This is a genomic window from Litchfieldia stipae (genome assembly GCF_014837155.1).
Taxonomy (GTDB): domain Bacteria; phylum Bacillota; class Bacilli; order Bacillales; family Bacillaceae_L; genus Litchfieldia.
Map to the genome: position 1 here is coordinate 1 of NZ_JACYHA010000017.1, position 57,671 is coordinate 57,671.

The following is a 57,671-nucleotide window of genomic DNA, read 5'->3' on the forward strand; positions in this document are numbered from 1 at the left end:
TAGAACCATGTGGTTCTATTTATTATCCGGTATTAGCTCCGGTTTCCCGAAGTTATCCCAGTCTTATAGGCAGGTTGCCCACGTGTTACTCACCCGTCCGCCGCTAATCTTTGGGAGCAAGCTCCCAAAGATCCGCTCGACTTGCATGTATTAGGCACGCCGCCAGCGTTCATCCTGAGCCAGGATCAAACTCTCCAAAAAGAGTATTGATTGCTCAATCATTTGTTACTTGATAAAACGTTGACGCTTGTTTATTGTGTTCAGTTTTCAAAGAACTTTATTAAGTTATCACACTTAAATTATTATGTCAACATAATGTTTTTTTATAGAAACAATTACTGACAAGAAATTAATTATATCACATGAAGTCGTTTAAGTCAACTTCTGTGAAATTGTGATGAAATAATATGTCGCTCTGTTTTAGCGACTTTCTTATAATACCATTCCCGTTTAACATTGACAACAGGAAATGATTGGAAATTTAATTTAATTTAATTTAATTTAATAGAATCATATTTATAATGAAGCCACACTGAATTACTATTCTAAATATAATAAAAGAAGGAATACCTACACAGAAAAAAGCTGCCGGAGAAGCAGCCTAATTATAATAAATCCTCAATTATTCCTTTGGATCAGGTCCTTCTTCAGCTTCAAAGTCACCCAATACGTTATGTAGCCAGGAAACACTTAAATCAAACCATTTTGCAAAATCATTGTTTACTAGAGCTTGCCGTCCTGAGGAAGTCAATGGCTTTGCTAGTGAGAGTCCATGGACACCTTTTTGAAAAATATGTGATTCAAATGGGATATTTTTTTGATTTAAAGCTTGCATAAAGCTTAGCGTATTTTCTATTGGAACGACAGTATCTTCGAAAGTAGAGAATAGAAAGGTCGGTGGTGTTAAGTCATCTACCTCTAAATCAATTGAAGGAACCGGAAATGCAAGCACGCTTCCTAGTGTATCAAGAATACATGGATAACCCAGTATTAATGCATTAGGTCGGTGATTTCCCATTGTTGCCAAAGCTCCAGCCAGGTGTCCACCCGCTGAAAACCCGATGACTGCTATTTTCTCTGAATCAATACTCCAAGCGACCGCATTCTCTCTTATTTGTTTTATTGCCTCTTCGGCATCAGCTAAAGCAGTTGTGAAATTAGATTCTTGGCCTACAGTATACCTAAGAACAAAAGCATTAAATCCTTCAGCTAAATAGCTCAAGGCAATTGGTTCTGCTTCTCGATCAGAGGTGACATAATAGCCTCCTCCTGGAAAAATTAATACAGCAGGCCTAGTTTTAATATTATTAAAGGCTTCCGAATGATCTAATAAGTAAGCAGTCATTTCTGTTTTACTGTTTACTACTATTTTTTTTATGTCCATACAAACCCCTCCATTTGTTTCTCATTCAACTAGAAATCTTTATAATATATTATATATGAAAACGTCTACATCAACCATCAACAAAAAAACTGCCAATAAAGACAGTCAGGTTAGACTTCCTTTCTTGGCAGTTCTCTTACTTAAGCATACTTCTTATTTTCGTCTTCCTTCTTAAAGAAGTTCTTCATTGAATGGAACACATCGGCTTTTTGCTTGAGGATATAATAACGGAATTTCTCGTCTGAAATGTTTTTATACGCAGACATTAGGGTTGAATGACGGTTGTATTGATTCACTTCACCATAACCAAACATATTAGACACCTTCATTAATTCTGACACCAATTTGACACAACGAGCATTATCAGATGTTAGGTTATCTCCATCAGAGAAATGGAAAGGATAAATATTAAATCGTGATGGGTTGTATTTATCATCTATAAGTTCCAATGCCTTTCGATAAACTGATGAACAGATTGTTCCTCCGCTTTCTCCTTTTGAGAAGAAGTCTTCCTCGGAAACGACTTTCGCCTCAGTATGATGTGCAATAAATTCAATTTCTACCGTTTCGTATTTTGTCCTTAAGAATCGTGTCATCCAGAAAAAGAAGCTTCTAGCCATGTACTTTTCCCAGACTCCCATCGATCCACTCGTGTCCATCATCGCTAATACGACTGCCTTTGAATCTGGTTTCACGGTTTCATTCCATGTTTTGAACTTTAGATCTTCTTGAAAGATTGGATGGAAACTAGGTTTTCCTGACATTGCATTTCGTTTGTAAGCTGCCATCATTGTACGTTTTTTATCAATATTCCCCATTAGCCCAGTCTTACGAATATCATTAAACTCGATATCCTCCACTACATTTTGATCGCGTTCTTTTTGCTTAAGATTCGGTAATTCAAGCTCTTTGAACAGCGCTTCTTCTAATTCCATTAGTGAAACTTCAGCTTCATAGTAATCTTCACCCGCTTGATCGCCGGCTCCTTGCCCTTTTCCTGGACCACTTTGCCCTGGACTTGGAGAACCATCTCTTGCGATGACATCTCCTACTTGACTCTCTCCATCGCCTTGGCCTACATGTTTGTTTTTGTCATAGTTATATCTTATTTTGTACTCATCTAAAGACCTTATTGGAATTTTGACAACCTCTCTACCATTGGACATGACAATGTTTTCTTCTGTGATTAAGTCAGGTAAATTGTTCTTTATCGCTTCTTGAACTTTGTCCTGATGTCTCTTTTGGTCATCATGGCCTTTTCGGTGGAGGGACCAATCTTCTTGGGAAATGACAAAGTTCTTTTCATTACCTTTTGACAACGTAAATCCCCTCCTTAACTTATTTTCATTTTTTTTGCACACTTTTTCACAGTTTTACATACAGTATGTTGACGGGTTTTTAATGGGACCATCCTGTATCAAATAAAAGTGGATTACTTTATCCTATGCAAGAATAAGAAATTATTGACAAATAATTTTGAAAATTACATTTTTGTAAATTAAAAATAGACAAGTTCATCTGTTAGATAAAAAGAATCAGATCCCCTTATGGAATCTGATTCTTTTATAAGTACAATTAATTATCTGTTAAGTAAGCTTCCTACATAACGTAGTAGCTCATTGGCCGATGTAGAGTTATATCCATGTTCATCGATAAGTCTAGCCACAACCTCATTGACCTTTTTAAGCTGTTGCTCATCAGGTGTTTTTGATGATGTCGTAATTTTTACTACATCCTTTAGGTCAGCAAATAGCTTCTTCTGAATTGCTTCTCTTAATCTTTCGTGTGAGTTGTAATCAAATCGTTTCCCTTTACGAGCATATGCAGAGATTCGAATGAGAATTTCTTCACGGAAAGCTTTCTTTGCATTTTCAGAGATACCGATTTGTTCTTCGATGGATCTCATTAATTTTTCATCTGGATTCATTTCCTCACCAGTTAATGGATCACGTAATTTGTTTTTATTGCAATAAGCTTCTACATTATCTAGATAGTTATCCATTAATGTCTTAGCTGATTCTTCGTATGAATATACAAATGCTTTTTGAACTTCCTTCTTCGCAATTTCATCATATTCTTTTCTTGCAAGTGAAATGAAGTTTAAGTATCTCTCACGATCCTCATTAGAGATTGAAGAATGATGGTCTAATCCATCCTTTAGTGAACGGAGCACATCTAATGCATTTAATGAAGGAACCTCTTTACGAATAATGGTTGAAGAAATTCGGTTGATGACATAACGAGGATCAATTCCGCTCATTCCTTCATCCGGATATTCCTTCTTAAGCTCCTCAACATCTACAGAATTAAAGCCTTCCACACTTTCTCCATCATAGAGACGCATTTTCTTAATGAGGTCAATATCACCTTTTTTAGGTGCTTTTAAGCGAGTAAGGATAGTGAACATCGCTGCCACCTTTAATGTATGTGGTGCAATATGAACATTATTTACATCACTGTCTCTAATCATTTTTTCATAGATTCGCTCTTCTTCTGAGACTCTTAAATTATATGGAACTGGCATCACGATAATACGAGAATGCAAGGCTTCATTTTTCTTATTAGATATAAATGAGCGATACTCTGTTTCATTTGTATGGGCAACAATTAACTCGTCAGCAGAAATCAAGGCGAATCTTCCCGCTTTGAAATTTCCTTCTTGAGTCAGTGATAATAGATGCCACAAGAACTTCTCATCACACTTAAGCATTTCCTGGAATTCCATCATACCTCGGTTGGCTTTGTTAAGTTCTCCATCAAAACGATACGCACGTGGATCTGATTCTGAACCATATTCTGCAATCGTTGAGAAGTCGATGCTACCTGTTAAATCAGCAATATCTTGGGATTTTGGATCAGATGGACTAAATGTTCCGATTCCGACACGCTTATCCTCAGACAGGAAGATTCGTTCCACCACCACATCTTCAATACGCCCACCATATTCCTTTTGCAGTCTCATCATATTCAGTGGTGAAAGATTCCCTTCAATTCGAACCCCATATTCATCATAAAAGTCACCACGCAGATGATGAGGGATTAAATGCAGGGGATCTTCATGCATTGGGCAGCCCTTAATCGCATAGACAGCACCACGATCTGTAAGGGTATAAGCTTCCATTCCTCTCTTCAACATCGTGACCAATGTCGATTTACCTCCACTAACTGGCCCCATCAATAGCAAGATTCGCTTTCTTACATCAAGTCGTTTTGCAGCTGGATGGAAATACTCTTCAACCAATCTTTCTAACGCTTCCTCTAAGCCAAAAAGCTGGTGGTCAAAAAATTTATATTTTCTTTTTCCGTTGACATCTTCAATACCGGCGTCTTTTATCATATTATATACTCTTGAATGAGCTGATTGTGCAACCCATGGTTGCTCCTTAACAATTTCCAAATACTCAGCAAAGGTGCCTTCCCACTGCAGACGCTGTTCTTCTTCACGAAACTTCTCTATTTTTTTTAAGATATCCATATAGGCCTCCTCGATAATTGGTGATGATGACTCTGCGTGTTAATACAATTTATGCGAGTATGTCCTCCAACATGCGTTTAAATTGCAAAGAAAATCTTCATCCCTTTATTCGAGTGAGGTAAAAAGAAAGCCAGATGCCTATTCCTCCAACTCCAATTGTTGGAAAAAACATCTGACTTTTTTATTTCTGTTTAACAAGGTTGATAATTTCTTCGTTGTCCTTGTTCTGCAAATTCGTTCACTAAAGCTGGTACCTGATTTGCTGGTACAGGTTTACTAAAGTAATAACCTTGTCCCATCATACATCCAAGTTCTTTTAATAATTCCAACTGTCTTCCTGTTTCTATCCCTTCAGCAATGACGTTGAAATGAAGATTTCTACCGAGATCAATGATGGTTTTCACGATAAGACGGTCATCCTCATCAAATGTTTGAATAAAGGATTTGTCAATTTTGAGACTCGTAATCGGTAAATGCTTCAGACGATTTAAGGACGAATAGCCCGTACCAAAGTCATCAATTGAAATATTGACGTTATAAGAAGATAATTCTTTTAGAATTTGCAATGAATGATCAAAATTATGAATGGTCGTTTCAGTAACCTCTAATTCAATATACTTAGGGCTAAGCTGAATACAATCTAATATATTTAGATAATCACTCATAAACAAAGGATCATTAAATTGGATGGGTGAAATATTGACGGCAACATGTGAAATTTCAAGTCCCTCATCTAACCATTTTTTCATTTGCCGACTAGTTTCCTTCAAGACCCATTTTCCCACAGATTTAATTAAACCGGTCTCCTCTAATACGGGAATAAATTCCTCTGGTGATACATGACCGAATTTGGGACTTCGCCATCGCAGAAGAGCTTCGACACCAATCATCGTACCTGTTAAGGTATTAACAATCGGCTGATACTCAAGCGAGAGCTCTTTTTGCTCGAGGGCATGATACAATTCTATTTCTAAAAAATAACTTCTTGTGGCAACACTGTTAAGTTGAGCGGTATGAAATCGGTAATGATTTCCGCCCTTTTCTTTAACCGTATACATCGCAATATCTGCTTCTTTAATGAGATATTCAACTAGCCGATCAATTTCCCCTCGTGATTTCCCCTTTATTAAAGGATTTATGCTAATTCCAATACTTGGACTAATTGAAATTGACCGCTTTCCGATAAGGAATGGAATCGAGAACGCTTTCAAAATTGCAGATGCAAAACCTTCAGCTTCATGGTGATCTTTTACCTTCAAAAGAATGACAAATTCATCTCCCCCAATTCGAGAAACGAATGCATTGTTTTGTAAGCAATGCTTAAGTCTTTCAGCGACCTTCACCAAAGTAGAGTCTCCGAAGTTATGGCCGAAGGTATCATTTATTTTTTTAAAACGATCTAAATCAAGAAATAAGACAGCAAGATACGGTTCAGTTGATGGGCAGAGGAAACACTCTTTTAGTTGCTTTCTCAATAAATTTCGGTTAGGAAGGTTGGTTAACTGATCATAGAACGCAAGCTGTTTGATTTTCTCTTCATACTTTTTGCGTGCTGTTATATCATTCCGGATTGAAATATATTGATACGGCTGTCCTTCTTCATTTAAAAATGGAACAATCGTTGTATCGACCCAGTAAAACGAACCGTCCTTTGCTCGATTCCGAATCTCACCCTTCCATACTTCTCCATTTCCAAGCTTTTTCCATAGATTCTTAAAAAACACTTTTGAATGATATGATGAATTCACCAATCGATGGTCTTGTCCAATTAATTCATCATAGCTATATTTAGATATTTGACAAAATTTCTCGTTAACATAATTTATCATTCCCTTACTATCAGTGATCGCAACAATGGAAGATTCATTTAACGCATAATCTATATCCTTCAGCTTTTTCAAAGCCATCTTTAATTGTTCTTCAATAATTGCACCTCTCATGTATACGCTCTCTTTCTATTCAATTTGTGCTTTTTCATGATTACATCTTACTACTTTTTCTACATCCAAAACGGTGGAACTTGTGTAAATGTTATGACGATAGTCAGATTGTACGAAAAGTATTTTTGGTCATTGGAATAGTTTAAGAAACAATGAACATCTTAAAATTATAAAGGCCTGAAGAAAAAAGAAAACTTTGTCCTCTAATTCCATTCACAAGAAGAATCGGTTAAGATATAATTATCCTATTGAAAGGGATTTCGTGACGAAGGAGGAGTTAAGATGAGATTACTACTTGTATTAGGCGTAAGCTTAGCTTTTTTATCAGCGATCTTTGCATCAGGGTACGATGATAAGCCAGGTGCGAAAAGCAAATAAAAAAACGACCTTTTGTAGGTCGTTTTTTTTATGAGAGTTCAGGGTAATTTTGTTGACGTAATGCTTCATAAATGAGAATCGCTGCCGTATTTGACACATTCAGTGATCTCACATTTTCAGTCATTGGTAGTCTTAAACAACGGTCCATATTTTTTTCAATCAATTCTTTTGGTAACCCGTTTGTCTCTCTTCCAAATACAAAGAAATGATCTTTTTCCACATTACTATAATCAAAAGAGCTATGTGTCTTCTGGCCGAATTTTGTAATATAGTAAAATTCACCTTGTGAATTCTTCTCAAATAACTCTTCTAATGAATCATAGTATTGTACATTTACATATTGCCAATAGTCCAAACCTGCTCGCTTCAGCATCTTATCATCAGTCGAGAAGCCTAGTGGCCTAATTAAATGTAAAGTTGTATTTGTTGCTGCACATGAACGTGCAATATTTCCTGTATTTGCTGGAATTTCTGGTTGATATAAAACGACATTTAGTCCCACAATTTTCACCTCTGTGCTATTATAACACTCTCTACTTTCAAATTTGTAGTAGCAGGATTGAACTTTTTTAGTGTGCTGGCTTTTGGATGCCTGGCACCAGGAACGAATGAAGCGCTATAACCGCCCCCAATTAGCCATTCATTATCGAAAAGAATTTGTATTTAATATTCGGTGTATAGGCGGTGGAGTCTTCGTATGCCCAATATCTCATGCGACTATTTTGGGTGTGAGCATTGACCAATGGCATGTCATCTTTGTCTTTTGCGACGACGATGGTCGTGTGGTCGAAGCGACCGTCACCTTCGAAATCATAGCAAATGACATCCCCAACCAGTAAGTCCTGTGGACTGTCTACTTCTTTTGCTTGTACTCCGCCCGCACCACCCAAATGCCACCTCAAGGAATGTGCTACAGACCAGCTATAACTCCATTTGTTGTTTCTCATCCACCAACCTTTGCTTTGGTCAGGGTAGCCATTCATTGGTACTCCCCCGGCATGAAGGCATTGTGACACATAATTCGTACAATCAACTTCAAATGTCTTAAAAGCAGGATTGTAATTATTCCACCAACGTTCTGCATATTTCACTGCTGCTAATCGATTATACTCATATCGAACACGTATATCAGATTGATTTCCTCCATCTACTGCAACCGAAAATTTTTCTTCCTCTATAGGTTGGTGAACTTCATCATCAGTGATTAATTGATTATCCTGATAGACTGCAACTCTATCCTCACAATGTTCTTCAATATAGAGTGTATCCTTTTGTTTAACTAAATATTGATAATGGACATGATACTGTAATCGAGTCTCATCGTTTACCATTTCTTTTTCTTTTATTTGACACTCTGCCTGACATTTAATAATTTCTGCGGAACGAGAACGATAGGTCTCTTGTTTCTTTTTTATTTTATCGAGTTCCTTTGTATTAATGATGGCAGAATTTCTTTGGCTTGCCTCATTTCCTACATAAAGTTGGACTTTGCTGTATATCAATCTCTCTAGTTGCTCCTTCACACTTCCACCAACCTTCATAAAAATTCTTACACTAATATGTATGTCAAAGGCGTTGGAGTAGAATAAAAAGAACCGATTACACGTCTAGAGTGCATCGGTTCTTTGTTATCTTTCTAATTTAGCAAGCATTGAGATTCCTTTATTAATTTCCTGTTGAACCTCTTCGTCCTTTTCTTTTGCGGACGCTTTTTCGAGAATGGCCATGCCCTCTGCTTGACCGATTTTCCCTATAGCCCAAGCTGCCGTTCCTCTTATCACCGGGCGCGGGTCTTCCATAATCAGTTTCTCTAAATCTGGAATCGCCGATTCATCCTTAAAGTGTGCAAGACCAATAATCGCGTTACGCTGTATTGGTTTTTTCCCTCTCCATGATCCAGAGATGGAGCCGTATTTTTCTTTAAATTCTTTATTACTTATGTGGAGCAAGCTTTTTAGTTTCGGTTTTGCGATTTCAGGATCTGGCTCCATTTCTTCATGCAAATGAAAATCCTTCCCCTTGTTCTCCGGACAAACCGTTTGACACGTATCACATCCATATAATCGATTCCCGATTTTAACCCGATATTCATCCGCCAAAAATCCCTTTGTTTGGGTTAAAAAGGCGATGCATTTGTTTGAATCCAATTGGCCTCCCTGCACAAGTGCATTCGTCGGACAAACCTCAACACACTTATTGCAACTGCCACATCGATCTTCCATCGGCGTATCCGGTTCAAATGGGATATTGGTAATCATTTCACCTAAATATACGTACGATCCGAACTCTGGTGTAATGATTGAACAGTTCTTCCCACTCCAGCCAATGCCCGCTCGTTCTGCGACAGCCCGATCAGATAATTCTCCTGTATCGACCATTGATTTCATATGGGCAGAAGGTACTTTTTCAAGAATAAAGGCTTCTAATTTTTGCAGGCGATCTCTTAAGATATGATGATAGTCTTGACCCCAAGAGGCACGACAGAAGATTCCACGACGATCCTCCTTCGTCGATTTTGGAGGATTTTTCATCTTAGACGGATAAGCTAGTGCAATCGCAATGATCGATTTCGCCTGTGGAAGTAACACCTCAGGCTCCGTTCTTTTAGTAATATCGGATTCCTCAAAGCCTGACTGATAACCTAATTGCTGCTGAGTAATTAAGCGAGCCTTTAAGCCATCAAATACAGATGCGGTAGTGAAGCCGATTTTATCAATACCAATGGTTTGACTATATGCGATGATTTCTTCTTTTAATTGTTTATAGTTCATGCTCTTTTAGTCCTCCTTTCCTTCAAAATATCTATGGACAAGCTCTGACATTTCGTTGTAATCCATCTGTTATGGTAAACTATTTTTAGTAGAAATTGGAGGGAGAAATTTTGGAAATTACCATCTCACAATCACTAAAAAACGTAGTACCTGATTTTAAAATCGGTGTCATTGAGTATTCTAACATTGTTGTTGCTGACTCACCACAGATGGTGAAGGGTCGACTTCAATTATTTCAGGAAAACATCTTTTTTGACCTTGATGAAAAAGATGTTTCTGCTTATGAAGGTTTAAGAGAGTGGAAAGCTGTCTTCAATAAGGTTGGTACTGATCCAAACCGATATCGTCCATCCGTTGAAGCTCTCTATCGTCGAATTAAAAAGCAAAATTACATCACTACGATTCATTCTGCGGCTGATGTGAACAACTTCTTTTCTTTGCAATACGAGGTTCCAATTGGAATTTACGATACTGATAAGCTTCACGGAGAGTTCATTGAGATCGGAATAGGTTCAACAACCGATGAGTACGAAGGTATTAATGGAAGAATCATGTCAATGGAGAAGAAGATCATTAGCAGTGATGCCGAAGGTGCTTTTGGTAGTCCTATCGTTGATTCAGCTCGTACTAGTGTGACAACGTCAACGAAGAATGCTTTGCAGCTCATTTATCTTAAGCCATCCATGAGCAACAGTGAAGGACTTGAGCTTATTCAGTCCTTGAAAAACATGTTTGTTCAAATTCATGGAGGAAGTGCAAACGCACGTGTGATTGACTAATTATTTGAGGCAATTTGCTTATAAGCAGGTTGCCTTATTTAGTGAACTTTATAAACAAGCAGGCTGAATCTCAATTTCAAATAATTTATATTTAAAAACATGCTTATTTATTTAAACACATTAAAAAACGCAATAACCCGTTTGACTAGAAACGAACTACTACGTTGTGAATAATATGTATGGAGCGGGTGATGAGAATCGAACTCACGACATCAGCTTGGAAGGCTGAGGTTTTACCATTAAACTACACCCGCATGTTGGATTTGTTGTTTATGATTATAACAACTAAATTATGAACATGCAATCCTTTTTCAATAAAAAAATGCTTGAAATTTGTCGAATGAATCTTGAAAATAAAAACAGGTTATAGAACCTGTTGAGAACATAAATAATATTATCACGGTAATTAATTAGAATCAAGTGTTTTTTTAAAAAAATTATTTCCTTCTATTTTATAGGTACATTAAAGTATTTTAATAAGAAAAGAATGATAATCACTGAGAGTCCATATGTAAGTATTGGCCTTGTGTAATGAAGTCTAAGCATCCCATACATCACTGGATAAAAGAGGAGATCCATCCACACCTTGTAACCATGATGAAATTCTAATCTATCCGTCCGATAAATGAAATATGTCACTAGGAAGGAGCCGATAACCCAAACAATTATATACTTCAACTTCCTTCCTAGCGATAATGTAAAAGGATAATTCCCCAAATATAACAACGTGATCGCCGGTAGGATAATAAAGGTATAGATTAAATCAACTAGAATATGTGACTCTTTTAGGAGGTCTGGTCGATACTCCCACAATAAATAATCATAACATAAGAGGTTATAAAGCAAATTGCAGGTAATGATATAAAAAATCGTCAGCCCATATTTATGAAGATTTCTCCAATCACCCTTAAAATAACCAAGGATTAGCACAACTAACGCAATAAATATATGCATAAACTCAACCCTCACTTCCCACTCAGCATTTGTTATAGTTTATCCACAAACATCTCAATACAATCGTTAGAATAAAACGGTAATTTTTTACATTCCAAAAAAAGTAGACAAGCATATGCTCACCTACTTTTTCCTTCTATTAAAATTTAATGCTTTCACCTGTTAAGCTACTTTGATAAATGGCATCAATTATTTTTGATACTTGTAAGGCTTCATGAGGTGCTACAATAGGCTCTTCTTTTCCTAAGCAACTATGAACAAAATTACGAGCTTGCGTGATTCCCGGATCGTCCTCACCCTCGATATAGTCTGCTGTGGTATTTAATAGCATCCCATATTTCGATTGGTTGAATTGGAACGGAAATAAATCGATGCCACCAGTCTCACCTGAAATACTCACACTTTCCTCATCAGATTGAATATTTGCTGCCCATGATGTTTCGAATAAAAGGGAAGCACCATTAGAGAATTTAATATAAGCAGTGACATGATCATCGACATCAAATGTTTCGTGGTCAAAGCTGCCCCACATATTGACTTGATTTGGCATTTTACTTAGCCGATTATAGGTTGAACCTACAACTTCTACAGGCTCAGGATTTCCAAGCAGCCATAATGACAAATCTAAGAAGTGACAGCCAAAATCGATTAAGCTTCCTCCGCCTTGAAGCTCTTTATTTGTAAAAACACCCCATCCAGGAACTTTCCGTCTTCTTAGCGCTTTCGCTCTTGCTACAATTGGTTCACCAATCTCTTGCTCCAAAATTACACGCTTTGCCGCTTGTGAATCCTTCATAAATCGATAATGATAACCAATCGATAATACCTTCTCCGCCTTCTTTGCTGCAGCGATCATTTGATCACATTCAGCTGTATTCATTGCCATTGGCTTTTCACATAAGACATGAACCCCTGCCTCAAGTGCTGCAATTGTAATCTCCGCATGAAACTTATTTGGTGTGCAAATCGTGACAGCATCGACATGTTCAAACATATCCTTGTAGTCATTGAATACCAATGGTATGTTGAATTTTTCAGATACACTTTTTGCTGTTTCATGATTCACATCACTAACGGCTTCGATTGTGACATCCTCTGATAATTGTTGAAAGGCAGGAATATGACGACCTTGTGCAATTCCTCCTGCGCCGATAATTCCCATACGTAATTTACTCATAAGTACCCCCATCTTGATTGCGTCTTTTGTTAGTTTGACAATACTGAATTTCTGTATTCATTCGGCGACATCCCCATTGATTTTTTGAAGACCTTGCTGAAATACTTTTCATTTTGATAACCAATTTGATAGGCAATTTCATAGATCTTCAAATTGGGATGATGAAGTAGTTTCTTCGCCTGTTCAATTCGAATTCTCGTTAGATAATCCGTAATCGTTTCTCTAAATTCTTGCTTAAATCTTCTAGAGATATATTCCCTACTTAAGAAAAATTGATCAGCAATTTCCTGCAAGGTGATCTCCTGCATATAATGATCTTTTAGAAATTGCTCAATTTCTTGCATGCTACTCTTTTCTTTTGGATCATCATTGGGAAGAGATCCAATACCAAAATCCTCACTTAAACCGTTGCTTTCCTCCAACCATTCATTAACTGCTCTTTCCAATGTCTGATCAAGAATTTCTGGATCAATCGGCTTAAGAATGTAGTCAAAGCTCCGATAATAGATCGCATTTCGCATATATTCAAAGTCATCATAACCACTAATCACAATCGTTTTACAATGAATATTTGAGGAATGCAGCCACTTTAATAGGCAGATTCCATCCTTTTTTGGCATTCTCATATCTGTGAAAATAATTTCTGGTGTATGCTCGGCAATTAGCTTCATTGCCTCCTCACCATCTTGAGCCTCAAATATGTGATTTATTCCAAACTTATCCCAATCAGCTAATAGAGTAAGTCCTTCTCGTACATGTCTCTCATCATCAATGATCATCGCCTTCAATTAATCCACCCCTTGCGATGATTGGCAGCTTCATTGTTACTAATAGCCCACCCTCATCATGATTTTCAAGTAGTAATGCAGCGTCTCCATTGTAATAAAGCTTTAGACGGACATAGACATTTTTTAGCCCGATATTGGTTTCTTCTCCATGCCCCCTACGATTTCCTTCTTCAAAATGCTGATATAATTCAATGAGTCTTTCCTCCGTGATTCCAGCCCCATTGTCGCTAATCTGAATTTGAAGATAAGAGTCAACCTCAGTACATTTCAAGTGAATTTTTCCAACACCATCCCGAATATCAAATCCATGCTTAAAATAATTTTCAATGATTGGCTGAATCACCATTTTGGGAATCGGAACAAGTCCCATTTTCTCATCAACTTCAATCGAATACTCTAGATTTTCACCAAACCGTTCCTTTTGTAGTAAGAGATAGGCTTTCGTATAATTGACTTCTTTGATTAATGGTACCATTTGTTCATCTGTATTCATCCCATACCTCATAATTTTCGATAAATGGGTAATCAGAGTATAAATCTGTGGTACTTTATTTTTCAAAGCTAATGTCCCAATGGATTGTAATGCATTGTATAGAAAATGAGGATTTATTTGAGACTGTAGTACCTTTAATTGATTTGTTTTATTTTCTAATTCTAGCTTGTATTCCCGATTAATGAGGTCATTGATTTTCTCAATCATTCCTTTGAATCGATCTCCCAGAATCCCAATTTCATCCTTGCCACCAAGCGAGGTAAATTGCACCTGCATATTCCCTTCTTCTACCTGTTGAATATTTTGAAGGAGAATTCGAATCGGTGATGTAATCTTAAAAGTGACAAATAACGTTGCTAAGATCACGAGTAACAACCCTAATATCCCAAAAAGGATGTTAATCTTCGTTACTTCAAAAGCGCTTTCATACAAGGTCGAAGAAGGAATTCTCTTCACTAAGATCCAGCCACCTGCTGATTCCTCTAGCTTGTTATACAGCATAACCCCTTCAAAATGATCTTCGTCTAGCTCTTTCATGCCACTTTCTTCTTTACTATGAAGCAGCTGCGAAATCCAACCCTGTTTCCCTTCATTTCCTATCACCTCAGGATTTGAGCTGTAGACTAACTCTCCTTGTGGTGAAAGGATATAGAATTCCTCTCGATCCTCATGGTAGAGATTTTCACTTATTTGCAAGATTTCATCAGGAGATACCTCTAATGAAATATAGGCAAGAATATCGTTCGAAGGAATATTAGTAAATGCCCGGTGGACCGAAAAAACATTTTTAGGGCTGGATTTAACAATCGAGTCATCTCCAACTTGATAATGCATAGGTTCGATGTACATATGATAAGGGCTGTCATAGGTTTTTTGATAATAATCCAAATAACTTTCTTTAATCTCTGACGAAAATACAATCGTTGAGCGCTTTGAGATCGAGATGAACTTGTTGTATTCGAGAAATGAAATATAGACCCGATCTATATTTTCTTCGGCATATAAAATCGTTTGCAACACATTCTTCATCTTTGTCACGGTTAAATAGTTATTTTCCATCGTGGAAGATCTCATAAACGTCATAAATTCTGGATTATTATATAAGGAAAGTGTTAGACCATTAAGCTCCTTTATGTAGCTTTGTAGATTGACCTTCCCTTGGTATAGTAGATTACTATTTTCTTGAACCACCTGGTTCTTAATCGATTCCTTTGTATGAAAATAAGTAATCAGAATTGAGGAACCAAACGGAATAATCGTAGCAATTAATAATAAAATAATCAATTTATTTCTTATGCTTTTTCCAAACACCTGGTTTCCTCCCATTAAGCAGGACTCAATTTTAGTATAGAGGATTGAAGCTACTTTTGATATAGAAATAACTATAGAAAGCACATCCTTTTGAAAAGACGTGCTTTCTATAGTTTGATTGATTATAAGAGTTATTTCAGATTATCCCATGTTGATTGTAATCGTTCTAAGACAGTTTCGTAATCGATTTTTCCAGTAGCATATTCTTGAATTGTTGCAGCAAATTCTTGGTTTGCTCCATCCGGCCAGCTGAACCATGTCCATGGGATCGTCTTATCATCCTTGGAATATTCTAAAATCGATTGACCTAAATCACCTAAACCAGTTGGCTCAATATTATCGAACGCTGGAATAAAAGCAAATTCTTCCGTAATATATCGCTTACCTGTTTCAGAGCTAACCATCCAATTTAAGAATAGTTTTGCTTCTTCTAGATGTTCAGAGTTCTTATTCAACACCCAGTTATTAGGTACACCCACTGGTAAGCGGTCTGATGCAGCTTCATCATCATTGATTGGAATTGGTAAGAATGCCATGTTGATTTCTGGATTAACTTCAGTAATCATGTTCTCAGTCCAGTTCCCTTGTTGAAGCATGGCTGTTTGGCCAGAAGCGAATAATGTCACTTGAGTGTTGTAGTCTGTTGTTAATGGATTTTCATTTCCAAATTCAATCTCAGTATCTATTACTTCTTTGAATGCTGTAAATTGCTCATTTCCTACAATCGTTGTAGAGCCATCATATAGTCCTTCAATAAATGCTGTTGGATCATCTTGTTGAGCAAATGGAATATTTAATAAATGCTGACCAATGACCCACCATTCACCATAACCTGCTGCAAATGGCGTAATACCATTGTCTTTAAGTTTTTGTGCAGCTGCTTTTAGTTCCGTAACTGTTGTTGGCGGCTCTGTAATTCCAGCTTGCTCGAATAAATCTTTATTATAAACAAATCCGTAGCCTTCTAAGTTAACAGGCATGCCATATAATTTCCCATCTGTATCAGTCGTTGGAACTTTTCCGATTGGCAATACATGCTCTACCCAAGGTTCATTTGAAAGGTCAGCTAAATGTTCTTTCCAAAGCTCTAACTCTTTGAAACCACCATTGTTAAAAATATCAGGCTTTTCTCCAGAAGCAAATTTTGCTTTTAATGCAGCACCATAGTCAGCACCACCACCAACCGTTTCAAGCTTTACCTTGATATTTGGATGCTCTGCTTCGAATTCGTTGATCATTTCTTGTAGTTGATCAGCAATTTCTACTTTGAATTGGAAGAAGTTGAGTGTAACTACCTCATCTCCACCCTTTGATTCACCTGTGCCTTCGTTTGAATTTCCGTCAGTTGTTGAATCATTAGAACATCCTGCGATGATACCTACCATTAACAAAAGTGAGATACAAATTAGTAAAAAACGGCTTTTTTTCATTTCATTGACCTCCTTATATGTGTTGTTTTTTTCTATAGACTGTTTTCAACTAGAGTATTGCTAATAAGCCGCAGCCAGAATACACTCCGCGTCCAGTGGGGTGAACAGTGAGCCTCCTCGTCGCTTAAGCTCCTGTGGGGTCTCACTTAGTTCACAAATCCCACAGGAGTCTCCGTGTATTCTGTCTGCTAGTTACTTGATGATATCCATACAACAAACTTTGAGAAAACAGTCTTTATATATAATCTTTTGTTCATGTTACAAAAGGTTATAACCTTCTTGATTTGTTACTTAATAGACCCAGCTGCTATTCCTTTGATGATGTGCTTTTGTAGGAATAGGAAGAATATGATTACAGGTGTGATTCCAAGTACGAGAGCGGCTAGCCCCATGTCCCACTGCTTTGTATATTGGGCGAAGAATGAGCTCGTTGCAAGTGGAATCGTTCTTAAATCGGCATCCTGTAAGACGAGCATTGGTAATAGGAAATCATTCCAGATCCAAAGTGTATTTAATATCACCACTGTCACTGTGATTGGTTTTAACAATGGAAAAACAATTCTCCAAAACACCCCAAATTGACTACATCCATCTACTCTAGCAGATTCTTCAATTTCTACTGGAACAGTCTTCACAAAACCGTGATAAAGGAACAGTGATAATGGGACACCGAATCCAAAATACATGATTACTAGACCAGGAATACTATTGATTAGCCCTAATGCTCCACCAAGCTTCATTAATGGAATCATCACTGTTTGGAATGGGATGACCATTGCTGATACAAAGAAGACAAATAAGATTTTACTAAGCTTCCCTGGGGTTCTCACCATTTTCCAAGCAGCCATCGAGCTGATGACAATGAGCCCAATGTTACTGAAGACAGTAATCACTAATGAGTTCCAGAAGGCTTTTGGGAAATTAATAATATCCCACACCTTCACATAGTTCGTAAACAAGATTTCTTTTGGCCATGCTGCAGCATCTAATAAAATTTCAGCAAAGCTTTTCACTGAATTCACGGCCACAAAGTAAAAGGGGATGAGGAAAATCAGTCCAATGATAATCCCAATAATTTCAAGTGTAAAGGTTCTACCTGTATATTTTCGGTTCACTATGCCTCAACCTCCCTTTTCTTCGTAGATAATACTTGAACGGTCGTGAAAATCGCGACAACTAGGAAGAATAATATCGATTTTGCAGTTCCCAATCCATAACGATTATGGAGGAACGCTTCTTGATAAATATTGATAGCAACTGATTGTGTTGAGTTGAACGGTCCCCCACCAGTTAACGATAGATTCAAATCAAAGATTTTGAATGCCATTGATATCGTAAGGAAGAAGCAAATTGTAAATGCTGGTAGAATCAATGGGATCAGGATATTTTTTAGAATCGACCAGCTATTGGCTCCGTCTATTTTCGCTGCCTCCAATAGAGAAGTATCAACCCCTTGTAATGCAGCGATATAAATGACCATCATATACCCGCTGATTTGCCATGCAAAGACAATCACAATTCCCCAAAATGCTGTTGTTTCATCGCCAAGCCAAGCGAGCTTAAAGAATGGAATATTTGTGATCGCACCAACTGATGCAAATCCTTTTACAAAAATAAATTGCCAGATAAACCCTAATAATAATCCCCCAATCACATTCGGGATAAAATAAACAGTTCGTAGGATGTTCTTCGTTTTGAGTGCAGCATTTAACAAAAGTGCTAGACTAAATCCAATCAGATTACTGATGATCACAGCAGCAAACATGAATTTCGTGGTAAAAATAAATGAGTTCACGAATTTATCGTCATTTGTAAAAATCTTAATATAGTTCTCTAACCCTACCCATTCAATGTTTGAACTAATCCCGTTCCATGATGTAAAAGAATAATAGATTCCCATAAAGAACGGAAGGATTTGAATGACGAGGAAAAACAATAGCGCTGGACCAACAAAAGCAGCGTAGCTTAGAACTTTTTTTAATGTAGCCTTTCTCTTTAATGCAACTTGTGCTTTTGTCGTAGCACTTGCTTGAGGATCAATTTTCATATTCATTTGCTCACCCCTTTTATCTTGTAAACGCTTTCTTTATTTATTCATTATAGATGATGTAAGCGTTTGTTTAGGGTATCTTAATTGACTAAAAGAGTATACTATGTTGACCTTCTAATCACAAAATCGTCCACTCCACATAAAAAAAGCCTCCATCGCGCAATGATGAAGGCTGTCTCATTCTAAATATTCTCTTGTTTCAATCCATCAATAATGTTCTCGTTCTTAATCTTGCCGATCGAATACAGCATAGCTGAACTTACGATAATAAAAATAGCGACAATAACAAATAGGATATTCAGCCAAGGTAAAGTAAAATTATACGAAAATGTTTCACTTACTGACCTATAGATTAAGAACATAACTGCGATACTAATTGGTAGACCGTATAATAGCGCCTTAACACCATAGAAGATACTTTCATAGTTTATCATCTTATTAAAGCCTTTCGGTGTCATTCCAACTGACTTCAGCATCGCAAATTCACGCTTCCGCAGGGAAATACTTGTTGAGATCGTGTTAAAGATATTTGCAATCGAAATCAAGGAAATCAAAGTGATAAATCCATAAGTAAATACCGACATAATCGTGATGATTTGTTGTTCCTGTTGTCTATGCTGATGTACATTGAATACATTCATATTTGATGGTACTAGTTCTTCAAGTGCTTTTTGTGTCACTGTAGTATCGTCACTATTCATATAGAGAGAGGCACTCGCATATTTATCGTCCTTATCTCCCATGAAATGATTCATCGTTTCAAGCGGGACAATAACATCTAGTCCTCCAATACTTGCTGAAAATACCCCAATCGGCACCTCTGCTGTTAATGCACCAATTTGAATTTCCGCAATCGGACTTGTTTCGCTCGTTTCATAATCTAATAAGTTAAGATTTAGCTTATCACCTTCAGTAGCTTTGATTGACTCCGATACCATGAACTTAGATGCTTCATAATCATAATAAGATATTTCATCAATCACAATCGCAGTTGGTTGTTCCGGATCCTTGAACTGCTCCAAGTCTGCTCCAATCTTGGTTGCAAAGGCACTAAAACTCGCTTCATCTAACCCATACACATTTACATAATATTCATATTTTCCATCAGTAGCAGAGAAAGACTCTTTGTTATCATACATTTCTTTCGGTAGGTCCTCTTCATCAATCAATGTATGGAGCGACGTTTTCTTCTGGATGCTATACTCAGTGATATTATCCAATTGAGTTAACTGCTCAAATTTTGCGATATCCTCAGTATCCCCCGTTACAGAGAAATCAAAATTAATGCCATCTTGTGAAAGCTCAACCGATTTCCCTAAGCTTGCGGTAAAATAGGAAACCGACAAGAATAGAATGATACTAATAACAAGTGAGAAGACCGTCGCTTGATATCTTCTTTTATTTCTCTTCATATTCTTCAAACCAATTTCAGCTTCTATTCCAAATATTCTTCGGACAAGCTTCGATGTTTTCACCGTTTTCCTTGATAATTTCACATCCTGGGTTTGGCGAATCGCATCAATGGCTGAAATCTTCGATGCTTTTCGAGCTGGCAAATACGTTGATATAAATATCGTAACAATTGAGATAAGTGAAGCCACCACAACCAAAACAGGTGTGACAACAACTTGGAGCTTTTCTGAGACTCCTAACGCATCTCCAATAAATGTATTAAGGAACATAAATGTTACAGTGATACCACCAATTCCAGCTAGTATCCCAAGTGGAATACTAATGACTCCAATCACAGCCCCTTCGAAAAAGACTGAGTTTCGTTTTTGCTTTTTGGTTGCTCCCACACTTGAAAGCATCCCTAAATGTCTAGCACGCTCAGACACACTAATCGCAAAGGCATTATAGATCAACGAGACTGAACCTATAATAATGATAGTCATAATAATGGCAAGCAAGGAGTATAAAGTAACACGTAAATTATCATGATTTGTTACCCCATAAAAACGAAGTAAATCTGAATTATAACTAACTTGTTCAATATTATTCTGTTTGGCAAGCTCTTCAGCATGTTTATAGAGAGAACCGTTTACTTTTTCCAGAACAACAACAGCATCTACAACATCTGTCGGTGCAAGTGAAGCTTTATCAATATAATTTATCATTGTATAGCCTGGTGACCAAACAGGCTCCCACTCTGGTTGCTTGATGGTACCAACAATCGTAAATGTTTCAGTTGATTCAATTTGTAACTCTTCAATGACTCCATCAGAACTTGCTTGGAGAGAGTCGCTCTGTCCTAATGGTTCACTTCTTCCTTCTGCGTATCGTTGACCAATATCAAGCGTCAATTCATCACCGATTTTATAGCCATTCCCCGTATCCTGAGCGATTTTCTCTGAGATGACGACTTCATTTTTCGCCATTGGAAGACGTCCCTCACTTACCTCGATTGGAAACTGCTGTAACCCTTGTATATTGTATTCTTTGACAAAGATATAAGGCTTGTCTTTCAGGGTAGCTCCCTCTAATTCGGCATAGCCTCGGTCAGTAGAAAGAACTAACGTTTTTGTTTGACTATCTTTTTCAATCGCTTCGATCTGATCGATGTTTACATTTTTATACTTAACATGCCATTCTCCATCCATAGCAATAGCTTGTCTTTTCAATAAGTCCAAAAAAGACTCACCAAGCGTTGCAACTGCTGTAACCATCGCAACTGAGATAATGACACCAATAATCGTTACAAGCGTTCGTTTTTTATTTTCCTTTAAGTGACGTAATGTCAGTTTGTTGATGATGTTCACGGACGAATCACCTCATCCTTAGCAACCTTTCCGTCCTCAATTGTAATCACACGATCAGCCTGTAATGCAATTCGCTCATCATGAGTAATAACAATCAGCGTCTGATTATAGGTTTTATTAAACATTTTCAACAGCTCCATAATCTCGCCACTATTCTTACTATCCAGGTTCCCTGTTGGCTCATCGGCTAGCATAATCGCAGGATTACTAATTAACGCTCTCCCAATCGATACACGCTGCTGCTGCCCACCTGATAACTGATTCGGCAAATGATTCAAGCGCTGACTTAACCCTAATATCGAAACAATATCCTCAAACTGCTTCCGATCTACTTTTTGTTCATCTAATAACATAGGCAGAGTAATATTTTCCTCTACTGTTAAAATCGGAATCAAATTATAAAATTGATAAATTAACCCGATTTGTCTTCTTCTAAAAATCGCTAATTGTGTTTCGTTTAGATCATAAATATCAGTATTATCAACTAGAACCTTACCATTCGTTGGTCGATCCACCCCACCTAATAAATGAAGCAGAGTTGATTTCCCTGACCCTGATGGTCCAATAATCGCAACAAATTCACCCTTCTTAATTGAAAATGAAATATCATCGAGCGCCTTAACAGCAGTCTCACCCTTGCCATAAACCTTAGACAGATGTTCTATTTTTAAAATATCCATTGTTTCGCCTCCAAATGTTGATGTTGACTAAAGTATATCTGCCTAATATGACTATTAAGTGACTAGAAAAGTGACAATTTATTCACTTAAGCCCGCTTGTAGAATTTCAGTTGAAATGCTGTTCCCTTTCCGGTCTCACTCTTCACTTCAATATCCCCCTGCTGACTAGTAATAATACTATAGGCCATCGCAAGGCCAATACCAACACTATCCTCACCAGCATTTTTTCCTTTATAAAAGCGTTTGAATATATAGGGAAGATCTTCTCTCGCAATCCCTTTGCCATTATCTTTGATCGTGATTTCGGTGAATAGCGCATTTTCAGAAAAAGTGATTGAAATCTCTCCCCCTTCCTTCGTATGCTCTACACAGTTCTTTAATATATTTATGATTGCTTCTGTCGTCCAATTGAGATCACCAATGAAAGAAACAGAATTCTCACCTGTCACTTTTAAATTTTGCTGTTTAATATCCATTGGAATTAATACTGGTTCTACTGCCCTTTGAATGACTTCATTAACATAGACTTGATTCTTTTTAAAAACAATCGTCCCTGCATCCATTTTCGATAGCTTTAATAATGAAGAAACTAGCCACTCCATTCGTTCTAATTGAATTCGGATATGATGAGTAAATTCCGTTCGTTTTGCCTCATCCAGCTTCTTATCACTTAATAGATCCGCCATCACCATCATTGACGTCAGAGGCGTCTTCAATTGATGAGAAATATCAGAGATTGCATTCGTCAACTTCACTTTGTCCTGTTCCAAATAGGAGCTATGCTCTGAAAGCATATTCGTAACTTTATAAATATCGCTTTTTAAAATACTCAACTCACCCTCGAAGTTATCTCGAACGTCTAAGCCATAATCCCCGTTACTAATACGGCGCAGGTAACTTGAGAGCTTCGCAATTTCCTGGTACCTCCATTTTGTAAAAATCAAACTGCAACCGACGAAAATAAGCGACGTGATTAAAACGAACATCGCAGCTTGAGTTGATAGAAGGAAAGCAGTAGCAACAGTCGTCAACAGAGTAATAGAGCATAAAATCAGGATATACCATTTGATTTCTCGATTTCGTAGCATGTTAATTTCCCACCTTGTAACCCATTCCACGTACTGTTTTTATAATTGTTGGCTGCCCCGGGTTGTCCTCCAGCTTTTCTCTCAATCTCTTAATGTACACAGTCAAAGTGTTGTCGTTCACGAAATCTCCAGCTACATCCCAAATACGATCAAGGAGCTGAGCTCTCGTGAGAACTTGTCCAATATGATTAGCAAAAATCAGGAACAGTCGATACTCTAAAGCAGTCAACGAGACCTCTTCTCCATTTTTATAAACCTTTCCTTCTAATGTATTGATTCGAATATTCTCTATCTCAATATCTGTTTTCGGTTGTTGCGTTTGCTGCTTATTGTAACGACGTAAAACAGACTTAATCCTAGAAAGTAGCTCACGAATACGAAAAGGCTTCGTAATATAATCATCCGCTCCCATATCAAGACCCATCACGACATTCACTTCATCATCAAAGGCCGTAAGAAAAATGACAGGCTTGTCACTACGCTTCTTCACCATTTCACATAACTCATAGCCACTGCCATCAGGGAGTGACAAATCAAACATACATAAATCTATCTCATCCATTTGCGTCATGAGAACCTCTTTTGCGGATTCCACATTGTGACACAGAATCGTCTCATAGTCCTCCTGACGCAAGGAATATTCCAGTCCCATCGCAATCGTCTTATCATCTTCAACCAATAACACCTTCATGACCAACATCCTAACCTGGGTATTTTCTTTTATCATATTTGATTATGAGGGGCTCGTCAAAATGGACGAGGCTTATCAGCTAGAGTCTGACGGTGGGCTTTCGTTGAATCATGATGCAGCTTCATCGAATGATTCTGTTCTTCCGTTGAATTATGCTGAACTTTCGTCAGATTCCTCTCTCTTTTCGTTGAATTAGCTTTCTCAGCCAGAAAGGCGGAGGCCTTTCGTTGAATCACGCTACTCTTTCGTCGGATTCCGCTTCACTTCCGTTGAATTCTTACCACTTTTCGTTGAATCAAGCTTCCTCAGACAGAAAGGCGGAGGCCTTTCGTTGAATCATACTGCTTTTCCGTTGAATTGCACTCCACTTTCGTTGAATTCCTACCACTTTTCGTTGAATTAGCTTTCTCAGCCAGAAAGGCGGAGGCCTTTCGTTGAATCATACTGCTTTTCCGTTGAATTGCACTCCACTTTCGTTGAATTCCTACCACTTTTCGTTGAATGAATCTTCAAAACCAGAAATGCGGAGGCCTTTCGTTGAATCATACTGCTTTTCCGTTGAATTGCACTCCACTTTCGTTGAATACTTACCACTTTTCGTTGAATTAGCTTCCTCAGCCAGAAAGGCGAAGGCCTTTCGTTGAATCATGCTACTTTTCCGTTGAATTGCACTCCACTTTCGTTGAATTCCTACCACTTTTCGTTGAATGAATCTTTAAAAACAGAAAGGCGGAGGCCTTTCGTTGAATCATACTGCTTTTCCGTTGAATTGCACTCCACTTTCGTTGAATACTTACCACTTTTCGTTGAATTAGCTTCCTCAGACAGAAAGGCGATTGCCTTTCGTTGAATCACGATACTCTTTCGTCGGATTCAGCTACACTTTCGTCGGATTCCAACCGCTTCCCCGTCTCCACTTCCCTAATCCGGACAAATCATGTCCCATTCATCGTGCCTGTCACCAAAAAAAGCGACAAGAGAACATATCCCTTGTCGCTTTCTACCATTCTATTTACAAATTCTCTACAGCTGCTCTTTCAATCGCCAGCCCCTTCATGTAGCGTTGCATAAATTGTTCAAAGCCTTCTACATCCTTTGGATCAGGGGATATCGTCGTTCCCGCTTCTCCTGCAAAGACCTTCTCATTTAGAAACTCGTCTAATGTTTCTTCACCATTTTTATTAATCATATAAGCAGCAAGCAGGGCAATTCCCCACGCTCCGCCTTCACCTGCTGTTTCCATGACAGATACAGGCGTATTAAGGGCAGCCGCCATAATGCTTTGTCCCACAGCTTTTGTCTTGAACAAGCCACCATGACCAAGAATTTCATCCAACTTCACTTTTTCTTCTTTTAATAGAATATCCATGCCAATTTTCAATGCACCTAATGCCGTGAATAAATGTACACGCATGAAGTTTGGTAATGTGAAATTGCTATCAGAAGAACGAACAAACAATGGACGACCTTCTTCAAAATGAGTCATATGCTCACCTGATAGATACCCATAAGCTAATAAGCCTCCAGCATCTGGGTCACCTTGAAGAGCTAAATGATAGAGTGTTCCATATAACTGGTTCATATCCACATTCATACCCATCGCTTTTGAAAATTCCTCAAACAGTCCCACCCAAGCATTCAAGTCCGAGGAGCAGTTATTCGAATGAGCCATTGCAACTAAATGTCCTGTAGGCGTTGTTACAAGGTCAATCTCTGAATATACTTTTGAAAGCTCTTTTTCCAGGACAACCATGGCAAATACAGAGGTTCCAGCAGATACATTACCAGTTCGCTTCGCTACACTATTTGTCGCAACCATGCCAGTCCCAGCATCACCTTCTGGTGGACAAAGTGGAATACCAGCCTGCAGTGCTCCACTAGGATCTAATAATCTTGCACCAACTTCTGTCAGTACCCCAGCATTTTCCCCTGCGACTAGCACGTTGGGAAGGATATCTTCAAGCTTCCATGGTAGATTCCTAGATTCAATCAACTCATTGAACTGATTCATCATCGTTTGATTGAAGCTCTTCGTATTTAAATCAATTGGGAATACCCCAGAAGCTTCTCCAACCCCAAGCACCTTCTCACCAGTTAATTTCCAATGAACATAACCCGCTAGTGTTGTTTGGAAGCTAATCTCTGAAACATGCTCTTCCTGATTTAAGATCGCTTGATATAAATGTGCGATACTCCATCGTTGTGGAATTTGATAGTTAAATAGGCTTGTTAACTCTTTTGAAGCTTGTTCCGTTATATTGTTTCGCCAAGTACGGAAAGGAACAAGGAGCTCTCCCTCTTGATCAAAAGCCATATACCCATGCATCATCGCACTAAAACCAATTGACCCAACCGTCTTAAGAGTCACTCCGTATTGCTGCTTCACATCGTTTGCCATCTTTTGATAGCTGTCTTGTATACCGTTCCAAATATCCTCCACACTATATGTCCATATATTGTTCACATAACTATTTTCCCAATCATGACTACCAGACGCGATTGGTGCATGATTTTCACCAATAAGTACTGCTTTAATTCTAGTAGAACCAAGTTCAATCCCAAGTACTGTTTTGCCACTCTCAATGGAATTTCTTATCTCAACACTCATGAAATTTTCCTCCAATAATAGATTAAACGCTTTCATTTTATGTCCTAATAATACCATAGTTGTAAGACCTAATCATTACTAAACATGTAAAAATTCCGCAAAATTGAATGACACTATAAAGTCATATTTGTCATCTACTATTAATATAAGTCATAAAACCTCTCACATCTGAACCCTGTCAATAGCATTATTCTAGTAGATTCTACCTCTTTTACTAAAACGTGTACCAACTAGAAAATAAATACAATTCTATCTAATCTAGTTATTTTTCAATGAATTGATAGAAATGTAACTAGGAGGAAAGTTATAAGTCGATATCTATAGGAAAAGTCTTCCTCAAATATTACAAAATTCGCGTGCTATGATGTGGAGGTATCACAAACGGTACACAACAAGGAGGATTCAAAATGAAAAAAACGGTCGTATCATTCGTTGTAGCAGGTGCATTATTGGTGACAGTACCATTAGCAAGCTCTGCTGCAGAGAATACAAATGCATCAAAAGTAGTTGAAAGTCATTACTCTGTAGGTGTAAACAACTCTACGAATTGGAATGACTTCATTCAAAGCATACTTAAAAAATACTATTCTCATAATGTACAAACTGCGCCAACGGTTCAACAACCATCACAACCAAAGGCACCTGAACCTGTTGAAGAAAAACCAGTGGCTCAACAGCCATCTGCGCAGCAGCCTACAGAACAACCAAAGGACACAACAAATCAGGCTTCTAATTCTTTAAGTCAGTTTGAACAAGAGGTTGTTACTTTAACAAATAGTGAACGAGCAAAGCATGGCTTGAAGCCTTTACAGATTGATTTAAAGGTAAGTGAAGTAGCTAGACATAAATCTGCTGATATGAAGAGCAATGGCTATTTCTCTCATACAAGCCCAACTTACGGATCTCCATTTGAAATGATGAAGCAATTTGGCGTACAGTATCGTGCAGCAGGCGAAAATATTGCGATGGGCCAACGCTCACCACAAGAGGTTGTCACTGCTTGGATGAATAGTGAAGGTCATCGTAAAAATATCCTAAGCTCTAACTTTACTCATATTGGTGTTGGTCATGTAGAGGGTAATTATTGGACTCAAATGTTTATTGGAAAATAAAACTAGTTCGTTTTCAAGGTGTTTTCACCTTTTTATATAGTAGCACTCAGGACAAAACCTGCCTGAGTGCTTTTTTATCTTAATCATGCAAATCGACTCTAGGTTTGATGACCTTGAATTGGTCCTCTGTCTCCTCTATTTCATAAATCTTCGCACGAGATTCGGGGGTGCTGAATGGATGATGAAGAGTAAGCATCCAGTTCCCTTCAAAAGTTTTGAAAAGCATCCCATGACCACTGTCCCCATACACTAACGGATCAAGCTGCTCCCAAGGCCCCTCTAATTTTCCTGATGTCGATCTGGCCATCGTTTGAACATATCCTTCCTTGTTGTAGCTTGACCAGAGCATAATCAGGTGACCACCTTTCGTTCGGTATAACTGACATCCGTCCGATACGTAAACAGAGGGCTTCACCTCAGGCTTTCGTTCACGATTGATCCACGGGGCATCCGATGCTTTAAAAAGATGTATTGGTTCACCAACAGCTTCAGATAAATCATCCTTTAATTTGATTGCCTCAAATGTTCCATCAATGACCTGTATCCACTCATGACAATAGACCATCCATGGATGTCTTTCTTCATCCTCATACAGCGTACCATCTAGTGTCATAAACTCTCTAGGTGGCACTGGTCCATCTGTTTTTAATAATTTAAATGGACCTTCTGGTGAGTTACATATGGCAATACTTGTTCCACGAAGATGATTTGTATGCCAAACCTCAGGTGCTTCTGCTATAATTGTATCGCTATTATGTAGCGTAACAAACAAATAATAATTTCCTTTATATTCATGGACTTCTGGCGCCCATGTACCATGCCTTGGATGTGCCCAAGTGCCATCAGGGATTTCGAAGACGACATAAGGACCTTCCCACTCTAGTAAGTCTGTACTTTTATACATAAGTACTCCATTTCTTTCTAAATCGGTTAAACCTGGAATTCCAGTTGTATATAAATAGTAAGTACCTGTTTCTTTATGTGCAAGAATAAATGGGTCATGAGCAGGTATATCTTTTAGCCTGTGACCCTTTTTTGGATTTGACGTATCAGAGGCATCATTATATGGCATTTTTGTCGCTCCTTTCTTTTCACTAGGCTATTTTCGTATATATTGTTGCTTTGAATACCGCAGCCTTTCACTAAAGCGGGGTCCATAAAGTGATGAGCCCCACAAATCATTAATCTGTCCAAACCAATTACTTCACTTCAATTTCTACAGATGAGCTTTCCAATTGTGCTGACGTTGTCTGTAAGCGAATCGTTCCTGGTTGATCTGTAGCTTGCACATAGATTAATAGCTTCCCATGATAAGCCTTTCTAGATGTAGTCTGATATTCTTGATGGCTTTCTGGATTACTACATTCAATCCCTATAATCTTACCTGGCCCTTCAATTGTACAATCGATTTCATGATCAGCTGCATACACAAGATTATTTTCTTGATCAAGGATGTTAACCTCTATATGTGCTACATCTTGTTTATCTGCTTTTAATGATTGAGTATCAGAATCGAGTCTTATTTTAGTAGGTGAATTAGCAGTTGTTAACTCATGTGCACAGCTTACATTCCCGTTTCTCATCCCAATCGCTTTTATTGTCCCTCTAGCAAATGGGATATCCCAATAGATTGATCCACTAGTGAAGTCTTCTCGTTTTTTAATACCAAAGGATTTCCCATTTAACTGTAAGTCAACCTCAGGGCAATTTGTACAGCATGCGACTCTTACAACTTCGCCCTCTTTCCCACTCCAATCACAAACCACCTCATGATCCCAATAGATGTCATCACGGTCTTTCTCAGCCTTAGTCATACCTAAATGAACCATATCTGTTTCTGACCAATGACTTTGTTTGAAGTAAAACAACGGCTTTTTGAAGCCAGCTAGATCAAGCAATCCAGGAGTTGCATGACGAATTGGCCAACCACGCGCTTCTCCTAAATAGTCAATCCCTGTCCAGATAAATTGCCCTGAGATGAAGTCATTCTTTTCTACAGCTAACCAAACCTCATGATTCCGTCCATTTTCACTTCCGTAAATCACACGATTAGGATAGTTTTCATGATCTTCATCATACAAAAATTCTTGATAATTATAGCCAACTACATCAAGTGCTTCCGGAAATTCCGTTTCATTTGACATGATGACACTAGCTAAAGCAGCCGTAACAGGTCGGGTTGGGTCATACTCCTTGACAACTCCCGCTAACCTTTTCGCGATAGCTCCCATACCCTTTGCTTCAGGTTTGTCTGCTCTATATCTTTCTTTAAGTACCGGATGCGAGTAAGGATCATTCGGATAATCAATTTCGTTCCCGATACTCCAGAATACAATTGATGGATGATTGCGATCTCGCAGAATCATATCTCGCAAATCGATTTCGGCCCAATCAGCAAAGTCTGAGGCATAACCGTCTAAGGATGGCTCTCCCTTATTCCATCCCTCTACCCACTTATTCTTCGGAAACTCCCACTCATCAAAGGCTTCATCCTGCACTAGGAATCCATATGAATCGCACATATCTAATAATTCAGGGGATGGAGGATTGTGACTCATTCTAATGGCATTTACTCCCGCTTCTTTTAATAGCTGTAATCTTCTATGCCAGACTTTATCTGGTACGGCTGCCCCAAGACACCCCGCCTCATGATGAATGCAAACACCCTTCATTTTGATATTCACATCATTAAGAAAAAATCCTTTATCCACATCGAAATGGAAATACCTAATACCAAGTGGAGTCGTCTCAGTATCAATGACTACACCATCCCGTATCACGCTTGTTTCTACTTTATATAAATATGGGGTTTCTATTGACCAAAGGTTTGGTTGATTTAGAATGAGTGAATCAGAAAATTCCTGTTCATCATTTCCTTGGATGAGTTGATCTGATAAAGTCGTAACAACCTCTTTGCCAGTAGCATCACTGATTTTATGCTGAAGCTGGATGTGAGCTAACTGACTTTGTTCATTGCTAACTGTTGTTTGAATCTTAATTTCGGCTCTCGAGGTTGATACATTCGGTGTGGTGACGAAAATTCCGTAAGGTTTGATATGTAGTTTATCTGTAATATTCATAAACACATTCCGATAAATACCAGACCCTGTATACCAACGTGAATCAGCAAAGTCTGTGTGGTCGACCTTCACTGCGATGATATTTTCTTGACCATCGAATTGTAGAAACGGGGTTAAATCATATTGAAAGGAGCTGTATCCATATGGTCTTTTACCTAGGTAATGTTCATTTATCCACACTTCACTATTTTTATAGACCCCATCAAATTGAATGACGACCTTTTTGCCATCTATTGAACTAGGAATTGTAAAGCTTTTTCGATACCAACCAATTCCTCCTGGTAAATATCCCGTTGAGCTTGCATATTCTTTTTTAAAAGGGCCTTCGATGCTCCAATCATGTGGTAGGTCTAATGTACGCCAAGCTGAGTCATCGAATTGTTTTTTATAAGCTGTATTATTATCATCTTTTAAAAACTTCCAATCACTTGTAAATAATCGACTCTTTGCTGATAAATCCCATTCTTGACTTAATAGTTTTTCATTCATATACCTTCCACCCCTTGGCTAAGTTTCCTTAAAATCTAGGTTTTCACATTAACTATATCCATCTCAAGGTGATAAATAAAAGGCCATCAACCATAACTGATAGCCTTTTATTACTAGGCTGTTTTCGTATATAAAGCCGCAGCCTGAATACACTCCGCGTCCTGTGGGGTGACTGGTGAGCCTCCTCGTCGCTTACGCTCCTGTGGGGTCTCACTTTGGCCACGCATCCCACGGGAGTCTCCGTGTATTCAGGCTGCTTGATTTCTTCAATTAATTGTGTTTAATAACACACTTTAGAATACAGATTTTACTAAACGAAATCCAAATTAATTACCTTCTACAAGTTTTTTATATTCATCCATTTGTTTTTGGATTTCATTTAGGACTTTTTCATAGCCAGCTGCTTCTAAGCGCTTTCGGAAATCCTCGACTGCTTTTTCTGGGTCTCCTGCTTTACCAAAAGCAATCGCAGGTACCATTTGTGCTGTTACCTGTGATAGTGATGAAATTTCGGCGTCTACTGGAGTACTATCAAATACAAATCTTCCATAAGGAAATGGTTTCTTAATTTTATCGTATTCTGCATAGATTTCTGGCATTCCTTCCCATCTATCAACACTTGGAATCTCAAACTTATCGACTCGACCACCCCAGAAGTTTGAAGCAAATGAATCTTTAGTTTCATCATAGCCTTCAGGTCGAACACGTTTTCCATCAACGATTTCGTATTGAACTCCTTCAATTCCATAGTTAAATAAGTGGTAGATTTCTTCATCATTACGAAGCAAATCATAAACCATTAGAGCGCGCTCTGGGTTTTTACTATGAGTACCAACAGCTGTTGCACCATGAGTAATAGACATGGAAATTAAATTATCACGAGTATCTGACCATGCAAAGATATCAATTTCTGAACCTGGCTGTTTCAGGTCCATTTGTGGGCGTAGTGATGAGAATGTTTCAGTATGATGCTGATCTGCTCCTGTTTTTCCAGCTTGGAATAAGGCACGAGTGTCACCTTTGTAGTTCAACACATCTGCACGCCAATAACCTTTATCTGCCCAATCCTTCATCATCTTCGCATAATCTATGAATAGATCATCGAAGATTGGACTAGTGATTGTATAAGGATTTTCATAAGATTCCGCCCAATAAATTGGGAATACTCCTGTTGCAATTGGTAGTTCAATTTGGTCTGAGTAAGAAGTTGTATAGCCCCATGCTGTTGTAACATTTGTTCCTGGTGTATCCCAAGGAATGACTCCTGGTTTATGATCAATAATTCCTTGGAAGTATTCTCCTAACATTTCGAAGTCTTCAATTGGCTCATTAATGCCAAATTCCTTCGCCCAGTCCGTACGGTAGAAGAATCCGTGGTTTACCCACTGTGTAAAAGAATCCTCTGGAATCATCACAATTTTGTCATTGTATTTCGTTTGTTCCCAGCTTTCTTCAGAAACCTCTGCCCATGTTTGTGGTGCATAGATTGGTAGAAGCTCAGTAATATCCTTAAACGCTCCTTTTTGTGCGTTGCCCCATGCATCTAACCAGTCGGTAGCAGTAATGATGAGGTCAACTGGTTCACCAGAGGCAAGCGTTAGATTATACTTCGTCATATAATCAGCCCATTCAATCCACTTCAACTCAAGATGAGCATTTACTTTTTCCTTCAATTTCGCATTTACTTGCTCCATCACCTTTTCTAATTGCCCATTTGTCGGTTTATCTCCTAGCATCATGTAGGTGACAGTTACAAATTCAGATGTATCTATTTCACCATTTTCATCAACTGTTGTACCTGGCTTTGCTGAGCTTGATTGATTTGATGAATTACATGCAACAAGAGTAAAAGCCAACAACATAGACATCATTAGTACTAAGATTTTTTTGATTTTCAATTTTACTACCTCCCCTTTTAAGTTCATTTCTTAATTTTATGAAATGAGGAAAAACCTCATAGCATACGTTCATCATCCTTTTACTGCACCAATTGTGATCCCTTTGATAAAGAACCTTTGTACAAATGGATAGAAGAGTATAACTGGCCCAGTAGCAATAACAGCCGTTGCCATCTTCATTGATTCCAAAGGGATATCCTGTGGTGGTACATTTGAGGCTGCGGCTGAATTTCGAATGAAATCAGCACTTGTGATTACGTTATAGAGAAATAACTGTAATGGCCGATAGTCCATATTTGGTGAAAGGAATAGCATGGAGTTATACCACTCATTCCAATACCCTAAGGCAATAAATAAACCTATTGTTGCCAAGGCTGGTGTAGACATCGGTAGGATTAATCTCAAAAAGATTGTAAAATCACCGGCACCATCCATCTTCGCAGATTCTGTAATTTCATTCGGAATTGATTTTGTGAAGGCTTTCATCATGATGATTAAGAAAGGACTCAGTAAGCCTGGAAGCAAGACAGCAAGATAATTATCTTTTAGATGAAGATACTGTGTCACTAAGAGATAGAATGGAACAAGTCCACCAGAGAACAGAGTTGTAAAGTAGATATAAAACGAAATTTTATTACGGAACAAGAAATCTTGACGTTGTAAGGCATAACCTGTCATGGCAACAATGAACAACCCTACAGCAGTTCCGACAACGGTAATTAGCATGGTTACGACATAGGATCCAATGACAAGCCGTGGATTTCTGAAGACAATTTCATATGCAAATGTTGAAAACTCCTTTGGCCAAAGTGAAAAGCCATGTTCCATAATCGCACCTTCAGATGAGAACGAAGATGACACAATCAACACAAAGGGCAAAAGACAGCTGATAGCAAACAACCCTATAAAGCAATATCCAACTACTCGAACGATAATTGTAGAAAAATCGATGTTACGTCTGACTGTATTTTCCATTGAATGATCCCTCCTTTAGAACAATGAATTTTCTGGTGACACTTTTTTAACAATCCAGTTAGCTGTTATAACAATCATGAATCCAAAAATCGATTGATATAAACTCACTGCACTTCCCAGTGAAAAGTTAAAATTCGTCATCAAGGTACGGAAGACGTAGGTTTCAATAATGTCTGTTGTTGGATAGAGCATTGTATTATTTGCACCGACGAGGTTATAAAATAAACCAAAATTCCCTTTCAATACTCCACCAAGAGAGAATAACAGTAAGATGATAAATGTTGGCTTCAGCCATGGAATGACGATATATCTAATTCGTTGGAATGCATTCGCTCCATCAATTTCAGCAGCTTCGATAATTGATTTATCAAGCCCCATAATGGCTGCGAAATAGACAATCGATCCATAACCAGTAGACTGCCAAAGGAAGGTAATAACAATGATGTATGGCCAAATCGATGGGTTTGAGTACGTTTGAACTGGGTCTAGACCAACCATTTTCAAAAATGAATTAAGGACACCATAATCGTAACTAAGGATGTTATAAGCTAAAAGTCCAACAAGAACTGCTGAGATAAAGTGAGGCAGGAACATCAAGGTTTGAGATACTTTTTTGAACCATTTGTTTGTCAATTCGTTCAGCATAATAGCTACAGCGATTTGCAGAAAGTTACCTAATACAATGAAAGCAAGATTATAGGCGATGGTATTGAATGTTAGCTTCCATAAATCACCTGTCATTACTAGGAAGCGAAAGTTATCAAGCCCTACAAAGGCACTCTTAAATATTCCAAGAGAATAATCATAGTTTACAAATGCGAGATAGAGTCCAGGCATTGGTAAATAAGCGAAAATAGCAAAGAATATGATAGCAGGCATACACATCAGGATGAGCGTTCGATTCTTCCAAATACTTCTAAATAATGAAGGCTTGTTTATTGGCACCTCAACTACAGGTGCCTTTGATTTCTCAGTAACAGATTCCATATAAATCCCCCCTAAACAATTGATTTTGAGTGAAAAATAGTATTCTACTTACAGAAACAGGTTTCACAATTCGATACTTAACATCCTAGTAAAATAGCCTCATTTGAAATCGGTTTCATTTTAAAAATACTCTTAATCTGTTTTTATTCATAACACATTTAATCAATAAAACTCACGAATCACATATGTAAGCGGTTACTTAAGTCTAATTATATTTTGGGGTTCTTAAAAAGTAAATACAAATTTTTTGACTATTTTAAATTTTTTCTTCCGGAATTTCTATAATAGAAATCGGTTTCATTTATATTTATACAATGAAAAGAAACTATTTGGTCTCTTAATTAAACTATCCTAACCTCGAGACCAAATAGACATGTATAAATCTTATAGTTGAATTCCTATCAGCTTATATGAATAAGAATACGTTCGATTCGCAAACAGTGTGAAGTCTGGATGTGTTCTTTGTCCCCAGCTATTATCTCCACCTACACCCATTTGCTTGTAATTTATCCGTACGACAGTTTTGTCGCTAGAAGGTAACTTATATCCGTGATCATGCTCCTCAAGCTCAAATGGTGTGTATGGTAAAGCGTTCACCTCTAAAGTAGGACTTCCAATTATTTTAAAGCCGATTCCTTGTTGATTCGTAAGAAGTGCCCATCTGACACCTACTTTGTTTCCGCACTCCTGTGGTCGTAAGTATGGTACATATTGATCCTTTACCTTCCCAGTATATAGACCGATTTTCGCACCCTTTTCCTTATCCCAATAGTTTTCATAGGGTCCTTTTCCATACCATGAGATCGTATCAAATGAGCCATCTAACGTAGCAATCATTCCAATCTCAGGGATTTCTGGTAGGTCTTGGCCAGGTAGTAGGTCATAATCCACTTTCACTCCCCCATCACCAGTGATGGTATAGACCATTCTGCAAGCTGACATAACAGTTGGCAAACTAAAGCTGACCGTAATTATTGTTGTTGAAGCATTTACTTCTTCCACAATAAATGAAGTTAGACGTTTATGATTTCCAGCTTCTCTCCAGACAGAACTGCGCTGATCCAATTTACTTCCTCGATCATTATCAGTCATTGCACGCCAGAAATTCACATCTAATTCATTGGTAAGAATTTGTTCACCCTTGAAGATATAGGAGTGCAATCTTCCATTGGTTTTATTAAAAACAACTTCAAAATCAGCACCCTTAATCGCTACACTCTTTTCAGTGTGCAAGACTTGTGTTTGAGGTAAACTGATCGACTTTTGCTCTGTAGCTTGATTCACGACAGGAATAATAAATTGTTCAAAAGCAACCTCATGATTTTTCTCAGCCCATCCATTGTCATCTTTCAATTGAAGGCTAAGTGTTAAAATGTATTCATCACCCGCTTTGCAAGGCTTAGGTAGTGAATAATCTATGTTCACTGTCCCATCAGAGCATGGCTCTACATTACTTTCAGATATTCCTGTTTGAATCACCACACCATTTTCAGCTAACTCCCAAACTAGTTCAAATTCCTTGAGATTAGTAAATAAGTAATTATTCTTAACATCAACAAGACCTTCTTCTAGATTATTTACCGTAAAACGGACATTCTGATAACACTTCTTCACCTCAATAATTTTCGGTGAAATTGTGCCATCTGCAAAGATTAATCCATTTCCAGAGAAGTTTCCATCATGTGGGCTTTCTCCAAAATCGCCACCATAAGCTAGGAATGGGATCCCATCCTTTGTCTTTGTTTCCAATGCTTGATCCTTCCAGTCCCAAATAAATCCACCTTGGATGATTGGATGTTTCTCAAATAAATCCGTATATTTATAGAGGTTTCCACATGAATTCCCCATCGCATGGCTATACTCACATAGAATATAAGGCTTTGGATTCTCTGCCTTCTCAGCCTCTCTTGCATACCGCTCTACCCCTTCAGGACTGATATACATCGTGCTTTCGATATCAGAAGCAGCCTCTGATTTGCGGTAATGAAAAATTCCTTCATAATGAACAATACGTGAAGGGTCCTTTTCTTTGAAGAAATCATGCATTTTGATAAAGTTATCTCCACCAAACGATTCGTTCCCAAGTGACCAGATTACAATCGATGGATGGTTTTTATCACGTTGAAACATCGAATGACATCTGTCCAGAACATTATCCAGCCATTCTACTTTACTACCTGGAATTGCTCCTTCTTCTTCCTTTTGACCATATCTCCAAGTCCCATGGGTTTCAAGGTTTACTTCATCAATCACATACAAACCATACTGATCACATAACTCATACCATACTGGATGATTAGGGTAATGTGAGGTTCTTACTGAATTGATATTGTACTGCTTCATTAGTTTAATATCGTTTACCATATCATCGTAAGCCACCGCGCGTCCTTTATCAGACGCAAATTCATGACGGTTGACGCCTTTAAATACAATGCGCTTTCCATTGATCTTCATAAGACCATCTTTTATTTCAAACTTTCGGAATCCAACCTTACAGCTTTCCGTTTCTAGGAGATTTCCTTTTTCATCTTTTAGTGCTAACACCAACGTATATAGATACGGACTTTCCGCACTCCATTTAGAAGGATTCTTGATAATTGTTGATGTATCAACCCTAATTGCTGCCTGATCCTCCATTTGCACCTGTATTTCAAGCGGACTCTCTAAGACTAGCTTTTGTTCATGGTCATATAAGGTCGCTTCGACAACATATCCATTCACGACATGCTCAAATACATTTTTTATGGTGGCTTCAATTTTTAATTCGGCATCTTGATAGTCTTGGTCCAGCTCTGTTTTCACGAAGAAATCATTGATATGAACTTCAGGTGTAGAGTAGAGATACACATCACGAAAGATTCCACTCATTCTCCAAAAGTCCTGATCCTCTAACCAGCTAGCATCGCACCATCGATAGACCTCGACTGATAAGCTATTTTCGCCATCAATTAGGTATGGAGTTAAATCAAATTCTGCTGGCGTGAAGGTGTCCTCACTATAACCAACTAGTTCACCATTTAACCAGACATAAAAGGCTGACTCTACGCCTTGGAAGCTGATGTAGACAGGCTGGTTTTTCCAGTCATCTGAGATCGTAAATGTACGTTTGTACTGACCTACAGGATTATAATTCACTGGTGCAAACGGTGGCTTAATATCCTCGTTTCCTTCCCATGGGTATCTAACATTTGTATATTGAGGATAATCATAGCCTTGCAGCTGCCAATGTGCTGGAACCTTTATTTCATCCCATTCACTGGTATTAACATTTTCTTTGTAAAACTCTCTATTTCTTTTCTCAGGATTTTCATAGAAAGCAAACTTCCAATTTCCATTTAAGGTTTGGTAAAAATCAGATTTAGATCGTTCACCATGAAGTGCTTGATCAACGGTTTTATACGGCATTAATGTCGCATGTGCCTCTAATCGATTCAATTGAAAAATTTCAGGATTGTTATTCCATTCCGGATAACCATTTTTAGGTGGTGTGTACTTAAATTTTTTAAGCTGTTTGAGCATCATAATACCTCTCTTCTATTTAGTTGAAATGTACTATATATAATGAAATGTAATCGGTTTCAAAAATGAATTTACAAAGAAATTACTGAAGTAATCGCTTTGGTTATTTATTCGTTATTTAAAAATGAAACCCATTTCAAATTTATCGTACTCCATCTTCTGGAAAATTGTCAAATACTATTTTAAGATTCTGATAACATTTTACATGAATCTCTTAATACTAGTAATGTTGGTACGACTGTTTCTCTTGGTGCTTCTTTCTCATTAATTAAATCAACTAACACATTGATCGCTGTTTTTCCTAGTTGCTCATAATTTTGACTGACCGTTGTAATGCCCGGCGGGAAATGCTTAGCTAAATAGATATCATCAAATCCAACAACTGACACATCTTCTGGAACCCGTAGTCCAAACTTAGTAAGAACTTTGATGACACCAATGGCTACCATATCATTCGCACAAATAACAGCTGTAGGTCGTTCATTTAAATTTAGTAATTGTGACGCAACCTCTTCACCTGATTCAATATTAAAACCAGTACCTAACATCCAATTCTGTTTGATCTCGAGCCCTTTTCTTGTCATCGCTTGAACAAAGGCAGTCTTTTTGACATCAGTAGAGCTGATTCCTTCCATTCCACCTAGAAAAGCTATGCTTCTATGATTGAGATTTACTAGTAGCTCAACCAAATTATTGATGCCTGATACTTCATCTGTCCTTACAATATGAGCATCAACGCCTGACATCTCTCCATTCACAAAAACAATTGGAACTCTTTCCATCACACTCTTCATTTCTTCAGCGAATGCTACATTTGAGACAGAGTCATTAATACTACCACCGATATAAATAATCCCATCAACTTGCTTTTCTACTAAGCTCTGTAAATATTTAGATTCATTGTTTCTGTTATTCATCGTATTTCCTAGAAACACGGTATAGCCTAATTCCATCGCATATGCTTCACTTTTTTGAACAAGAGTTGAGAAGAATGGATGATTAATGTCTGGTAAGATAAAGCCAATCGTCTTTGATTGTTTGTGTAACAAGCTTCTTGCTAGACTATTAGGTCGAAAATTATATTTTTCAATCACATTCATTATTTTCCGCATCGTCTGAGGTCGCACTTTGGCATTTCCTGTTAAGACTCGGGAAACGGTTGCAGGTGAAACATTTGCTTCTTTGGCAATATCATAAATTGTTATATTTCCCTTTTTCATATGCTAATCCACCATTCTTTTTTGAAATCGGTTTCAATTAAATTGTAATGCCCTACTAATAGATAGTCAACTTGGATTACCACTTATTGAACAAAAAATAGAGTGTTCTACTTAGTAGTTTGGTACTATTCCTAACAATAGAATATCAGACTATAGATAGTTACTTAGGATAGGTCATTTTTCCCTAATTTTCCAAATCACTGTTTTTCAAACAAACATCACTGATTTTTAAATGCGGAAGTCGTACATCACTTTTATAATTACAGGGTATTCCATCATTTATCACGCCCGACAGGGTTTATTTTATGATGGAAAAAAAGAAAAAAAGGAGTTGAAATTAACACAAAATTGTAAGCGTTGTCAAATATGTTGATTTTCACCACGTTTAACTTCTTAGGGGAAACATGAAAGATGAAGAGTTTTACGATAAAAAAACAGGAAGGTGAAAAAATGAAAAAGTCTTCAATCTCAAAAAAGATTATCACTAACGTCTTAGCAACGAGCTTAATTTTCACTGGAGTTGTCGGTGCTTCAGCTGCTGGCGGTAAGGATAAGAATCCAACTTCAATCACTCAAGGAATTCAGCTAGAATATTTGGATCGAGGATTAGTCGCTGCTTCGACATCTGAAGGAACCTTTCTTTCATGGCGATTATTAGCAAATGAAGTCACTGGTTATTCTGATAACGGGTTGACTGGTGCAAACTTCAATGTCTATCGTGATGGCAAAAAAATCGCAACTGTTGATGACAGTACAAACTTTCTGGATAAAGAAGGTACACCTACCTCTAGTTATTATGTAAGTGCTGTTGTCGATAACAAAGAAATCGATCAAAGTGAGTCTGTTAAGCCTTGGGCAAATTCTTACTATGATTTACCATTACATAAGCCAGCTGATGGAGTGACACCTGCAGGCGAAGCATATACCTATTCTGCAAATGATATGAGTGTTGGTGATGTTGATGGTGACGGCCAATATGAATTTTTTGTTAAATGGTATCCTTCCAATGCTAAGGACGTTTCACAAAAAGGTTATACAGGGAACACGTATATTGATGCCTATAAGCAGGATGGAACACTACTCTATCGTATTGACTTAGGAGTAAATATCCGCTCTGGTGCTCACTACACCCAATTCTTAGTCTATGACTTTGATGGAGATGGAAAAGCAGAAATGATGTTTAAAACGGCACCAGGTACAAAGATCTTAAAGTTTGATAAAGATGGGAACGTCGCTTCAGAAGAATATATTACGATGCCAAAAGAGGATATTGACGCTGGATATAGTCATGAAGATGACTATCGCATGAGCAGTGAAGATTACTATAATCACTTAGTCGACATGTTTATGGGCTGGCATGAGCATGAAGAGGTTGTTGCAAATAACTGGCCAGCAACATTAGAAGAAAGCTTTGGCATTGAGCCACAATATAATTATCCGTTATCGAAAGAGGATGCAGAAAGTCTAGTCGATTATTTCATTGATGTGTATGCACCTGCAAGAAGTGCCCGTAATGATTTACGAGATTTCGAAGGTTTTATTTTATCAGGACCTGAGTATTTAACTGTATTTAATGGGGAAACTGGTGCAGAGCTTGACACGATTCACTACACAATCGACCGTCATGATGATGGATTGATGTGGGGAGATTATGCGATGAGCAGAATTGAGCCAGGTAACCGTGTTGACCGTTTCCTTGCTGGAGTCGCTTATCTTGATGGTGACAAGCCTTCAGCTATTTTTGCTCGTGGATATTATACAAGAAGCACCATTGTTTCATATGACTGGGATGGAAAGAATATTAAAGAAAAGTGGACAGTAGATAGTGGCTGGACACCAATGGCTAATCCATTTAATGCTGGACCACATGGAACACCTGGAACAAATGAAGAATTTGCATATTTAACAACGCAAGGCGCTCACTCATTAAGCACTGCGGATGTTGATGGAGATGGCAAGCAAGAAATCATTTACGGTTCGTCAACGATTGACCATGACGGTACCCTTCTCTATAATTCACGAGATATCATGCCAGAGGGTAGTGGAGCACCAGGGACAGAAGCTGGACTTGGCCATGGAGATGCACTACATGTAGCAGATATTGATCCAGATCGTGAAGGCTTAGAAATCTTCATGGTGTTTGAAGGCGGGGCATGGGCTCCTTATGGATATGCCTTACGTGACGCTGCAACTGGAGAAGTCATTTATGGTGGCTATACTGGTAGAGATACTGGTCGTGGAATGATCGGAGATGTTGATCCAACTCGTAGAGGATTAGAAACATGGGCTGTTGGCTTATGGACAGCACAAGGAGAACATATCAGTAACAGTGCACCTGGAACAAATATGAATATTAAATGGTCAAAGGATATGACAACTCAAATTATCAATGGGGCTGAAAATCAAACACCTTCTATTGATGATTGGAAAAATGGTCGAGTGCTTACTGCCACTGGAACGAGAACAAACAACGGAACAAAAGGAAATCCAAGTCTAGTTGCAGATGTTTTCGGTGACTGGAGAGAAGAACTTCTTGTTCGCACAGAGGATAGCTCAGCCATCCGTATTTACCTAAGTGATGAAGTAACTGACCGTAAGCTTTATACACTGATGCATGATGCTCAATATCGAACTGGTATTGCATGGCAAAACGTTGGTTACAACCAACCTTCATACCCTAGCTTCTATTTTGCATCAGACACTGATTTCTCTAAAGTACCTGTACCACAATTTATCACTCCTGGTGAAGTCAACAGAGTAGAGAAATTAATCGAACAATATAAAGCAAGCGATGACTTAACTGGACCTTTAGTATCACAATTAGAAAATACATTAAAGCAAGTAGAGCATCATTTACAAAAGGGATCTGAAAAGAATGTTATTCGTTTCATGGATAAATTCATCGATCAACTGAACAAAGCAAAGAAGAATCAACTTTCTGAAGCAGCTAAATTAAACTTATCACATCAAGCTCAATTATTTATTGATCGTTTTGAGAACTAAGTAAATAACACTGCAAAGAGGATCTCTTATTATAGGAGATCCTCTTTCTATTAATGGGGCAGATTTACTGTTTCCCACTCTTCTCTTAAAATGCCCATACGAATTGAATCATAATATTTGCCTTCATAAAAACGTACTTTTCTAATACGAGCTTCCATTTGCATTCCTAATTTCTCTGCTACCCGAATCATTCGCTCATTCCCTGACCAAGTGGTTACCCCTACTCTTACAAGTGGTAAGAAATTAAATATATGATCCATCCAAAGCTTCAGAGAACGAGTTCCTATTCCCTTATTCCAATTTCCGGCTTCATGGATAACAATCCCTAATTCCAACCAGACAGCTTGTTTATCTTCAAAATAATAACTAACAATCCCACATACAACTTCATCTACTGTTATTACCCACATATCCTCTGCACCAATCCATTGTGATGCAGTTTCCATGAATACTTCGAATGGTTTAGATTTATGAGGAAAATAAGGTGCATCCCACTTTTTCCATTCTGGTGCATCCTCTTTATAAATTAACTCCCATAGCTTCGCTAAATCCTGCTCCTCAATCGGCCGAATGATTAATTCGTTATCTTGATACATACATATCCTCTTTTCAATAATGTTTTTTTAATCTTAGATTGAAAAGAAGACAATTTCCCCTCTACTTTTCAATCACCTTGTTTAATTGAATCTGTTTCATCTCGATCACAACCTTTCCTTAGTCATAGTTTTATTGTATCATTTTACCAATTGAAAGTTTAAGTGTTTTTATTCTTCGTCCATATGTAACACAAAGAGGCAAACTATACAGTTCGCCTCCCCTACATTCATTATTCAAATAAAGGACTTACCGCTTTCTCATTATGAATTCGATCAATGGCATCTACAAATAATGGTGCGACAGATAATGTAACCATTTTATCCATCTGCTTTTCTTCAGGTATGTGAATGGTGTTTGTCACCACTAATTCATTGATGGCTGATGATTCAATTCGTTCAACTGCAGGTCCTGAGAGGACAGCATGAGTACAGCAAGCATAGACGGCTTTTGCCCCTTTTTCCATCAAAGCATTTGCAGCAACTGTGATTGTTGCACCAGTATCGATTAAATCATCTGTTAGAATGACGTTCTTCCCTTCAATGTTTCCAACAATGTTCATGATCTCAGACATATTACGTTCTGGGTGTCTACGATCAATTAACGCAATGGGAGCACCTAAGCGATTCGCTAATTTTCTAGCTCTTATTACACTCCCATTATGCGGAGCAACCACGACTACATCCTCTAAGCCCTTGTTCTCATAATACTCGGCAAAGATACGCATCCCATTTAAGTGGTCCACCGGTATATCAAAGAATCCTTGAACCTGAGGGGCATGAAAGTCCATTGTTAGAACTCTCGTTGCGCCTGCTCTCACTAATAGATTTGCGATTAACTTCGCAGTAATTGGCTCTCTCGATCTTGCTTTCCGATCCTGACGCGCATAGCTATAGTAAGGAATGACGACATTAATAGACTTTGCAGCAGCTCTTTTCAATGCATCAATCATGATTAAAAGCTCCATAATATGTTCATTACTAGGGTATGAAGTAGATTGAACGACATATACTTCACTGCCTCGAATACTTTCTTCTATATTAAGATGGATTTCACCATCACTAAATCGAGAAACAGAGCTCTTCCCAATCTCACATCCGAGAATTCTTGCCATCTCTTGTGTTAGCTCTTGATTTGAATTTAATGCAAACAATTTAAATTTATTCGTAAGTTGATATGTCACCGTTTGTCCCCCATGATTCTTTTTTCTTTCCATTATCCTATTGTACATGAATATAGCATATGGGAAACATTTTTTATTTATACACAGTGTATTTGTTATAAATTGAGGCTGTTTTCTAGCCGCAGGAGTCTACATGGATTCCGCCTGCTAGAGATTCCATTTACAATTTTGTTATATTAAATTTTTTTTAAAAAAACAGCACATTAAATGTCCTTAACCTACTCTGAAATAAGTAACTCTCTTAATTGATTCGTCGTTTTTGAAGAGGTTACATATGTTTCTCCTTCGCCTATCATATACATCAATATACTAGTTTCATCTTCTTCACCCAGCCATAAGTGAATTGCATGGGTAGGAAGTCCATCTTTATATTCTACCATAACATCGAAATCTGGTTGTGTTGGGTTAAAATCCATCTCTTGTAGTGTTGCATTCCTGATCGCTTTCTCAAACACTTGAATCGACTTCTTATCATTAAATGAATGAAGCAACTCAAAGTTCATGTCACCAAATCCATTTGATTTAGATACATTGACTTCAATCACCTTCTCATCCAATAGAACCATTGTCTCCTCTTGATTCATTTGACAGCCCACTAACAATGCAATGCTAACTAATCCAACAAAAAAATATATAGCCCTCATCCCGTACTCTCCCAATCTATCGTCTCATTTTCTAACTCTTCCTATAATAGAATATACCACAAAAAAAAAGCCGACAAAGCGCCGACTTCATTGGACTATCCAATTTGTTTAATGTCAACTTCTGGCTTCAATCGGTCTACATCTTCTTTGGTACACAAATCAAGAGCAAACGCGGTTGCACTACCTGATGCAACACCATGACGAAATGCCTCAACTAAATCCGGATTCTGTGAATAGGCACCAAGAAAACCTGCGACAAGTGAATCACCAGCACCAACAGAGTTCTTCACCGTCCCCTTTGGTACAGTCGCTTGATATACGCCATCCTTCGTAATGAGTAATGCACCTTTTCCAGCCATTGATATAGCTACATTTTCTGCTCCTAATTCAAGCAGTTTTTTTCCGTAAGGAATGGCTTCTTCAGCAGTCTCAATCGTGACATCAAACAATTCACCAAGCTCATGATGGTTGGGCTTAATAAAAAATGGTCCCTGCTCGACAATATCTAATAGAACCTTGCCACTTATATCAACAACAACCTTCGCACCGCGACTAACCGCAATCTTGGAAAGCTGCGTATACAAATTGCTAGGCAAGCTACTTGGAATACTTCCCGCAAGGACAAGTATATCCCCACTTTTTAAACTTTCCACCTGATTTACAAGCTGGGAAAATTGTTGGTCTGTAATCGCAGGTCCTTGACCATTGATTTCAGTTTCAGTCGTTGAATCAGATGTTAATTTCATATTAATTCTAGAATCACCATTTACTTCGATAAAATTAGTGGAAATTCCCTCACTTTTAATCACATCATCAATAAATCTTCCTGTAAAACCACCTATAAAACCGAGTGCCTCACTCTCAACCCCTAGTCGCTTTAATACTCGAGAAACATTAATTCCCTTCCCACCTGGGTATTTAGCGTCAAAAGACATTCGATTAATCGAACCAAGTTCAAATTCTTTCACATGAACAATATGATCAACAGACGGGTTTAATGTGCAAGTATAAATCATGATTTCACTACCTTTTCGGTTTCTTTCAAAAAACAATCAAAAACATTCAATTTCAATCAAAATACTCCATTAATTATAAACGATATACAGGACACGTCAACTAATTCAACAAAATTTTATAAGATACTACTCTTTATTCATCTCATACAATTTTTTAGCTTGATAGCCAAACACTATATTTAAAATTAACATTACTGGAATGAATAGCCATATAAAACTTCTAAATAGGACAAATGGAGTCTCGAATAAGAAGGCTCCCCAGAAGGAGATCCCCTTCATTTCCCATAAACCAGGTGTATAAAATAACTCCTTTGGATGTAACAATGCATTAACATCAATTACATCTGTGGTTAAAAGTGCTACAAATATGGGGATAAAGCAAATGGTTGTTTCTGTAAACATATCAGATAGCCGTTTATATTTCCCAGCTTTTGAGAGCTTATCAGAGAAAATATCTTCCTCCATAGCATCATTCAACTTTTGAAAATATTGTGTTCCAGAGTTCTTTGAACCTGCAATATGCTTCCAGCCACTGTCTTCAAACAGTGTGCAATAGTCTATGAAGTCCTCTTGTTTTTTAAACTTTCTATAATCAATTTTAATCTTGGCATCCTCTGGATCCGTTAATAGAAATTTGTATCCAAACGTTCGATCCTTTAATTGATAGCCTTTTTTCGCCATTTCCTCTAGCCACTTTTCCTCTTTATCAAAATCTAGGAAAAATTTAAATTTCCTCATTGTACCACCCCTTATTATTGCTCAAATACGTTTTTAGTTATGCTAATCATATGCTTCATTCGTTCAAAGTCTAATCGTAGAACATCCTTGCCTTTTTCAGTAATCACATATGTTTTTCGTCGCTTATCATCACTCTTAACTGCTTGAATTAATTGGTGTTTTAACAAATTCTCAATCGCACCGTAAAGTGTTCCTGCTGCTATCTTTACCTGATGATCACTTAATTCCTCTACTTTTTGCATCATTAAGTAACCGTGCGCTGGTTCTATTAGTGATAAAAGAATGTAGTATGTCGTTTCAGTTAATGGTAAATTCTTATCTCGATTCATTTGATTCCTCCGAGTACCTATTATTATAAAGGTAAACTATATAGTTCAACTATACAGTTACATTTTATACAGTTTAACTGTATATGTCAATTGAGTGAACTAAAAAAGGCAGCGATTTCCGCTACCTTTTTATTATTTATTTATAATGCCATACTCAGTATTCCTTCAACCACATTTAGATTTTCATCTAATTCTAATTTAGTGCATAAGCTATTATGCACTTTCAGAAACTCAGGTATAATACTTCTCATTACATTAAAAATGTCCTCAGGTTCTCTGGTACTATGCCAACGTTTAAGTAGAACAAGTTGCCATTCAACTAATTTACTTCTATCCCCTTCAAACTTTGCCCAATCTCCGAACGTATTTGGTTGAATTCCTGCATCCATATACCAACCAGTGACCATTGAAAGTCGTAAGTTATCTAGGCATTGTAGAGCATAATATATCTCATTTCTCATAATCCTTCGATAAGCTTCGTGTACATATGCAAAAAACTTCGCTCTCCAAATCTCAACTTCTGTAACAGTTGGAGAGTAGGATAACTTCATAGATTTTTCTAGAATATCTTTCAGAAAATCTTTGGTATCCCTGACAATGTTTATATTTTGGAACCAGACTGAAGGTTCAATATCTATCGTTTTATAATAAAAACTATCAATTTTAATGAACGTGTTATAATGAGCGATACTATAAGTTGCCCATGGAAAATCTTCAAAAAACAAAACTTCGCCCCAATTTGTAGCTCTTTGTTTTTTATTCAACCTATATTCTTCGAAAACATCGTCTCTGACAACTATGCGGAGATCAATATCTGAATACAAGTCAGTATTTTTATTTCCCAGTGAACCTCCATAAAATACACCTAAAATATTTTTATCGTCCAATAAATCTTTTTCAATTTCTATCAATAAATCCTCACGATGTTTTGGTATGTCTAAATCTCTATCCTTATGTTTACTTTCTAATCCCACACATCTCCAACCAACTCCTTTTCTTTTAATAAATTATATCAATGGTTTCCAGCTACTTCATAATTCTCAAAAAAAAGAGACGAAATCTTAATAATTTCGTCTCTTTTTACCTATTAGTTTATTTCGCTGGCTCCGTAACAACTGACTTACCAGTTTCGAGTAGTACTTTGTTTCTACCTAAGAGTAAGGACAGGATGAACAATAGTATACCTGTTCCGATTAGAAGCCATTCTACTTCGATGACGTCTGCCAATGGTCCGAAAATTAGCATTCCGATTGGCATCATTGATGTTGAAATCATTCCAAACACACCGAAGATTCTTCCTAAGTAGCTTTCGTCTACTTTCTCTTGAATTAACACAGTTGTTGGCGTATTAAAGATTGGCATCGCGAGACCAAATGCCGCCATGAAGACTAAATAAATCCAGAAAATCGGTACAACTCCTAAAGCAAATGTACATAACCCCATTATAATACTTGCTAACGTCATTGTATGAATTTTATTATTAAATCCACCCCAAGCAGCAATGATTCCGCCTCCAGCCATCATTCCTATCGAGAAGGCAATTTCGATTGCTGGTAAACGCCAAACATCATCACCAAACGTACGCGTTACTTGAAGTGGTGTCAAAAAGGCAGCTGGTGCCATTAAGACGAAGAATACTCCAAAGAATAGGAATAACTGTTTCAAGAAGTTGTGATTCTTAATGTACACAACACCTTGCTTGAAATCATTGAAATAGCTTGTTGGTTGTTGATCAGTTGCCGCTTTCTTATGCGCCATAATTTTCACAAACACTATTAACGTGAAGATAGCTATCGCTGCGGTCACTACATCGATAAAGAAAATGACTTCAAGAGTAGCTACATTCAATAAGCCTGCACTTACAATCGGTGCAACAAACATAATAATTGCTTGTATACTTCCGTTGATTCCATTCACTTTCGTTAGTTGTTCTTTTGGTACGATTTGCGGTAAGATCGCTCCTACTGCGGGAGTTTGGATTCCGGTTCCGATAGCTCTGACTGCTGCCATTAGGAATAATAGCCAAATTGCGTCATATCCAGTCATGAATACAATTGCAAGGATCAATGTTGCTAATGCAATTAAGCTATCGGCGATAATAATGAGATATTTTCGGTTATACCGATCCGCCCATACACCTGCAAACGGCGATAAAATAAAGGTAGGAATGAAACCACATATGATGAATATCGTCATCATCATTCCTGATTTTGTACTAAGAGTGATATGCCACATGATTGCATATTGGACTAATGCCGAACCAAATAGCGATATCGTTTGACTGCTTAGAAATAGTATAATATTCTTCTTCCATTGTTCAAATCCACGTTCATTTACTGAGTTCATCTTCTCACGACCTTCTTTTTTCTTTAATTTTTAGATAAATAGCACATGAAATCCCCAGTAAATCAAGCACGTTCTTTTATTATAGCTGTCCTCATATATAGTTGCTTCTACCCTCGCAGTCTGAATACACTCCGCGTCCTGTGGGGACTCACGACTCCCACGGGAGGGTCGACACTATTACATATGAATCAATTAACCTACATATAAAATAAAAAATCACAGACACCTGTCTTGTGATTTCCTGAGTAAACGTATGGAAAAAGAAAGGCAGACTGATCGCCTTTCTTCAATGTCATCTATATCCGAAATGAAGATTATTAAAAAAAGGACAGACTGATCCCGTTTACTCTGCCACAAAAACAGAGCCTTTGAACGTATTCAATTACTGGTTCAAAGATACGAAACGTAGTCTAACTGATTGCATTTTTAATAACCCTCCTCTACCTAAAATCAGTCTAATTATAGATGGATATGTACTAAAAGTCAAAAGGATTTTCACCTTGACAACTTAATTATCTTCTTTTGGTAAGTCAATTTGCCAAGACACGCCAAATTTATCATTCACCCAGCCAAATTTCTGACTAAATCCATAATCCCCAAGCGGCATTAGCGCTACTCCACCTTCACCTAATTTTTCATACAGATGGTCAAGTTCCTCTTCTGAGTCACATGTAAGAAAGATTGAAATCGCAGGTGTAAAGTCAAATTTATGTTTGACGAAACTATCAAAAACCATGAAATTTTGTCCTTTTAATGTAAAAGTCGCATTCATGATCGTTCCTTCTTTTCCTTGCTCATTTGGACCGTAACGAGTAATACTTGTAATTTCTGAATCCTCAATGATTGATGTGTAAAAATTCATTGCTTCCTCAGCATTATAATCTTGAAACATTAAAAAGGTCGAAATCTTTTTCAAAACGAGTCAACTCCCTTATTTTTATAACAGCTTGTTTTAAACATAACAGAATTTCTCATATTTAATCAAATATCTTCATTGCTTTCATCACACACATAGTGTATGATACATAGTATAAATCATATACTGTATAACACATAGTATCCTAAAAGAGGTGAATACATGGGTAATTTATTGCAATCATTATCAACAGAGCTTAGAAGAGGTACGTTAACACTCGCGGTTTTAAGTCAATTACGGACCCCACAATATGGCTATTCACTTGTTCAATTATTAGAAGCATCAGGGATTACGATTGACCAAAGTACCTTATACCCATTGCTTCGTCGTTTAGAAAAACAAGAGTTGCTGACAAGCAGCTGGGACAAATCTGAGAGCAGACCCCGCAAGTACTATGAACTTAGCGAATACGGGTTAGAGGTTTTTTCACAGCTAAAAAAGGAGTGGCTCGAGGACTCACAACGGCTCTACAGCTTATTGAAGGGAGAGGAAGAAAATGAAACTGATTGAGATTTACATTCATGAAGTGACTAGGAGATTGCCAGAAAAGAATCGGGATGACATCGCACTTGAGTTAGAATCAACCATCGAGGATATGCTACCTGAGGATTACACGGAAACAGACGTAAAGTCGGTTCTTGAAAAACTAGGCAGTCCAGTAAAATTGGCTAGTAGCTATCGAGATCGTCCAATGCACCTTATTGGTCCACGTTATTTTGATGTTTATGTCTCTTTATTAAAAATGATTGTCCCGATTGCTGCAGTTGTAACATTCATTGCGATGATTGGTGAGTATTTTATTGGGTATCAAGGTGAAGAAGCGTTAATCAATGTTATTCTAGACATTGTTGGCTTCGGTATTTGGAGAATCATTGATGTGTCGATCCAGACATTCTTTTGGTTCACACTTGTATTTGCAATCATAGAACGAGTGGATAAAAGAACAGATGACCAACCATTGACCACAAGTCTTTCAAAGTGGACGCCAGATGATTTAAAACAGATCGCTTATATCCCTAAGAAAAAAGCGATTTCCAAATTTGAGGTGTTTGGCGGTTTAATGTGGACTGCAATCTGGGTTACGCTCTATTTTTACGCAAATCAATTGCTAGGCATATATATTGGGCGAAACGAAGGCCTTGAATTTGTGATTCCAGCGCTTAACCAAGATGTTTTATTACGATATTGGCCGGTTGTATTATTAGTTGCATGCTTAGAAATCGCCATCGCTCTTGTAAAACTAATCAAAGGACAATGGACGAAAAGATTGGCTACCTACAACACGGCCCTTCAGCTATTTTCAACCATCGTATTTACAATTATCATCGTAAATCCGAACATCTTCAATCATGAATTTATTACCTATCTGACCAATTTATTTTCGATGAATGGTAATCCATTTAAAACATGGCTAGTTCTTACTATCATCATCTCATATATTATCACTGCAGCAATCAGTGTATATGATGGTTATCGCAAGGCGAATCTTCGATGACATAGCAAAAGATGTGAATCTCCGATCCGGTGACTCACATCTTTTGATTTATTTTAACATCTTACATATTTACGTTTGAAGCCAAGTTTTCCTCGGTCTACTTCTTTTTGGATTGTTTCTGAAGGGTTTAGCAAGCTAGGCTTTTTCTTTTCTCGTTTGACCTCTACAATGCCAACTTCCTTAGCTGTTTCAACTGCTTTTTCATGCAAAGGTACATATGAAATTCCAACCGTGTATAGAAAATTATTCATCGATGCTTTCGTTCGTTCTGGTGCATCGTGTATGGTACTTTTCACTTGATCGAGCATTGTTGATATTTTACTTTCGGAGAATTCTTCATTTTTGCGATTCCCTAAAAGCCAGCAGTAACAGCTCCAGCCACCTGACATTCTAAGCTCGTCCCCGCTTGCAATCCATTTATCAGCAACTTCTTGCGCGATATCTGACTCTGATAGTGTAACTGCAACGACATAATCAGACAGCATATAAAAGTAAGCACCATCCATCCAACGATCATAATCAGATTCAGTCATTCCCTTTGGATCGGCGATAATTCCTGCGAAATACATCGCATCATAGTTACCTGTTGCATAAAGCTCTTCAGCTAAGTCTTGATTGATTTTGATTTTCTTAGCAATTGGCTTCATCGCACCTGTAGCCACTCCAAAAAGAGGCTCATGTGCCCCATTAGATATGTACATCTTTTTTGTTCGTTCCTTGCCGAGCGCTTCAAGCTCCTGCAACACTGTGTCAACATCCATGATTCCACTTCCTTCCTAATACCTTCATTCTGACCAATAAACAGTTCTTTCTTTCATATTACCATTATTCTTCATTCTAGTAATCCATCCCGACCAATAAAAAATAAGAGCCCTATCAATCAGGACTCTTATTTGAAGAAAACTAGTTATGAAGCTATTCCATAAGTTGAGAAGATTGTATAAACAATAATCATTGCAACGACTGCTGCAAGCCCCATTGGAAATAAGAGCTTCCATGGTGTTAAATCAACCGCTTTTACATCCTCTAACACAAATTCTGTATCTCGTGGTTTGAAGTAACCTATAACAAGCATCAGAGTAACGCATACAACAAATAGGACCGCTAAAATGTGTAGGTAATGAATTCCACCATCCCAAACGATTTGCGTAAATCCATACACTCCAATGAATACAATCAACGAAACCTTTGCAGCAATGGCTGGGACTCTCTTTGTTAAATAACCCATAAGGACAATTGTTAAGATTGGTACATTATAAAACCCATTAACCATTTGGAAATATTGGAAGAATCCTTCTGATGCAAATGCCAATAATGGTGCAACACACATCGCAAAAATCGCTAAGAAAATTCCTATCAGTTTCCCTTTTTTAATCAACTCTTTATCAGTCGCTTTTGGATTAAAATATGGCTTATAAATATTTAATGTAAATAGTGTAACCGTTGAATTTAATACAGAGTTAAATGATGATAAAATCGCACCAAATAGGACCGCTGCAAAGAAACCAACTAATGGTGTAGGTAATACATGTGTAACAAGCATCGGATACGCATCTACTGATTTAAGACCTGAACCAAAAATATTGAATGCGATAATTCCAGGTAAAATTAAGAATACTGGACCTAATAACTTTAAGAATGCTGCAATGATTAACCCCTTTTGACCTTCTTTTAAGTTTTTCGCTGCAAGCGCACGCTGCATAATATGCTGCGCTGTACCCCAATAAAACAAGTTAACTAATAGCATACCTGAGAACATTGTTCCAAATGGTACTGGGTCAGATGGTCCACCAATTGCGTTTAGCTTTTCCGGCGTTTTTTCCATAATCACACCAAATCCCTCGATAGGATTACCGCTTCCTAGCACAGCTAAACCTAAGATTGGAATTAATAAACCACCAATTAATAAACCAATTCCGTTAATCGAGTCAGAGATGGCTACTGCTTTTAATCCACCAACAATCGCATAAATCGAGCCAACGATCCCAATGGTCCATACAGTAATCCAAAGAGCTGCTGTTGGGCTTACTCCTAACATTTCTGGTACATTGAAGATACCACTTAAAGCAACCGCCCCTGTATAAAGGATTGGTGGTAATAAATTTAAGATAAATCCAAATAAAAACAGAATCGTAACAATTTGTTTGGTTCCGCTATCAAAACGTTTTTCTAAAAAATCTGGTATCGTTGTAATACCACCTTTTAAATATCTTGGTAAGAAATACAAGGCAACGATAACAAGTGCGATCGCTGAGCCAACTTCCCATCCCATTGATGACATGTTATACGAATAGCCTTCTGCATTTAGTCCAATTAGCTGCTCAGTTGAAAGGTTGGTCAGCATCAATGAACCACCAATGACCCATCCTGTTAAGCTTCGTCCACCAAGGAAATATCCGTCCTGAGTTTCAAGATTTTCACCGCGAGTGGCACGATATGAGATAAATGCAACTAGCAGGGTAAAAAATATAAATGATAGGATTGTAACTAGATTCATGATGTTTCTCCTTCTTAATGTATGATTTTTTATAATAAGTAATTAGAACAATACAGTTGAATATCTTACAAACTATGAACTTATGTTTTTCACACTAACGCTGAAAAAGATTCATTACAAAACCTACTTAGCACCTCCAAAGTCTTATTGATAACCTTTTCAAAGAATGGTTGCGTATTCAAAATGATCTATCATTTTGCCTTCCAAAAACTTGATAATTTCAATTTATCATAAATTAAACAAGGTGGAATCGCTTCCACCTTCACATTCTTGTCAAATATCTGGACATTTTTGTCATGTGTTCAAATCATAAAAAAAAGAAGTAACGACATTCAGCTTCGTTACTTCTTTGTACTCATTAACTTTCGTCTATATTCACTTGGACTAAGGTCTGTTTCCTTCTTGAACACTCGACTGAAATAATTAGGGTCTTTGTATCCAATAGTAAGGGCAATTTCTTTCAATGAAAGACGGTCATCTCGTAAAAATTTCTTTGCTTTATTTAACCGTGCTTGAGTCAAATAATCAATAAAGGTGATATCAAAGCGATCCTTGAATAGTTTACTTAAATAGTAGGAGCTTAATCCTACTTTTTCAGCCACATCATCTAAAGTAATTTGTTTATGGTAGTTATGGTCAATATAAGCTTTTGTATTCAAGAGGAGAACATCTATATCGTTCTTTCGCCACTCTCTTATATGCTCCATAATCGAAATCAAATGACTCTTAGCCCTCTCTCTAACCTGCATAGGTGATTCTAACATCTGTAGACTTAACTGTACTTCTTCATCGATCCCAAGCTCTTTAATTGGCCTTGTTAATACGCTAAAGAACTCTTCCATTCTCTTCATGGTTTCTTTTAATTCATGTTGGCTTGCTTCATGAACTAATTGAAAGTACGTATCAAATTGCTGTAAGCTTCTTTGAAGATCTCCTTCTTTTATGGCTTCAATCAATTCCTTCTCTTTTTCAAAGGGGATGAGCTCTTGCCTTTTCTTCTTAAGCTCGGGATGGAAGATCATATAATTAGCGGTCTGATGATTATAGACTGATTCTAACGCATACACAGCCTCTTCATAGGATTGAGGAAAATAACCCGTATGTTCGACAACACTTCCCGTCCCAGCTAGTAATCTAGCTGATTCCTTATGTTGAAAAGCACTGATTGTAGATAACAGGACATCCTCTTGTACTGTCCCTTTTGATGAAAAAACAAACACAGGTACTTGATAGTTAATGAGTGGCCCTACTAAACAATCTAGATTTTGTTCATGTAAAATTATTCTTAACCTCTGATACCATCGTTCCTTGTCCTTTCGATCGGAGAAACCATCATGGGCTTGAAAGGAAAAAATAATCACAAAGCCACTTTTCTCTTGTAAGTCGAGCCACTGATCCCAATCTTCCTTCTGAAAATCATGAACATCATCCATCATCATTGAAAAGACAAACTCCCTTTCAACAAGGGTACTAATTCTCTCCAGGCGCTGACTTAGTTCCTGTTGGTGAACTTTATTTTTCTGAGTTTCTTCTATTTCCATAACCATCCGATCAACAGCTTCAAGAACATCAGAGAGCTTACTTGGCTTCAGTAAATACTCCTTCACCCCATATTTCATCACCTGTTGTGCATATTCAAACGTATTGAATGCAGACACCATAATACATTTTGTCGTCGGGAGTTTAGAGAGTATTTCCTTCACCGCTTGGACTCCATCCATTCGTGGCATTTTGATATCCATAAAAATTAAATCAGGCTTATGTTCTAATGCAAGCTCGACTGCTTTCTGACCATTAGAAGCTTCGGCAACTACTTGAATATTAGAACGATTTCTTAGTAACATGAGCATTAAACCTTCACGTTCGATTGGTTCATCGTCTACTAGCATGACCTTAATCATATTCGCCCTCCTTTCTTTTAGATTTCTTGAGTTTTTCTTATTTTTGTGATGACAGTTGTGCCATGACCGAGTTGAGATGAAATCGTTACCTCATTTTGCTTATCAAATAATTTTAATCGTTCCACGACATTTCTCATCCCAATACCATTTGAGTGGCCTTTCGTTTCTTCATGATGGAATTCATGACGATCTTTTGGATTCAACAGCTTTTCAATGGTTCCTGGTTCCATTCCAATCCCATTATCACTAATTTCAATCATGACAAATTGGTCATTTTGATAAATACGCAATTCAATTTTCGCATCCTCTGATAGCTCCTCAACCCCATGTATAAAAGCATTTTCAACGATGGGTTGAAGCGTTAAGCTAGGAATCGGCGTCTGAAGACAGGTAGAATCAATGTTTTCTATAAATTCCACACGGTCGCCAAATCTAGACTTTTGAATGAAAAAATACTCTTTAACAATTTGAACTTCATCTGCTAGAACAGTTGGTCTTGTTAAATCTCCTAAATTATAGCGGAGTAAGGCAGACACGGATGAAATCAGGTCACTCGTGCGTTCAGCCCCTTCGATATAAGCTGTTTTTGAAATCGTATTTAATGTATTAAATAAAAAGTGAGGATTTATTTGGTTTTGTAGACTTCGTAATTCAGTTTCTTTTAAGAGCTGAGCCAGCTGAGCCTTTTCTTCAATTTCGTTCACTGAAAGCTCTATATTTCTTTTCATTTGATTGAATGTCTTCGTTAAAAACCAGAGCTCGTCCTTCGTTGAAACACGGACATCAGGTCCAGAATAATTTCCTGCAGAAATCTCCTCAGCTGATTTGGTTAAGCTACTAATGGTTCTTGAGATTCCATTGGAATACCATAAGGCAAATAATAGACTTAACGTGATCAATGCTAGAAAGAAGCTTGTTCCCATCATTTTTGTATAGGCTACTTTTTGCTCTACGAGATTGTAGATTTGATGAT

At 37.6% G+C, this 57,671-nt stretch carries 46 protein-coding genes, 1 tRNA gene and 1 rRNA gene (1 of these 48 running past the window's edge); 6 read left to right on the forward strand and 42 right to left on the reverse strand.

What is annotated here, in order from left to right; all coding sequences use genetic code 11:
• From F7888_RS16910 to queG, 8 genes are all read right to left on the reverse strand, one after another.
• A 16S ribosomal RNA gene (locus tag F7888_RS16910) occupies positions 1 to 201 on the reverse strand; the annotation flags it as partial.
• A gap of 421 nt (positions 202 to 622) precedes the next feature.
• Positions 623 to 1,384: an alpha/beta hydrolase gene (locus F7888_RS16915; protein ID WP_191781482.1), complete on the reverse strand. Its 762-nt coding sequence runs from the start codon at positions 1,382 to 1,384 to the stop codon at positions 623 to 625.
• A 140-nt stretch (positions 1,385 to 1,524) separates the two neighbouring features.
• Positions 1,525 to 2,703 (reverse strand): sporulation protein YhbH, encoded by a 1,179-nt coding sequence (yhbH, locus tag F7888_RS16920; RefSeq protein WP_191781484.1) that lies wholly within the window; start codon positions 2,701 to 2,703, stop codon positions 1,525 to 1,527.
• A 260-nt stretch (positions 2,704 to 2,963) separates the two neighbouring features.
• Positions 2,964 to 4,859 carry a PrkA family serine protein kinase gene (locus F7888_RS16925; protein WP_191781486.1) on the reverse strand — a complete coding sequence of 632 codons (1,896 nt, stop codon included), beginning with the start codon at positions 4,857 to 4,859 and terminating at the stop codon, positions 2,964 to 2,966.
• Positions 4,860 to 5,050: 191 nt separating this feature from the next.
• Positions 5,051 to 6,799 (reverse strand): sensor domain-containing protein, encoded by a 1,749-nt coding sequence (locus F7888_RS16930; RefSeq protein WP_191781488.1) that lies wholly within the window; start codon positions 6,797 to 6,799, stop codon positions 5,051 to 5,053.
• Between the two features lie 406 nt (positions 6,800 to 7,205).
• The gene (gene trmL, locus F7888_RS16935; protein WP_191781490.1) at positions 7,206 to 7,688 is read right to left on the reverse strand and encodes a tRNA (uridine(34)/cytosine(34)/5-carboxymethylaminomethyluridine(34)-2'-O)-methyltransferase TrmL; all 483 of its coding nucleotides are present in this window, start codon (positions 7,686 to 7,688) and stop codon (positions 7,206 to 7,208) included.
• 121 nt (positions 7,689 to 7,809) lie between these two features.
• A complete protein-coding gene (locus F7888_RS16940; RefSeq protein ID WP_191781492.1) occupies positions 7,810 to 8,700 on the reverse strand; it encodes an amidase domain-containing protein in 891 nt (296 codons plus the stop codon).
• Between the two features lie 105 nt (positions 8,701 to 8,805).
• Positions 8,806 to 9,948 (reverse strand): tRNA epoxyqueuosine(34) reductase QueG, encoded by a 1,143-nt coding sequence (gene queG, locus F7888_RS16945; RefSeq protein WP_191781494.1) that lies wholly within the window; start codon positions 9,946 to 9,948, stop codon positions 8,806 to 8,808.
• A 110-nt stretch (positions 9,949 to 10,058) separates the two neighbouring features.
• On the opposite strand from queG, the gene F7888_RS16950 reads away from it, so the two are divergent.
• Positions 10,059 to 10,727 carry a B3/B4 domain-containing protein gene (locus tag F7888_RS16950; protein WP_191781496.1) on the forward strand — a complete coding sequence of 223 codons (669 nt, stop codon included), beginning with the start codon at positions 10,059 to 10,061 and terminating at the stop codon, positions 10,725 to 10,727.
• 180 nt (positions 10,728 to 10,907) lie between these two features.
• Here F7888_RS16950 and F7888_RS16955 read toward each other — a convergent pair.
• From F7888_RS16955 to F7888_RS17010, 12 genes are all read right to left on the reverse strand, one after another.
• Positions 10,908 to 10,981 (reverse strand) — tRNA-Gly (locus F7888_RS16955).
• Between the two features lie 193 nt (positions 10,982 to 11,174).
• Complete coding sequence (locus F7888_RS16960; RefSeq protein ID WP_191781498.1) at positions 11,175 to 11,681, reverse strand: CBO0543 family protein; 507 nt, start codon at positions 11,679 to 11,681, stop codon at positions 11,175 to 11,177.
• A 139-nt stretch (positions 11,682 to 11,820) separates the two neighbouring features.
• On the reverse strand, positions 11,821 to 12,858 hold the full coding sequence (locus tag F7888_RS16965) for a Gfo/Idh/MocA family protein (RefSeq protein WP_191781500.1): 1,038 nt from the start codon (positions 12,856 to 12,858) through the stop codon (positions 11,821 to 11,823).
• Positions 12,859 to 12,887: 29 nt separating this feature from the next.
• Positions 12,888 to 13,646 carry a response regulator transcription factor gene (locus F7888_RS16970; protein ID WP_191781502.1) on the reverse strand — a complete coding sequence of 253 codons (759 nt, stop codon included), beginning with the start codon at positions 13,644 to 13,646 and terminating at the stop codon, positions 12,888 to 12,890.
• Entirely contained in the window at positions 13,627 to 15,450 is a 1,824-nt protein-coding gene (locus F7888_RS16975; RefSeq protein WP_191781504.1) for a sensor histidine kinase, read from the reverse strand. The genes F7888_RS16970 and F7888_RS16975 overlap by 20 nt, the downstream gene beginning before the upstream one ends.
• Positions 15,451 to 15,581: 131 nt before the next feature.
• The gene (locus F7888_RS16980; protein WP_191781506.1) at positions 15,582 to 16,880 is read right to left on the reverse strand and encodes an ABC transporter substrate-binding protein; all 1,299 of its coding nucleotides are present in this window, start codon (positions 16,878 to 16,880) and stop codon (positions 15,582 to 15,584) included.
• Positions 16,881 to 17,167: 287 nt separating this feature from the next.
• Positions 17,168 to 17,995, reverse strand: a complete 828-nt coding sequence (locus F7888_RS16985) for a carbohydrate ABC transporter permease (RefSeq protein WP_191781509.1) — start codon at positions 17,993 to 17,995, stop codon at positions 17,168 to 17,170.
• Positions 17,995 to 18,927 (reverse strand): carbohydrate ABC transporter permease, encoded by a 933-nt coding sequence (locus F7888_RS16990; protein WP_412096010.1) that lies wholly within the window; start codon positions 18,925 to 18,927, stop codon positions 17,995 to 17,997. Before F7888_RS16990 ends, F7888_RS16985 begins: the two co-directional genes overlap by 1 nt.
• 185 nt (positions 18,928 to 19,112) lie before the next feature.
• Positions 19,113 to 21,689, reverse strand: a complete 2,577-nt coding sequence (locus F7888_RS16995) for an ABC transporter permease (protein WP_191781513.1) — start codon at positions 21,687 to 21,689, stop codon at positions 19,113 to 19,115.
• On the reverse strand, positions 21,686 to 22,369 hold the full coding sequence (locus tag F7888_RS17000) for an ABC transporter ATP-binding protein (RefSeq protein ID WP_191781515.1): 684 nt from the start codon (positions 22,367 to 22,369) through the stop codon (positions 21,686 to 21,688). Before F7888_RS17000 ends, F7888_RS16995 begins: the two co-directional genes overlap by 4 nt.
• An 86-nt stretch (positions 22,370 to 22,455) precedes the next feature.
• Entirely contained in the window at positions 22,456 to 23,457 is a 1,002-nt protein-coding gene (locus tag F7888_RS17005) for a sensor histidine kinase (protein WP_191781517.1), read from the reverse strand.
• A 1-nt stretch (position 23,458) separates the two neighbouring features.
• Positions 23,459 to 24,148 carry a response regulator transcription factor gene (locus tag F7888_RS17010; RefSeq protein WP_191781519.1) on the reverse strand — a complete coding sequence of 230 codons (690 nt, stop codon included), beginning with the start codon at positions 24,146 to 24,148 and terminating at the stop codon, positions 23,459 to 23,461.
• A 61-nt stretch (positions 24,149 to 24,209) separates the two neighbouring features.
• Here F7888_RS17010 and F7888_RS22860 point away from each other — a divergent pair, with 61 nt between their 5' ends.
• Entirely contained in the window at positions 24,210 to 24,344 is a 135-nt protein-coding gene (locus tag F7888_RS22860; RefSeq protein ID WP_263601198.1) for a hypothetical protein, read from the forward strand.
• Positions 24,345 to 24,632: 288 nt separating this feature from the next.
• Here the strand turns inward: F7888_RS22860 and F7888_RS17015 are convergent, their stop codons facing one another.
• On the reverse strand, positions 24,633 to 24,797 hold the full coding sequence (locus F7888_RS17015) for a hypothetical protein (protein WP_191781521.1): 165 nt from the start codon (positions 24,795 to 24,797) through the stop codon (positions 24,633 to 24,635).
• Between the two features lie 363 nt (positions 24,798 to 25,160).
• Positions 25,161 to 26,756 (reverse strand): xylulokinase, encoded by a 1,596-nt coding sequence (locus tag F7888_RS17020; protein ID WP_191781523.1) that lies wholly within the window; start codon positions 26,754 to 26,756, stop codon positions 25,161 to 25,163.
• A gap of 407 nt (positions 26,757 to 27,163) precedes the next feature.
• Between F7888_RS17020 and F7888_RS17025 the strand changes: the two genes are divergently transcribed.
• Complete coding sequence (locus F7888_RS17025) at positions 27,164 to 27,868, forward strand: CAP domain-containing protein (RefSeq protein ID WP_191781526.1); 705 nt, start codon at positions 27,164 to 27,166, stop codon at positions 27,866 to 27,868.
• 79 nt (positions 27,869 to 27,947) lie between these two features.
• On the opposite strand, the gene F7888_RS17030 is transcribed toward F7888_RS17025, so the two are convergent.
• From F7888_RS17030 to F7888_RS17060, 7 genes are all read right to left on the reverse strand, one after another.
• Positions 27,948 to 28,940, reverse strand: a complete 993-nt coding sequence (locus F7888_RS17030; protein WP_191781528.1) for a glycoside hydrolase family 43 protein — start codon at positions 28,938 to 28,940, stop codon at positions 27,948 to 27,950.
• Positions 28,941 to 29,067: 127 nt separating this feature from the next.
• Positions 29,068 to 31,437, reverse strand: coding sequence for a sugar-binding domain-containing protein (locus tag F7888_RS17035; protein WP_191781530.1), 2,370 nt, complete (start codon positions 31,435 to 31,437; stop codon positions 29,068 to 29,070).
• Between the two features lie 326 nt (positions 31,438 to 31,763).
• Positions 31,764 to 33,335, reverse strand: coding sequence for an ABC transporter substrate-binding protein (locus tag F7888_RS17040; RefSeq protein ID WP_225228863.1), 1,572 nt, complete (start codon positions 33,333 to 33,335; stop codon positions 31,764 to 31,766).
• Between the two features lie 72 nt (positions 33,336 to 33,407).
• The gene (locus tag F7888_RS17045; protein ID WP_191781534.1) at positions 33,408 to 34,310 is read right to left on the reverse strand and encodes a carbohydrate ABC transporter permease; all 903 of its coding nucleotides are present in this window, start codon (positions 34,308 to 34,310) and stop codon (positions 33,408 to 33,410) included.
• A 15-nt stretch (positions 34,311 to 34,325) separates the two neighbouring features.
• Positions 34,326 to 35,195, reverse strand: a complete 870-nt coding sequence (locus F7888_RS17050; RefSeq protein ID WP_225228869.1) for an ABC transporter permease — start codon at positions 35,193 to 35,195, stop codon at positions 34,326 to 34,328.
• 486 nt (positions 35,196 to 35,681) lie between these two features.
• Positions 35,682 to 38,816: a beta-galactosidase, LacZ type gene (gene lacZ / locus F7888_RS17055; RefSeq protein ID WP_191781538.1), complete on the reverse strand. Its 3,135-nt coding sequence runs from the start codon at positions 38,814 to 38,816 to the stop codon at positions 35,682 to 35,684.
• Positions 38,817 to 38,998: 182 nt separating this feature from the next.
• Positions 38,999 to 40,036 (reverse strand): LacI family DNA-binding transcriptional regulator, encoded by a 1,038-nt coding sequence (locus F7888_RS17060; protein WP_191781540.1) that lies wholly within the window; start codon positions 40,034 to 40,036, stop codon positions 38,999 to 39,001.
• Between the two features lie 450 nt (positions 40,037 to 40,486).
• Between F7888_RS17060 and F7888_RS17065 the strand changes: the two genes are divergently transcribed.
• Positions 40,487 to 43,039: a rhamnogalacturonan lyase gene (locus F7888_RS17065; RefSeq protein WP_191781650.1), complete on the forward strand. Its 2,553-nt coding sequence runs from the start codon at positions 40,487 to 40,489 to the stop codon at positions 43,037 to 43,039.
• 50 nt (positions 43,040 to 43,089) lie between these two features.
• Here F7888_RS17065 and F7888_RS17070 read toward each other — a convergent pair whose 3' ends face one another.
• From F7888_RS17070 to F7888_RS17110, 9 genes are all read right to left on the reverse strand, one after another.
• A complete protein-coding gene (locus F7888_RS17070; protein WP_191781542.1) occupies positions 43,090 to 43,635 on the reverse strand; it encodes a GNAT family N-acetyltransferase in 546 nt (181 codons plus the stop codon).
• A 230-nt stretch (positions 43,636 to 43,865) separates the two neighbouring features.
• Entirely contained in the window at positions 43,866 to 44,849 is a 984-nt protein-coding gene (locus F7888_RS17075) for a ribose-phosphate diphosphokinase (RefSeq protein ID WP_191781545.1), read from the reverse strand.
• A 185-nt stretch (positions 44,850 to 45,034) separates the two neighbouring features.
• Positions 45,035 to 45,460 (reverse strand): hypothetical protein, encoded by a 426-nt coding sequence (locus F7888_RS17080; protein WP_191781547.1) that lies wholly within the window; start codon positions 45,458 to 45,460, stop codon positions 45,035 to 45,037.
• Positions 45,461 to 45,555: 95 nt separating this feature from the next.
• Positions 45,556 to 46,476, reverse strand: a complete 921-nt coding sequence (gene pfkB, locus F7888_RS17085) for a 1-phosphofructokinase (RefSeq protein WP_191781549.1) — start codon at positions 46,474 to 46,476, stop codon at positions 45,556 to 45,558.
• A gap of 126 nt (positions 46,477 to 46,602) precedes the next feature.
• On the reverse strand, positions 46,603 to 47,214 hold the full coding sequence (locus F7888_RS17090; RefSeq protein WP_191781551.1) for a DUF2812 domain-containing protein: 612 nt from the start codon (positions 47,212 to 47,214) through the stop codon (positions 46,603 to 46,605).
• 14 nt (positions 47,215 to 47,228) lie between these two features.
• Positions 47,229 to 47,543, reverse strand: coding sequence for a PadR family transcriptional regulator (locus tag F7888_RS17095; RefSeq protein WP_191781554.1), 315 nt, complete (start codon positions 47,541 to 47,543; stop codon positions 47,229 to 47,231).
• 140 nt (positions 47,544 to 47,683) lie between these two features.
• On the reverse strand, positions 47,684 to 48,517 hold the full coding sequence (locus F7888_RS17100) for a hypothetical protein (RefSeq protein ID WP_191781556.1): 834 nt from the start codon (positions 48,515 to 48,517) through the stop codon (positions 47,684 to 47,686).
• Between the two features lie 118 nt (positions 48,518 to 48,635).
• Positions 48,636 to 49,889, reverse strand: coding sequence for an MFS transporter (locus tag F7888_RS17105; RefSeq protein ID WP_191781558.1), 1,254 nt, complete (start codon positions 49,887 to 49,889; stop codon positions 48,636 to 48,638).
• A 508-nt stretch (positions 49,890 to 50,397) separates the two neighbouring features.
• Positions 50,398 to 50,805 (reverse strand): VOC family protein, encoded by a 408-nt coding sequence (locus tag F7888_RS17110; protein ID WP_191781560.1) that lies wholly within the window; start codon positions 50,803 to 50,805, stop codon positions 50,398 to 50,400.
• A gap of 162 nt (positions 50,806 to 50,967) precedes the next feature.
• On the opposite strand from F7888_RS17110, the gene F7888_RS17115 reads away from it, so the two are divergent.
• Positions 50,968 to 51,315, forward strand: coding sequence for a PadR family transcriptional regulator (locus F7888_RS17115; protein ID WP_191781562.1), 348 nt, complete (start codon positions 50,968 to 50,970; stop codon positions 51,313 to 51,315).
• Positions 51,302 to 52,300 carry an HAAS signaling domain-containing protein gene (locus tag F7888_RS17120; RefSeq protein WP_191781564.1) on the forward strand — a complete coding sequence of 333 codons (999 nt, stop codon included), beginning with the start codon at positions 51,302 to 51,304 and terminating at the stop codon, positions 52,298 to 52,300. The genes F7888_RS17115 and F7888_RS17120 overlap by 14 nt, the downstream gene beginning before the upstream one ends.
• A gap of 53 nt (positions 52,301 to 52,353) precedes the next feature.
• Here the strand turns inward: F7888_RS17120 and F7888_RS17125 are convergent, their stop codons facing one another.
• From F7888_RS17125 to F7888_RS17140, 4 genes are all read right to left on the reverse strand, one after another.
• The gene (locus F7888_RS17125; RefSeq protein ID WP_191781566.1) at positions 52,354 to 53,061 is read right to left on the reverse strand and encodes a DNA alkylation repair protein; all 708 of its coding nucleotides are present in this window, start codon (positions 53,059 to 53,061) and stop codon (positions 52,354 to 52,356) included.
• Between the two features lie 146 nt (positions 53,062 to 53,207).
• Positions 53,208 to 54,797 (reverse strand): solute:sodium symporter family transporter, encoded by a 1,590-nt coding sequence (locus tag F7888_RS17130; RefSeq protein WP_191781568.1) that lies wholly within the window; start codon positions 54,795 to 54,797, stop codon positions 53,208 to 53,210.
• A 341-nt stretch (positions 54,798 to 55,138) separates the two neighbouring features.
• On the reverse strand, positions 55,139 to 56,698 hold the full coding sequence (locus F7888_RS17135) for a response regulator (RefSeq protein WP_191781570.1): 1,560 nt from the start codon (positions 56,696 to 56,698) through the stop codon (positions 55,139 to 55,141).
• Between the two features lie 17 nt (positions 56,699 to 56,715).
• Positions 56,716 to 57,671: the 3' portion of a sensor histidine kinase gene (locus F7888_RS17140; protein WP_191781572.1), read on the reverse strand. It continues 478 nt past the right edge of the window; the window shows 956 of its 1,434 coding nt (coding positions 479-1,434); the start codon falls outside the window, past its right edge — the gene reads right to left on this strand; its stop codon occupies positions 56,716 to 56,718.

Excerpts from the sequence above, each read along its gene's own strand:
- F7888_RS17000 (WP_191781515.1), bottom strand. The coding sequence starts at position 22,369 with ATGGATATTTTAAAAATAGAACATCTGTCTAAGGTTTATGGCAAGGGT.
- F7888_RS17125 (WP_191781566.1), bottom strand. The coding sequence starts at position 53,061 with ATGGATGTTGACACAGTGTTGCAGGAGCTTGAAGCGCTCGGCAAGGAA.
- F7888_RS16990 (WP_412096010.1), bottom strand. The coding sequence starts at position 18,927 with ATGAAAATTGATCCTCAAGCAAGTGCTACGACAAAAGCACAAGTTGCA.
- F7888_RS17010 (WP_191781519.1), bottom strand. The coding sequence starts at position 24,148 with ATGAAGGTGTTATTGGTTGAAGATGATAAGACGATTGCGATGGGACTG.
- F7888_RS16980 (WP_191781506.1), bottom strand. The coding sequence starts at position 16,880 with ATGAAAAAAAGCCGTTTTTTACTAATTTGTATCTCACTTTTGTTAATG.
- F7888_RS17095 (WP_191781554.1), bottom strand. The coding sequence starts at position 47,543 with ATGAATCGAGATAAGAATTTACCATTAACTGAAACGACATACTACATT.
- F7888_RS17130 (WP_191781568.1), bottom strand. The coding sequence starts at position 54,797 with ATGAATCTAGTTACAATCCTATCATTTATATTTTTTACCCTGCTAGTT.
- F7888_RS16925 (WP_191781486.1), bottom strand. The coding sequence starts at position 4,859 with ATGGATATCTTAAAAAAAATAGAGAAGTTTCGTGAAGAAGAACAGCGT.
- F7888_RS17030 (WP_191781528.1), bottom strand. The coding sequence starts at position 28,940 with ATGCCATATAATGATGCCTCTGATACGTCAAATCCAAAAAAGGGTCAC.
- F7888_RS17050 (WP_225228869.1), bottom strand. The coding sequence starts at position 35,195 with ATGTGTATGCCTGCTATCATATTCTTTGCTATTTTCGCTTATTTACCA.
- F7888_RS22860 (WP_263601198.1), top strand. The coding sequence starts at position 24,210 with ATGGACGAGGCTTATCAGCTAGAGTCTGACGGTGGGCTTTCGTTGAAT.
- F7888_RS17035 (WP_191781530.1), bottom strand. The coding sequence starts at position 31,437 with ATGAATGAAAAACTATTAAGTCAAGAATGGGATTTATCAGCAAAGAGT.
- F7888_RS17135 (WP_191781570.1), bottom strand. The coding sequence starts at position 56,698 with ATGATTAAGGTCATGCTAGTAGACGATGAACCAATCGAACGTGAAGGT.
- F7888_RS16930 (WP_191781488.1), bottom strand. The coding sequence starts at position 6,799 with ATGAGAGGTGCAATTATTGAAGAACAATTAAAGATGGCTTTGAAAAAG.
- F7888_RS17105 (WP_191781558.1), bottom strand. The coding sequence starts at position 49,889 with ATGAACTCAGTAAATGAACGTGGATTTGAACAATGGAAGAAGAATATT.
- F7888_RS17065 (WP_191781650.1), top strand. The coding sequence starts at position 40,487 with ATGAAAAAGTCTTCAATCTCAAAAAAGATTATCACTAACGTCTTAGCA.
- lacZ (WP_191781538.1), bottom strand. The coding sequence starts at position 38,816 with ATGCTCAAACAGCTTAAAAAATTTAAGTACACACCACCTAAAAATGGT.
- F7888_RS17115 (WP_191781562.1), top strand. The coding sequence starts at position 50,968 with ATGGGTAATTTATTGCAATCATTATCAACAGAGCTTAGAAGAGGTACG.
- F7888_RS16915 (WP_191781482.1), bottom strand. The coding sequence starts at position 1,384 with ATGGACATAAAAAAAATAGTAGTAAACAGTAAAACAGAAATGACTGCT.
- F7888_RS17060 (WP_191781540.1), bottom strand. The coding sequence starts at position 40,036 with ATGAAAAAGGGAAATATAACAATTTATGATATTGCCAAAGAAGCAAAT.
- F7888_RS16960 (WP_191781498.1), bottom strand. The coding sequence starts at position 11,681 with ATGCATATATTTATTGCGTTAGTTGTGCTAATCCTTGGTTATTTTAAG.
- F7888_RS17045 (WP_191781534.1), bottom strand. The coding sequence starts at position 34,310 with ATGGAAAATACAGTCAGACGTAACATCGATTTTTCTACAATTATCGTT.
- F7888_RS17015 (WP_191781521.1), bottom strand. The coding sequence starts at position 24,797 with ATGATTCAACGAAAGGCCTTCGCCTTTCTGGCTGAGGAAGCTAATTCA.
- F7888_RS17090 (WP_191781551.1), bottom strand. The coding sequence starts at position 47,214 with ATGAGGAAATTTAAATTTTTCCTAGATTTTGATAAAGAGGAAAAGTGG.
- F7888_RS17070 (WP_191781542.1), bottom strand. The coding sequence starts at position 43,635 with ATGTATCAAGATAACGAATTAATCATTCGGCCGATTGAGGAGCAGGAT.
- pfkB (WP_191781549.1), bottom strand. The coding sequence starts at position 46,476 with ATGATTTATACTTGCACATTAAACCCGTCTGTTGATCATATTGTTCAT.
- F7888_RS17005 (WP_191781517.1), bottom strand. The coding sequence starts at position 23,457 with ATGCTACGAAATCGAGAAATCAAATGGTATATCCTGATTTTATGCTCT.
- F7888_RS16965 (WP_191781500.1), bottom strand. The coding sequence starts at position 12,858 with ATGAGTAAATTACGTATGGGAATTATCGGCGCAGGAGGAATTGCACAA.
- F7888_RS17025 (WP_191781526.1), top strand. The coding sequence starts at position 27,164 with ATGAAAAAAACGGTCGTATCATTCGTTGTAGCAGGTGCATTATTGGTG.
- queG (WP_191781494.1), bottom strand. The coding sequence starts at position 9,948 with ATGAACTATAAACAATTAAAAGAAGAAATCATCGCATATAGTCAAACC.
- F7888_RS17075 (WP_191781545.1), bottom strand. The coding sequence starts at position 44,849 with ATGGAAAGAAAAAAGAATCATGGGGGACAAACGGTGACATATCAACTT.
- F7888_RS17080 (WP_191781547.1), bottom strand. The coding sequence starts at position 45,460 with ATGAGGGCTATATATTTTTTTGTTGGATTAGTTAGCATTGCATTGTTA.
- F7888_RS17120 (WP_191781564.1), top strand. The coding sequence starts at position 51,302 with ATGAAACTGATTGAGATTTACATTCATGAAGTGACTAGGAGATTGCCA.
- F7888_RS17020 (WP_191781523.1), bottom strand. The coding sequence starts at position 26,756 with ATGAGTGTTGAGATAAGAAATTCCATTGAGAGTGGCAAAACAGTACTT.